General features: G+C 56.5%; 50 protein-coding genes and 1 tRNA gene (1 of these 51 running past the window's edge). 32 read left to right on the forward strand and 19 right to left on the reverse strand.

Annotated elements, in window-relative coordinates; genetic code table 11:
- The 6 genes in view from WG934_RS06075 to WG934_RS06100 are tightly spaced (at most 60 nt apart) and all read left to right on the forward strand, a layout consistent with a single transcriptional unit that may run on beyond the window.
- A protein-coding gene (locus WG934_RS06075; RefSeq protein ID WP_339989129.1) for a DEAD/DEAH box helicase crosses the window boundary here: on the forward strand, nucleotides 1–1,242 show its end. 1,476 nt of this gene lie to the left of the window's left edge; the window shows 1,242 of its 2,718 coding nt (coding positions 1,477–2,718); its start codon lies beyond the left edge, outside the window; it ends in the stop codon at nucleotides 1,240–1,242.
- 26 nt (nucleotides 1,243–1,268) lie between these two features.
- A complete protein-coding gene (locus WG934_RS06080; protein WP_339989131.1) occupies nucleotides 1,269–2,420 on the forward strand; it encodes a M24 family metallopeptidase in 1,152 nt (383 codons plus the stop codon).
- 7 nt (nucleotides 2,421–2,427) lie between these two features.
- Complete coding sequence (locus tag WG934_RS06085) at nucleotides 2,428–3,192, forward strand: SDR family NAD(P)-dependent oxidoreductase (RefSeq protein WP_339989133.1); 765 nt, start codon at nucleotides 2,428–2,430, stop codon at nucleotides 3,190–3,192.
- Nucleotides 3,193–3,211: 19 nt separating this feature from the next.
- Nucleotides 3,212–4,447: a precorrin-6y C5,15-methyltransferase (decarboxylating) subunit CbiE gene (gene cbiE / locus WG934_RS06090; protein ID WP_339978555.1), complete on the forward strand. Its 1,236-nt coding sequence runs from the start codon at nucleotides 3,212–3,214 to the stop codon at nucleotides 4,445–4,447.
- Nucleotides 4,448–4,507: 60 nt separating this feature from the next.
- Nucleotides 4,508–5,281, forward strand: coding sequence for a precorrin-4 C(11)-methyltransferase (cobM, locus tag WG934_RS06095; RefSeq protein WP_339989135.1), 774 nt, complete (start codon nucleotides 4,508–4,510; stop codon nucleotides 5,279–5,281).
- Nucleotides 5,269–6,012: a cobalt-precorrin-6A reductase gene (locus tag WG934_RS06100; protein ID WP_339978559.1), complete on the forward strand. Its 744-nt coding sequence runs from the start codon at nucleotides 5,269–5,271 to the stop codon at nucleotides 6,010–6,012. Before cobM ends, WG934_RS06100 begins: the two co-directional genes overlap by 13 nt.
- A gap of 27 nt (nucleotides 6,013–6,039) precedes the next feature.
- Here the strand turns inward: WG934_RS06100 and cobJ are convergent, their stop codons facing one another.
- From cobJ to WG934_RS06115, 3 genes are read right to left on the reverse strand one after another with little or no spacing between them, the layout of a single operon-like run.
- Nucleotides 6,040–7,692: a precorrin-3B C(17)-methyltransferase gene (gene cobJ / locus WG934_RS06105; RefSeq protein WP_445228189.1), complete on the reverse strand. Its 1,653-nt coding sequence runs from the start codon at nucleotides 7,690–7,692 to the stop codon at nucleotides 6,040–6,042.
- The gene (locus tag WG934_RS06110) at nucleotides 7,644–8,309 is read right to left on the reverse strand and encodes a precorrin-8X methylmutase (RefSeq protein WP_339989138.1); all 666 of its coding nucleotides are present in this window, start codon (nucleotides 8,307–8,309) and stop codon (nucleotides 7,644–7,646) included. The genes cobJ and WG934_RS06110 overlap by 49 nt, the downstream gene beginning before the upstream one ends.
- A 34-nt stretch (nucleotides 8,310–8,343) precedes the next feature.
- Entirely contained in the window at nucleotides 8,344–9,564 is a 1,221-nt protein-coding gene (locus WG934_RS06115) for a precorrin-3B synthase (protein WP_339989140.1), read from the reverse strand.
- 194 nt (nucleotides 9,565–9,758) lie between these two features.
- On the opposite strand from WG934_RS06115, the gene WG934_RS06120 reads away from it, so the two are divergent.
- The 5 genes from WG934_RS06120 to WG934_RS06140 all read left to right on the forward strand — a co-directional run bounded on the left by WG934_RS06120 (nucleotide 9,759) and on the right by WG934_RS06140 (nucleotide 18,221).
- Nucleotides 9,759–11,198 carry a lipase family protein gene (locus WG934_RS06120; RefSeq protein ID WP_339989141.1) on the forward strand — a complete coding sequence of 480 codons (1,440 nt, stop codon included), beginning with the start codon at nucleotides 9,759–9,761 and terminating at the stop codon, nucleotides 11,196–11,198.
- Between the two features lie 185 nt (nucleotides 11,199–11,383).
- Nucleotides 11,384–15,022, forward strand: coding sequence for a cobaltochelatase subunit CobN (gene cobN, locus WG934_RS06125; RefSeq protein ID WP_339989142.1), 3,639 nt, complete (start codon nucleotides 11,384–11,386; stop codon nucleotides 15,020–15,022).
- Nucleotides 15,023–15,097: 75 nt separating this feature from the next.
- Nucleotides 15,098–15,769: an FxsA family protein gene (locus tag WG934_RS06130; protein WP_339978566.1), complete on the forward strand. Its 672-nt coding sequence runs from the start codon at nucleotides 15,098–15,100 to the stop codon at nucleotides 15,767–15,769.
- A 9-nt stretch (nucleotides 15,770–15,778) separates the two neighbouring features.
- Nucleotides 15,779–17,365: an apolipoprotein N-acyltransferase gene (gene lnt / locus WG934_RS06135; RefSeq protein WP_445228190.1), complete on the forward strand. Its 1,587-nt coding sequence runs from the start codon at nucleotides 15,779–15,781 to the stop codon at nucleotides 17,363–17,365.
- A 22-nt stretch (nucleotides 17,366–17,387) separates the two neighbouring features.
- A complete protein-coding gene (locus WG934_RS06140; RefSeq protein WP_339989144.1) occupies nucleotides 17,388–18,221 on the forward strand; it encodes a polyprenol monophosphomannose synthase in 834 nt (277 codons plus the stop codon).
- 126 nt (nucleotides 18,222–18,347) lie between these two features.
- Here WG934_RS06140 and WG934_RS06145 read toward each other — a convergent pair whose 3' ends face one another.
- The gene (locus tag WG934_RS06145) at nucleotides 18,348–18,740 is read right to left on the reverse strand and encodes an RNA polymerase-binding protein RbpA (RefSeq protein WP_339978573.1); all 393 of its coding nucleotides are present in this window, start codon (nucleotides 18,738–18,740) and stop codon (nucleotides 18,348–18,350) included.
- Nucleotides 18,741–18,819: 79 nt separating this feature from the next.
- On the opposite strand from WG934_RS06145, the gene WG934_RS06150 reads away from it, so the two are divergent.
- From WG934_RS06150 to WG934_RS06190, 9 genes are all read left to right on the forward strand, one after another.
- Nucleotides 18,820–19,152: a hypothetical protein gene (locus WG934_RS06150; protein WP_339989145.1), complete on the forward strand. Its 333-nt coding sequence runs from the start codon at nucleotides 18,820–18,822 to the stop codon at nucleotides 19,150–19,152.
- An 85-nt stretch (nucleotides 19,153–19,237) separates the two neighbouring features.
- Nucleotides 19,238–19,939, forward strand: a complete 702-nt coding sequence (locus WG934_RS06155; protein WP_339989146.1) for a YceI family protein — start codon at nucleotides 19,238–19,240, stop codon at nucleotides 19,937–19,939.
- Nucleotides 19,940–20,007: 68 nt separating this feature from the next.
- On the forward strand, nucleotides 20,008–20,256 hold the full coding sequence (locus tag WG934_RS06160; RefSeq protein ID WP_339989148.1) for a hypothetical protein: 249 nt from the start codon (nucleotides 20,008–20,010) through the stop codon (nucleotides 20,254–20,256).
- 361 nt (nucleotides 20,257–20,617) lie between these two features.
- Nucleotides 20,618–21,382: an aquaporin Z gene (aqpZ, locus tag WG934_RS06165; RefSeq protein ID WP_339978581.1), complete on the forward strand. Its 765-nt coding sequence runs from the start codon at nucleotides 20,618–20,620 to the stop codon at nucleotides 21,380–21,382.
- A gap of 172 nt (nucleotides 21,383–21,554) precedes the next feature.
- A complete protein-coding gene (locus WG934_RS06170) occupies nucleotides 21,555–22,451 on the forward strand; it encodes a CPBP family intramembrane glutamic endopeptidase (RefSeq protein WP_339989150.1) in 897 nt (298 codons plus the stop codon).
- 41 nt (nucleotides 22,452–22,492) lie between these two features.
- Complete coding sequence (locus tag WG934_RS06175) at nucleotides 22,493–22,915, forward strand: hypothetical protein (RefSeq protein ID WP_339989151.1); 423 nt, start codon at nucleotides 22,493–22,495, stop codon at nucleotides 22,913–22,915.
- The gene (locus tag WG934_RS06180) at nucleotides 22,905–23,438 is read left to right on the forward strand and encodes an RNA polymerase sigma factor (RefSeq protein ID WP_339978587.1); all 534 of its coding nucleotides are present in this window, start codon (nucleotides 22,905–22,907) and stop codon (nucleotides 23,436–23,438) included. Before WG934_RS06175 ends, WG934_RS06180 begins: the two co-directional genes overlap by 11 nt.
- A gap of 283 nt (nucleotides 23,439–23,721) precedes the next feature.
- Complete coding sequence (locus WG934_RS06185) at nucleotides 23,722–25,209, forward strand: hypothetical protein (RefSeq protein WP_339978589.1); 1,488 nt, start codon at nucleotides 23,722–23,724, stop codon at nucleotides 25,207–25,209.
- Nucleotides 25,210–25,362: 153 nt separating this feature from the next.
- Entirely contained in the window at nucleotides 25,363–25,731 is a 369-nt protein-coding gene (locus WG934_RS06190; protein WP_339989152.1) for a hypothetical protein, read from the forward strand.
- Between the two features lie 65 nt (nucleotides 25,732–25,796).
- Here WG934_RS06190 and WG934_RS06195 read toward each other — a convergent pair whose 3' ends face one another.
- From WG934_RS06195 to WG934_RS06205, 3 genes are all read right to left on the reverse strand, one after another.
- Nucleotides 25,797–27,890, reverse strand: a complete 2,094-nt coding sequence (locus WG934_RS06195) for an Hsp70 family protein (RefSeq protein ID WP_339989154.1) — start codon at nucleotides 27,888–27,890, stop codon at nucleotides 25,797–25,799.
- A gap of 169 nt (nucleotides 27,891–28,059) precedes the next feature.
- Complete coding sequence (locus WG934_RS06200) at nucleotides 28,060–29,475, reverse strand: GTPase (protein WP_339989156.1); 1,416 nt, start codon at nucleotides 29,473–29,475, stop codon at nucleotides 28,060–28,062.
- Nucleotides 29,468–31,300 carry a dynamin family protein gene (locus WG934_RS06205; RefSeq protein ID WP_339989158.1) on the reverse strand — a complete coding sequence of 611 codons (1,833 nt, stop codon included), beginning with the start codon at nucleotides 31,298–31,300 and terminating at the stop codon, nucleotides 29,468–29,470. The genes WG934_RS06200 and WG934_RS06205 overlap by 8 nt, the downstream gene beginning before the upstream one ends.
- Before the next feature lie 180 nt (nucleotides 31,301–31,480).
- On the opposite strand from WG934_RS06205, the gene WG934_RS06210 reads away from it, so the two are divergent.
- A complete protein-coding gene (locus tag WG934_RS06210) occupies nucleotides 31,481–32,779 on the forward strand; it encodes a hypothetical protein (RefSeq protein ID WP_339989160.1) in 1,299 nt (432 codons plus the stop codon).
- Between the two features lie 135 nt (nucleotides 32,780–32,914).
- Here the strand turns inward: WG934_RS06210 and tpx are convergent, their stop codons facing one another.
- The 3 genes from tpx to WG934_RS06225 all read right to left on the reverse strand — a co-directional run bounded on the left by tpx (nucleotide 32,915) and on the right by WG934_RS06225 (nucleotide 34,518).
- Nucleotides 32,915–33,412: a thiol peroxidase gene (gene tpx, locus WG934_RS06215; protein ID WP_339978601.1), complete on the reverse strand. Its 498-nt coding sequence runs from the start codon at nucleotides 33,410–33,412 to the stop codon at nucleotides 32,915–32,917.
- 72 nt (nucleotides 33,413–33,484) lie between these two features.
- Nucleotides 33,485–33,784, reverse strand: a complete 300-nt coding sequence (locus WG934_RS06220; protein ID WP_339989161.1) for an AzlD domain-containing protein — start codon at nucleotides 33,782–33,784, stop codon at nucleotides 33,485–33,487.
- Complete coding sequence (locus tag WG934_RS06225; protein ID WP_339978605.1) at nucleotides 33,781–34,518, reverse strand: AzlC family ABC transporter permease; 738 nt, start codon at nucleotides 34,516–34,518, stop codon at nucleotides 33,781–33,783. The genes WG934_RS06220 and WG934_RS06225 overlap by 4 nt, the downstream gene beginning before the upstream one ends.
- A 124-nt stretch (nucleotides 34,519–34,642) precedes the next feature.
- On the opposite strand from WG934_RS06225, the gene WG934_RS06230 reads away from it, so the two are divergent.
- Complete coding sequence (locus WG934_RS06230; RefSeq protein WP_445228191.1) at nucleotides 34,643–34,927, forward strand: Lrp/AsnC family transcriptional regulator; 285 nt, start codon at nucleotides 34,643–34,645, stop codon at nucleotides 34,925–34,927.
- A gap of 8 nt (nucleotides 34,928–34,935) precedes the next feature.
- Here WG934_RS06230 and WG934_RS06235 read toward each other — a convergent pair whose 3' ends face one another.
- Together WG934_RS06235 and WG934_RS06240 are read right to left on the reverse strand one after the other, a co-directional pair.
- Nucleotides 34,936–36,624: an FAD-binding dehydrogenase gene (locus tag WG934_RS06235; protein WP_339978607.1), complete on the reverse strand. Its 1,689-nt coding sequence runs from the start codon at nucleotides 36,622–36,624 to the stop codon at nucleotides 34,936–34,938.
- A 21-nt stretch (nucleotides 36,625–36,645) separates the two neighbouring features.
- A complete protein-coding gene (locus WG934_RS06240; RefSeq protein WP_339989163.1) occupies nucleotides 36,646–37,989 on the reverse strand; it encodes a class I SAM-dependent methyltransferase in 1,344 nt (447 codons plus the stop codon).
- A gap of 162 nt (nucleotides 37,990–38,151) precedes the next feature.
- On the opposite strand from WG934_RS06240, the gene WG934_RS06245 reads away from it, so the two are divergent.
- On the forward strand, nucleotides 38,152–39,552 hold the full coding sequence (locus tag WG934_RS06245; RefSeq protein WP_339978611.1) for an NAD(P)/FAD-dependent oxidoreductase: 1,401 nt from the start codon (nucleotides 38,152–38,154) through the stop codon (nucleotides 39,550–39,552).
- Between the two features lie 91 nt (nucleotides 39,553–39,643).
- Here the strand turns inward: WG934_RS06245 and WG934_RS06250 are convergent, their stop codons facing one another.
- Entirely contained in the window at nucleotides 39,644–40,183 is a 540-nt protein-coding gene (locus WG934_RS06250; RefSeq protein ID WP_339989164.1) for a PaaI family thioesterase, read from the reverse strand.
- Between the two features lie 296 nt (nucleotides 40,184–40,479).
- Here WG934_RS06250 and gndA point away from each other — a divergent pair, with 296 nt between their 5' ends.
- The 6 genes from gndA to WG934_RS06280 are packed head-to-tail and all read left to right on the forward strand — an operon-like array spanning nucleotide 40,480 to nucleotide 48,615.
- A complete protein-coding gene (gene gndA / locus WG934_RS06255; protein ID WP_339978615.1) occupies nucleotides 40,480–41,958 on the forward strand; it encodes an NADP-dependent phosphogluconate dehydrogenase in 1,479 nt (492 codons plus the stop codon).
- 27 nt (nucleotides 41,959–41,985) lie between these two features.
- A complete protein-coding gene (locus tag WG934_RS06260; protein WP_339989166.1) occupies nucleotides 41,986–43,371 on the forward strand; it encodes a DEAD/DEAH box helicase in 1,386 nt (461 codons plus the stop codon).
- A 44-nt stretch (nucleotides 43,372–43,415) separates the two neighbouring features.
- Nucleotides 43,416–44,801 carry a hemolysin family protein gene (locus WG934_RS06265; RefSeq protein WP_339989167.1) on the forward strand — a complete coding sequence of 462 codons (1,386 nt, stop codon included), beginning with the start codon at nucleotides 43,416–43,418 and terminating at the stop codon, nucleotides 44,799–44,801.
- A complete protein-coding gene (locus WG934_RS06270; protein WP_339978621.1) occupies nucleotides 44,798–46,030 on the forward strand; it encodes a hemolysin family protein in 1,233 nt (410 codons plus the stop codon). Before WG934_RS06265 ends, WG934_RS06270 begins: the two co-directional genes overlap by 4 nt.
- A gap of 23 nt (nucleotides 46,031–46,053) precedes the next feature.
- Entirely contained in the window at nucleotides 46,054–46,929 is an 876-nt protein-coding gene (locus WG934_RS06275) for a 3-methyladenine DNA glycosylase (protein WP_339989168.1), read from the forward strand.
- A gap of 57 nt (nucleotides 46,930–46,986) precedes the next feature.
- A complete protein-coding gene (locus WG934_RS06280; protein WP_339989170.1) occupies nucleotides 46,987–48,615 on the forward strand; it encodes a hypothetical protein in 1,629 nt (542 codons plus the stop codon).
- Nucleotides 48,616–48,695: 80 nt separating this feature from the next.
- On the opposite strand, the gene WG934_RS06285 is transcribed toward WG934_RS06280, so the two are convergent.
- The 5 genes from WG934_RS06285 to secA2 form a co-directional block, all read right to left on the reverse strand.
- A complete protein-coding gene (locus WG934_RS06285) occupies nucleotides 48,696–49,193 on the reverse strand; it encodes a MerR family transcriptional regulator (RefSeq protein ID WP_339978873.1) in 498 nt (165 codons plus the stop codon).
- Nucleotides 49,194–49,552: 359 nt separating this feature from the next.
- Nucleotides 49,553–50,110 carry a bifunctional nuclease family protein gene (locus WG934_RS06290; RefSeq protein WP_339978627.1) on the reverse strand — a complete coding sequence of 186 codons (558 nt, stop codon included), beginning with the start codon at nucleotides 50,108–50,110 and terminating at the stop codon, nucleotides 49,553–49,555.
- A 21-nt stretch (nucleotides 50,111–50,131) separates the two neighbouring features.
- Nucleotides 50,132–50,908, reverse strand: coding sequence for a transcriptional regulator FtsR (gene ftsR / locus WG934_RS06295; protein WP_445228192.1), 777 nt, complete (start codon nucleotides 50,906–50,908; stop codon nucleotides 50,132–50,134).
- A gap of 125 nt (nucleotides 50,909–51,033) precedes the next feature.
- A complete protein-coding gene (odhI, locus tag WG934_RS06300; protein ID WP_339978631.1) occupies nucleotides 51,034–51,468 on the reverse strand; it encodes an oxoglutarate dehydrogenase inhibitor Odhl in 435 nt (144 codons plus the stop codon).
- A 215-nt stretch (nucleotides 51,469–51,683) separates the two neighbouring features.
- A complete protein-coding gene (gene secA2 / locus WG934_RS06305; protein ID WP_339978633.1) occupies nucleotides 51,684–53,960 on the reverse strand; it encodes an accessory Sec system translocase SecA2 in 2,277 nt (758 codons plus the stop codon).
- A gap of 243 nt (nucleotides 53,961–54,203) precedes the next feature.
- Here secA2 and rraA point away from each other — a divergent pair, with 243 nt between their 5' ends.
- The 3 genes from rraA (at nucleotide 54,204) to amrS (ending at nucleotide 57,432) form a co-directional block, all read left to right on the forward strand.
- The gene (rraA, locus tag WG934_RS06310; protein WP_339978635.1) at nucleotides 54,204–54,677 is read left to right on the forward strand and encodes a ribonuclease E activity regulator RraA; all 474 of its coding nucleotides are present in this window, start codon (nucleotides 54,204–54,206) and stop codon (nucleotides 54,675–54,677) included.
- A gap of 137 nt (nucleotides 54,678–54,814) precedes the next feature.
- Nucleotides 54,815–56,314: an AmmeMemoRadiSam system protein B gene (gene amrB, locus WG934_RS06315; protein ID WP_339989171.1), complete on the forward strand. Its 1,500-nt coding sequence runs from the start codon at nucleotides 54,815–54,817 to the stop codon at nucleotides 56,312–56,314.
- Nucleotides 56,314–57,432: an AmmeMemoRadiSam system radical SAM enzyme gene (amrS, locus tag WG934_RS06320; protein ID WP_339989174.1), complete on the forward strand. Its 1,119-nt coding sequence runs from the start codon at nucleotides 56,314–56,316 to the stop codon at nucleotides 57,430–57,432. The genes amrB and amrS overlap by 1 nt, the downstream gene beginning before the upstream one ends.
- A 60-nt stretch (nucleotides 57,433–57,492) precedes the next feature.
- Here amrS and WG934_RS06325 read toward each other — a convergent pair.
- A tRNA-Pro gene (locus WG934_RS06325) sits at nucleotides 57,493–57,566 on the reverse strand.
- Between the last annotated feature and the right edge of the window lie 105 nt (nucleotides 57,567–57,671).

Here is a 57,671-nt window from a genome sequence, read left to right on the forward strand (position 1 = left end):
CTCGACCGCGCCCGCGCGAAGGTCGCTGAGCTCACCGCAGGTATCGAGGCTCTGGACAAGTCCGGCGATCAGACGGACCGCATGGATGCCATTCTCGAGTATTTGGATATCCGCGCGAAGCTGTCCCAAGAAGAAAAGAACGCCAAGCGTCGCAATATTGAAGACCGTCACACTGAAACGGTTGTTGCGCTGCGACGACTCCGCCGTGGCGAGGTCATTGCCATCCCATCGGGGAGGAAGGCTCAGCTGGCCGTCGTCACGCGTGAAGATACGTCGGCTAAGAACCCACGGCCATCGGTTTTGGGTGTCAGTGGTTTCACAGGCAGGGTAGAGCCGGACTGGTTCCCGTCTGCTCCGACGGTGGTAGGCCGGATTAAGGTGCCACATGACATTGCGCGAAAGCCACGGAAGTCGCTGGCGATTGTGAAGTCGGAGATGGCTCGTCAGAATTTGCGTGCGCCGAAGCGTTTACAGCGTCGCAGTGCGGTGAAGTCGCCTGCAGTGAAGAAGTTGCGCGACGAGATGCGCCGTCATCCATTGCACAACGATCCTGCTGTCGAGGCAGTGGCAAAGGATGCCGCTGCGTTGCGTCGTGCGCGTATGAAGGTCGCTGCTTTGGAGCGTCGGGTTGAGCAGGCAAACGACTCGTTGGCACGGATGTTTGACCGCGTACTGGCTTTGCTCGGCGAGCAGAGTTACGTCGAATGGGATGACGCGGGCAAGCCAAGTGTGACGGAGGAAGGCGAGCGTCTCGCGCGTATTCACAATGGCTCGGACTTATTGGTGGCGCAGTGTTTGCGTCGCGGAATCTGGGACGGCTTAGACCCGGCAGAGCTTGCAGGTGCAGCTTCGTCGTTGACGTTTGAAAACAGGCGCGCCAATCAAGGCTCTGACGAGGTACCAACCGAGCCACTCGCCGACGCGCTCGGCCACACCTACCGGTTGTGGGAAGAGCTATCGTCCGACGAGCGTCGCCACCGCCTGCCAATTACGAATATGCCGGATATTGCGTTTGCTACGGCCATTCACCAGTGGACTGCAGGAGCGCCGCTCGGGTACTGCATTCAGGCTGCTGCAGAAGCTGGTGCAGAGCTCACCCCGGGCGATTTCGTGCGTGCCTGCCGTCGCGTTATTGACCTTTTGGAACAGATCAAGCAGACCGGATACTCCCGGGAAATCCGTGACCATGCGGCCGAAGCGATCCAGGCAATTCGCCGGGGAGTCGTGGCGCTCGGAAACTAATCCACAACAGGTTCTACTGTAGAGGCATGAGTAATCAGCTTTTCGACGTATCCGTCTACGCAGCACGTCTCTCCAAGGCAGCTCGACTAGCCGCTGACCGTGGCTTAGGAGGACTAGTCTTCGGGACCGGGGCTGACTTGCAATACCTGATCGGCTCAACAGTCAGCTCTCACGAACGTCTCACTGCTTTAGTCGTGCCAACTGTCGGCCGCCCCACGTTGGTGCTCCCTGCGGTCGAGCGCGGTGATCTTCCTGCCTGCGCAATCGGGGATCTCGACGCTGACGTCGTGCTCTGGGAAGACGGGGAAGATGCACACGAGATCGTCGCAAAGCTTCTGGCTGGCGCTGACACCATTGGTGTTGGCTCATCGCTGACGGCTAATCACCTGCTGCCAATCATGGAACTGACCGGAGCACAGCTCGTGCTTGCCACTCCTGCATTGCGGGAGCTGTTCATGCGCAAGGATGAGGCGGAGATTACGCAGCTGCGCGAAGCCGGAGCAGCCATCGACCGGGTTCTCGAGCGCGTACCGGAATGGCTTGTCGCAGGTCGCACGGAGCGAGACGTGGCAGCCGATATCGAGCGCCAGATTTTGGCTGAAGGACATTCTGCGGTGGACTTCATCATCGTGGGTTCGGGGGAGAATGGCGCGAATCCGCACCACGACTTCTCGGACCGAGTGCTGCGCAACGGGGACATCGTTGTTGTTGACATCGGAGGCACGTGGGGCGCTGGCTATCATTCCGATTGCACACGTGTTTTTGCTGTTGGTGAGCTTCGCGACGACGTCGCCGAGGCATGGAGCATCCTCCGTACTGCGCAGGAAGCTGCGAAGGCTGCGGTGCGTCCGGGTGTAACGGCGGCACACATTGATGCGGTTGCTCGGGAAGTTATTACGCAGGCTGGTTACGGCGAGCAATTCATTCACCGCACTGGTCACGGCATCGGGTTGTCCACGCATGAAGAGCCATTCATCATGGCCGGCAACGATCTGGTGTTGGAACCAGGCATGGCCTTTTCCATTGAACCGGGCATCTATGTGCATGGGGATTTCGGCTTGCGGCTGGAAGACATCGTGGTCGTAACAAGCGATGGCTGCAAGTCCATGAATAATGGTTCGCATGAGTTGTTGTGCGCGAACGGCAGCACAAGCGCAGCAGACGTAGAAGGGAAGTAGTCGGTCAATGGGACACGTACTCATTCTGGGTGGCACCAGCGAGATCGGTGGCGAGGTTGCGGCGAGGTTGGCGAATCATAACGTCGTCACGTTGGCAGCTCGGCGGATCGACGCTCTCGATGAGGTTGCTCAGCGCATGACCGACGCGGGAGCAACCGCAGTGCATCGTCTGTACTTCGATGCGGACGATATCGAAAGCCATGCTGGAGTGTTGGAAGAAGCATGGGCTATCGCACCTGTCGATACTGCGGTGATTGCTTTCGGCATTCTCGGTAACCAGGATGAGTGCGAGCGCAGTGGAGTTGCTGCGGCGAAGGTGATTCACACCGACTTCACTGCACACGCGGCGATTGCCACAGAGCTGGTAGTGCGAATGGAAGAATCCACCGCCAACGGTGATCTTCCTGTCCGCGATGGAGTGTCCGGACGTATTCTCGCATTTTCTTCTATCGCGGGAGCGCGAGTACGTCGCCCCAATTATGTGTATGGCTCTGCGAAGGCAGGTGTCGATGGATTCCTGCAGGGCATGCAGGATCGTCTACATGGTTCATCTATTCAGCTGACCATTGCGCGTCCTGGTTTCGTAATCGGAAAGATGACAGAAGGTATGGATCCTGCGCCGATGTCGTCCACTCCCGATGTCGTTGCTGAAGCCGCCGTGACAGCGCTCGACGGTGGCAAGCCACACGTCTGGATTCCAGGCCGACTATCCGCATTGGCAACAGCAACGACGTTTGTACCTCGCGGCATTTGGCGACGGATGCCTCGCTAATTCAATGTCCTCTCAATACATGACAGACCCAGGATTTACATCCACAATTCCCGTCGTCGGCATCGGCTGCGACGGATGGCAGGGGCTCAGCCCCCACGCGCAGGCTGCGCTTACCTCGGCGAAACGTATCCATGGTTCGCCTCGTCAGCTGTCTTTGCTTGACGACGTTCCCGAGATCAGTGCACAACTCCTACCGTGGCCAGAAAAGTTTTGGGCCAATTGGGATGACGTACTCGCGCCGTTCGTCCCCGGTGAGGATTGCGTCGTCGCCAGTGGTGATCCCATGTTCCATGGCATCGGCACGTCGCTGGTCCGAGAACTCGGTGCACACGCCATTACCGTTATTCCGGCACCGTCGTCAGTGTCGCTTGCTTGCGCTCGGCTTGGTTGGGCTCTCAATAGCACTCCGTTGATTTCGCTGGTGACGGCACCAGCTGGTCTTGCAGGTGCTGCCGAAGTAGTGCCAGTTGCTGACTCCGGGCAGCGTTTCCTGGTGTTGTGTCGAAATGCTGCTTCGGTCGCTGACATCGCCCGTGTGCTGGGCGACCGACCAGACACGACACTCACCGCGTTAACTAATCTCGGCGGTCTACCGGGCACAGACCTGGCTGAAGTCATCGTGACTGGTACCGTCGCCGATCCTCCGGTTCCAGCTGGAGACTTGACCGTCCTGGCCGTTGAACCACGCGGAGCACGTCGTGGTTGGCTCCGCGATACTGATTTCGACACCGATGGTCAGCTCACCAAATCGCCCATCCGAGAACTGTCTGTGACGGCATTAAACCCGCAGCCAGGCGCACTCCTGTGGGACATCGGTGGTGGCACCGGCTCCATCAGTATCGAGTGGGCTCGCCATGGCGGTCGGGCCATCACGTTCGAACGCAGCCAAGAACGCGCGACGCGTATTCAAGGCAACGTCGACAAGCTCTCCGGCAGAGTACAGGTCATCTGTGGTTCGGCTCCTGAGGTCTTGAGTGCTAGCGATCTGGGACCAGCACCTGATGCCATCTTCATTGGTGGTGGACTGACCGCTGACGGCATGATTGACGCGTGCGTCGCAGCTCTCGCGCCGGGCGGCACGCTCGTGGCAAACACGGTCACTATTGAGTCAGAAGCGGTGCTGTGGGCGTCGCAACGTCGTTTCGGTGGCACCGTGACTCGACTGAGTGTGGAACGCGCTGGTGAGGTCGGTAAATTCACAGCGTGGAGGCCAGCACTTCCTGTCGTGCAATGGGTGCTGACGAAGCCATCCTGAGCGCGGCTAGAATTGCCGATTGTCGTTCGAAAATAGAAAACATCACAAAGGGGAACACACGTGACCGTCTATTTCATTGGTGCTGGTCCAGGTGCAGAGGATCTGCTGACTCTGCGAGCTGATCGGCTCATTCGGTCATGCCCGGTGTGCTTGTATGCGGGCAGCATTGTGCCACCTGAGGTTTTAGCGAATTGTCCTGCCGACGCGGAGGTGATCAATACTGCGCGCATGCCGTTGGATGACATCATCGCGGTGATCACCAAAGCTCATGCGGAAGGCAAGGATGTCGCTCGTCTGCAGTCCGGCGATCCATCAGTGTGGTCGGCGCTAGCGGAACAGGCACGACGCTTGACCGCCGCGGGAGTTGACTATGAAATCGTTCCAGGTGTCGCCTCGTTTTCGGCAGCAGCTGCAGCCCTTGGCCATGAGCTGACGGTGCCAACAGTCGGGCAGTCCGTGATTCTGACGCGTGTGTCAGGTCGGGCATCCAAGATGCCGGAGGGGGAGACCCTAGACAACTTTGGTCGCACTGGCGCAACGTTGTGCATCCACCTGGCGGCACATGACATTGACCGTGTCGTCGCAGAATTGACCCCCAACTACGGCGATGACTGCCCAGTTGCCGTCGTTGCTTTTGCATCTCGCCCAGAACAAGTCGTCCTCCGTGGCACGCTGCGGGATATCGCGACACAGGTCAAGGATGCAGGCGTGACTCGCACCGCTGTGATTATTGTAGGGAAAGTACTCGGAGCTGACGCGTTCCCTGATAGCTACTTGTACAGCGATGATCGACCACGAGATGAACACGGAAGGACCATTCCATGCGCGCACTAATTCTCGGTGGCACGGGCGAAGCCCGAGCACTCGCCTCCAAGTTGGTGCAGGCGGGATGGCACGTCACATCGTCGCTTGCGGGTCGGGTGTCAGAACCAAAGCTGCCAGAAGGCAATGTGCGCATTGGCGGTTTCGGTGGTCCAGCTGGTTTGGCAAAGTGGCTTCTTGCCGATGCCACTGAGGTCATCATCGATGCCACTCATCCCTTCGCAGAACGTATCAGCGAATCAGCAGCCGAAGCTGCTCGGGCCACAGGCATTCCGCTGGTCGCGCTGCATCGACCTGCATGGGATGAGGTTCGTGGCGATCAGTGGCTGCACGTCGCCAACATGCAGGAGGCAGCGGAGCTGGTCCGCCGCCGATTCCGCGCGCCGTTTTTGACCATTGGACGTCAGCAACTTGCTCATTTTGCAGATGACCGCGAGGGGCGTTACCTCATTCGGAGTGTCGAGACTCCATCTGGGCCGCTTCCGCGCAACCGGCGGATCGTACTGTCCCGAGGTCCGTTCGATGTACCTAGTGAGCGGAAAATCATGCGGGATTACGCTGTGGACTGCGTCGTCACGAAGAATTCCGGTGGGCCACAGACGTACGCGAAGATTGAGGCAGCGCGCGATCTGAAGAAGCCTGTCGTAATCGTGGATCGCCCAGCTTTGCCTGGAGCAGACATCGCCACCGTGACGCACACGGTGGACGATGCCTTCGATTACATCCGCCGGAATTTCATGTAGCTGCTGCCACGACGGCCTTAATTCCGGCTACAGCAATGCACCTGTGCCGTTGGTACCGCCACCGGCATAATGTCGCGCTGTGTACACGCGCTCACTGCCATCACCAGCGGTATAACGCTGCGTGGACGAGGCACCGAAAATCAACATGGTTCGCATGTCCACGATGTCAGGATCAAAGTCACCCACGGTAGTGATGGTGACCTTCTCCTGATCCGACCCCACCGCACGCGCAACAATCACCGGAGTCTGCGGATCCTGATACTCAAGCATGATGTTCTTGACATCAACCACCTGCTGACGACGTGACTTCGACGCCGGGTTATACACCGCAAACGCCATGTCCGCACCTGCCACCGCACGGATTCGCTTCTCGACGACGTCCCACGGCTTCAACCTATTTGACAGGCTAATCATCGCGTAGTCATGACCCAGTGGAGCACCGACTCGCGATGCCACAGCTTGCGCAGCGGTCATACCTGGGACGATACGAACGGGGATGTCACGCCAGGCGTCATCGTCAGCTGTCTCCAGAACAGCTGCGGCCATAGCGAATACTCCCGGATCACCAGAACTGACGACAACCACGCGCTTGCCGGCCTTCGCCAAATCCAAAGCCAGCGCCGATCGTTCAGCTTCCACCCGGTTATCTGACAAGTGCTTCGTCTGACCGGCGAAAACGGGAACTCGATTGACATACGTGGAGTAGCCAACGATATCCGTCGCAGCAGCCAACTCGGCTGAGACCTCTGGCGTCGTCCAACGCTCGGCGCCCGGGCCCAGCCCGACAACGACGACTTCACCGCGTGGAGCCTCATACGAAGACTCACCTGACGCGTCATTATCCGCTGTATGGCTACCAGGACTGACAGTGTCGGCCTCATCCTGCGCCAAATACCCAGTACGCTGCGTGCCGACGACCGCCACCGAGAAATACGGCACTGCATCCGCGTCGACGTCGGCAAGCGCAGCTACCGACGAGCCGTCCATGGTCGCACGCACGACTACCTGTGCGCGATCAAGTTTTCCGGCTTCATCCAGAATGCTACGGATCTTTTCGACGTGACCGCCGAGCTTCATAATGACCAGACAATCAGCAGCCTGCGCCGCAGCCAGCAATCGGCCGCGATCTGCGGTTGCTGGCAGAACGGTCAAAATGTCGGTGGCTTCTGCCAGCGGGTGGCGCAGCTCCGCGGCAGCAGCTGAGACGCTGGAAATACCCGGCACGATGTGTGCAGGGAACTCCGTTTCTAACGCACGGTGAAGATGCTGGTAGGAGCTGTACAACATGGGATCACCCAGCGACAGCACAGCAACGCTGCGCCCGGCGCGCAAATGTTCTGCCAGCCGCTGGGTGGCCTCTGTATAGAACGCTGCCATGCGCTCTGCATAATCTGCTGAGCCACCGGTCGTCACAGGGTAGCGAAGGAGTTCTTCAATCGCTGGGGTGTCGCGGGAATCAAGGAGGTCGCCGGCGATCTTTCGTGCAGTAGATCGACCATGCGTACCGGCGTGATATACAACCACATCAGCGTGACGAATAATCGAGGCACCGCGCAGGGTAATCAGCTCGGGGTCGCCAGGCCCCAATCCCACTCCGTACAGGTGACCAGCAACGACGGAGGCGTGATCGGTCACTTCAGGATCTCCTGCTTCGTAGCCAATGCGTTGATAGCTGCACATGTGATAGCCGAGCCGCCACGACGGCCAGTCACCGTGAGGTAATTCAACTCAGGCAGATGGTCAGGCCATTCGGCAGCAACATCGATGGTCGCTTGCTTCGACTCTGCTGCGCCAACGAATCCGACCGGGATAGCAAGAATCGCAGCGGGCATCGGCAGCTTTCCTTCGCGCAAGAGATCGAGCAGGTGGAACAGGGCGGTAGGGGCATTACCAATGGCGACGACAGCGCCTTCTAGCTGATCGCCCCACAGATCAACAGCAGCCGCAGTTCGCGTGGTGCCAAGCTCGGCAGCGAGCGCTGGCGTGCGCTCGTCGGCAAGCGTGCAAATGACATCGTTGTTTGCCGGCAGTCGACGGCGGGTGATGCCTGCCTTGATCATGTTGACATCGGTAAAGATGGGCTTTCCAGCATCAAGTGCGTCACGAGCAGCGCTTACCAGATTCGGAGAAAAGACAATGTCCTGCGCCAAATCCGTCTGACCGGCAGCATGGATCATGCGAACCGCAACTACCTCTTCATCAGGGCTAAACGCCGAGAGGTCAGACTCAGCGCGAATAATGGAAAAGGAGTTGCGGTAAATCTCCGCACCATCCGTGATGTACTCGAAGCTACTCATGGAATTGAGAGTAGCCGAAAGCTCAACGCCGTAATCAGTCGACCGAGGTCACGTCATACTCGCCATCGCCGGTGGCCAGGTAGTCAAAGTAGCCACCTTTCGGACGCCCACACCTGCGCTCACAACCAGAGAAGTGAACCCGACCATCCGGGAGCTTTCCGGCGGCGATTGCATGCGCCGCGTCGCCGCGCGTATCAGCCAACGACTTCTCGCAACCTGGACGGCCAGTGCATGCCGTGACCTTGAGCCACGAGGACTTCCGATCGAAGATCAACCCATTGGGGGCCATCACTCGAACAACCTGCTCAGCGACCTCTTCCTGCAGGTCATGCATGATGAGCGAATACCACGGCGTGACATGCACCGTCGTCTGAGTCTGTGCAATCGCACGAGCCAGGCGCGCAGGCAAAATACCGAATCGCAGGCCTGCAGCAAGGCTAATCAAGCCATCTGGCTGTTCAATCCATCCCACGGGCTTCTCCGGACGCCCCGCCGGCGAGAAATCCGCCAATGTCGACGGTTCACGCCACTGAGCGCCGTCGCCAAGCGCATCCACAACTGCACCCGCAAGATCGACCGTCGCATCAGCCTCAGCGACCCGCCACGCAGTTCCTCGTTGCTGCGCCCATTGACGGGTCGCCTCCATCACTGCATCGACCGCATGTTCTTGCGTTACGACGACACCGGATGCAACACCGCCAATAATGAGCTCGACTTCGTCGTCTCCTAGAGCGACGAGCCCCAGGTCCGGGGCTTCTGCAAGCACATCGCCGCGGCCATCGTCGAACGCAAACAAGGTTCGTCCAGGCAGGGAGGCGAGTGACTCGTCTGCGCACAATGCCGCATCGAAGTCCTTGACCATTTGCGAGACATCCGCGCGACCGCCGACTCGGCCAGTCATGGGCGACTGAAGGATATTGCGGACTCGATCGTGGCTTGGATACGGAACGAGCCTTTCTTCTTCAGCAGCGTCCGCGAAACCACTGGCATTGCGAATACCGCGGATCTGCAGGTTTCCACGAGACGTGAAGTGAATATCGCCATCACCGAAGTTGTCCGCCAGGTCTGCTAGCACGGCAAAGCCTGGTGCGGGAAGCAGACCACCAGGGAAGCGGAGTCGGCCAATTGCACCGTCAGCAGCGATGTGGACGCGACGCGAACCCGGGCAACCGTCGACACGGTCGCGCTGTCCTGGATGGGCCTCAGAAGTGTCATCGGCGTCGGGCTGAGAAGGCTGGTCATTAAGGGTGTTCATACTTCAATCATACGTTGGAAAACAGGGGATTTTTCGGAGGTTAGCACCACCGACTTTCGAAACCCGTCGGTTCTGAAACACGCGGAAGTGAATCAAATGCACCATTTTCTGGGAATTTTCACAAAACTAACTAAAAGCCACACTTTCGGTGTTAAACAGTTACAAACATATTTTGATTTCGGTAGGTGAGTGACATGAAGAGAATTCCCCGCACAATCGTGGCCATAGGCGTTGCGGCTGCCTGCGTTGTCTCAGGCAACCCAGCGCTTGCGACTCCGCTAACAGTTCCTGGTCTGCCTGGTCCGGCGTTGCCGGCAGAACTGCCAACTGAGCTGCCGTCTGCGACTGCACCAACGGACGCGCAGCAGACTCCAACGACGCCAGACCCACGCTGGACGACGATCACGCCAGGAGGCATGGGAGACTTTCCGCTCAAGCCCACCCGTGATGCCAACGCTGGGCAAGTTGTCAGCTCGGAAGATGTCGAGCTCATGGCCACGAATGCACTATGGCAGTCCACAGCCAAACGCTTCGACTACTCATCGACAGATTCCATGGGGCGCGCTAGCGTAGATCGCGCACTCTACATCGAGCCAACAGCCCCATGGCGCGGCGACGGCCCTCGTCCGCTTGTCGCCATCGCGCCGGGCACGCAGGGCACAGGCACATACTGTGATCCATCACAGTCCACTGTTGCAGGCCCAACATTCCACACGAATCCACCAGACATTGTGGTTCCGTACGAAACCATTCCTATTGCAGTTCATTTGTCGCAAGGTGCAGCCGTCGTCATCATCGACCACCACCGAAATCCAGAAACAGGCGCCCAGGAGTATGTAGACAACATCTCATCTGGCCAGTCTCTTCTCGACGCTGCTGAGGCCACCCAAGATTTTGGCGTTGATCCAGCCGCTCCAATTGCGACATACGGCTACTCGCAGGGTGGCTCAGCCTCCGGTGCCGCAGCACAGATGGCCGGATACTATGCTCCGCATTTGAATATCGCAGTCAACGCTGTAGGTGGACCACCGTCGGATCTTATGGATGTGCTGGACACCGTTGAAGGTGGCATGTTGGCAGGCGTGCTCGGCTTTGCCATTGACGGCTTGCTTTCCAAGGATCCTGAGTTGCGCGACTACATCTACGAAAACGAGATGTCAGAAACTGGCCGGGAAGTTGTTACGAAGAACAACTCCGGCTGCATGGGCAACGCCATCCTGACCACGGGTTTCCGTACTACTTCGGAACTAACGAAGTCGGGCGAAACCCTCAAGCAGGTCATCGAGAAGTACCCGACTGTCGTCGAAGAGATCAAGCGCCAGAAGCTTGGCCACACCGCACCGACCGCGCCGACGCTGGTGTGGGGCGGCATCGGCGACGATGTCATTCCTATCGACCAGATCCGACGCCTCCGGGACGATTGGATCGCAGCTGGTGGAGATATTCACTACTTCGAGAATGAGGTGCCACCAATCCCAGGCAATCTCGGCATTGGGCACGCGTTGCCGATGCTCGCGCACATCGACTACATTGCACAGTTCATTTGGAGCGAACTCGATCCGCACGGAAGCCGATTCGCAAATGTAGTACCACCAGAGATCGATGCTTCGGCGCTGACCAACCGAGCTAGCTAAACCCACTAGCGGTAGGATGAACTCTACTTTTGTTAAGAGTTCATCCTTTTTCTTTGTTTATTTCTCGGGTCGGGGAAACCGGTGCAAGTCCGGGCGGTCGCGCCACTGTGAAAGTCAGACCTTCGATCCGGGAATGCGGCACCAATGCTTGGGGCGCGTAGTTCCCCAGAAAGGTCTGGCCACCAGTGATTCTCCTGCTGTCTACGTCTGACACCGATCTCTTGTGCGCTCGTAGCGCGACGCAGAAGTCAACAGACGTTGAGTTCCGATGGGCGAACCCAACCCGGCTTTTGGACGGCGATCTTCAAGTTCTCGCAGACGGAGCCGATATCGCCGTCGTTCGTCTGCTGGGTGGTCGCCGTGCGTGGGAAGAGGGCATCGATTGGCTCGTCAATTCGGGAATTCCGACAGTGCTCGTGTCCGGCGAGCAAGCCCCTGACGCTGAGTTGACGGAGTACTCGACTGTCCCAGCAAACGTTGCGACGACCGCGCATACGTATCTCGCCGAAGGCGGCACATCTAACTTCGTGGAGCTGCACAACTTCCTATCAGACACGCTCCTACTCACTGGTTTTGGTTTTGGTGAGCCAACGCGGATGCCGACGTGGGGCTTCTTGGATCGAACAGCAGCGCCACTGCCGGATGATGCTCCGACCATCGGTGTTGTGTACTACCGCGCCCAGCATTTGGCCGGTAACACTAGCTATGTCGAGCTGTTGTGCCAGGCCATCGAAGCCAGGGGAGCAGCGGTCAAGCCGATTTTCGCTGCTTCCTTGCGTACTGCTGGAGACGACCTGCTCGCGGAACTCAGCACCTGTGATGTGTTGATCACGACGGTCCTCGCAGCAGGTGGCACCCGTCCGGCAACTGCGCAGGCTGGTGAGCAAGACGAATCATGGGACGTGGCCGCACTCGCACAACTCGATGTGCCTATCATCCAGGGCCTCGCGCTGACGTCACCGCGCGCTGCTTGGGAAGAAAACGATGAAGGCCTTACGCCTTTGGACGTCGCCACGCAGATCGCGGTGCCGGAGTTTGATGGCCGTATCATCACGGTTCCTTTTTCGTTCAAGGAAATCGACGATGACAATCTGATCGCGTACGTTGCAGACCCGGAGCGGTGTGCTCGTCTAGCAGGCATTGCGGTTCGCCATGCTGCGCTGCGCCATAAGGCTAATGCCGATAAGCATGTCGCCGTGATGTTGTCGGCGTACCCAACCAAGCATGCGCGTATTGGTAATGCTGTCGGATTGGATACACCGGCGTCGACTCTGCGGGTGCTTCATGCGCTCGCGGATGCTGGTTATGATCTGGGAGATACCACTCAGATTCCAGGATATGCATCCGCTGCAGATGGCTCCGACGAACCTGACGCATTCATGCACGCCATCATCGATGCCGGCGGCCAGGATCCAGATTGGCTGACCGAAGAAGTCATGGAAGCCAATCCGCTGCGGCTGCCAGCAGCGACGTACCAGACATACTTCAATACGTTGCCCGCCGATTTGCGCGACGACATGGTCGAGCATTGGGGACAAGCACCAGGGCAGCTGTACGTCAACCCGAACACGAGTGACATCTATATTGCGGGACTGCGTTTCGGCAATGTCGTCGTCATGGTTCAGCCACCACGTGGCTTCGGCGACAATCCAGTGGGGATTTACCATGATCCAGATTTGCCTCCGACGCACCATTACTTGGCGTGCTACCACTGGATCGCCCTGGCTGAGGCCAATGGTGGTTTCGGCGCCGACGCGGTTATACACATGGGCAAGCACGGCAACATGGAATGGTTGCCAGGCAAGACAGCTGGACTATCGGCTTCGTGTGGCCCGGATCAGGCTATTGGCGAGTTGCCACTGATCTACCCATTCCTCGTCAATGACCCAGGTGAAGGTACGCAAGCGAAGCGACGCGCCCATGCAACGCTTGTCGATCACTTGATCCCACCTATGGCGCGCGCTGAATCGTACGGCGATATCACGCGTTTGGAACAGCTTCTCGACGAACACCAGAACATTTCCGCGATGGATCCGGCGAAACTGCCGGCAATTCGACAGGAAATCTGGACGCTATTGTCGGCAGCGAAGATGGACCAGGATCTTGGTTGGGACCAGCGCCCAGACGAAGATGTCTTTGATGACATGCTTATGCATGTTGACGGATGGCTCTGCGAGATCAAGGACGTGGCTATCCGCGGTGGCCTGCACATTCTTGGAGCTGCGCCAACTGGCGAGCAGCTCGTAGGCACGGTCGCCACAATGCTGCGCGCCCGCCAGCTGTGGGGTGGAGAGCACACATTGCCGGGCCTTCGCGAAGCTCTAGGCCTTCTCGAAGACGGCTCCGATTCCCGTGATCACGTCGATAACGTCGATGCGATTGCCACGGCACTGGTTGCAGCTCTCGTCAACAATCCAGCAGCTAATCTCGACGAGCTCGCTAGCCGTGCCATCGCCGAAACCTCTAAGCATGCATCGACGCAGGCTGACGTTGCGACCATCGTCAAGCTTCTCGAGTTCACACGCGATGAAATTCTGCCACGTCTGGCGCGGACGGATCAGGAGATTCCTATGATCTTGCATGCGCTGAATGGTGGTTTTGTTCCTGCGGGACCATCGGGGTCGCCACTGCGCGGTCTGGTTAATACGTTGCCGACCGCCCGAAACTTCTATTCGGTCGATCCGAAGGCGATTCCATCACGACTGGCATGGGAGACGGGCCAGAATCTCGCAGATGGTCTCATCGAGCGTTACCTCGCTGACCACGACGGCGAGTACCCGAAGTCTGTCGGTTTGTCGGTATGGGGCACCTCGGCGATGCGTACTTCCGGCGATGACATCGCGGAAGTACTTGCGCTGATGGGTGTGCGTCCACAGTGGGATGAAGCATCGCGCCGCATTGTCGGCCTCGAAGTCATTTCGATCGAAGAACTCGGTCGCCCCCGCATCGATGTCACTGTCCGCATTTCTGGCTTCTTCCGGGACGCATTCCCGCATGTCATCGCGCTTCTCGACGACGCCGTGCAGCTCGTTGCCGCACTCGACGAATCGGATGCCGACAACTTCGTCCGCGCTCATGCTCGCGCAGACAAGCAGGAAAAGCCACGTCGTATCTTCGGCTCCAAGCCAGGCACGTACGGAGCGGGATTGCTACAGCTAATCGACTCTGGTTCTTGGCGTGACGACGCCGACCTCGCCGAGGTCTACACCACGTGGGGCGGATATGCGTATGGTCGCAACGTGGATGGTGTTCCCGCCGCTGACGATATGCGCACTGCCTACCGACGCATCCAAGTTGCAGCGAAGAACGCCGACACTCGCGAGCACGATATCGCCGACTCGGACGATTACTTCCAGTTCCACGGCGGTATGGTGGCGACCGTTCGTGCGCTGACTGGTAACGATCCGGACGCGTACATTGGCGATTCAACGCGCCCAGATTCAGTTCGTACCCGAACGCTGCACGAAGAAACTCGTCGCGTTTTCCGCGCCCGAGTTGTGAATCCGCGCTGGATGGCTGCGATGCGTTCGCATGGTTACAAGGGTGCGTTCGAAATGGCTGCGACCGTCGATTATCTCTTCGGCTACGACGCAACCACGGGCGTCATGGATGATTGGATGTACGAAACACTGACGGATACGTACGTTGCGGACAAGGAAAATCGCGAATTCTTCGATGCTTCGAATCCATGGGCGCTGCATGATATCTCGGAACGACTGCTGGAAGCCGCTGACCGAAAGCTGTGGGAAAATCCGGACCAAGAACGACTCGATATCCTTCGCCAAGCGTTCCTGGAAACCGAAGGCGACCTGGAAGATCGCTAGGCGCTAGAACCGCACGCTGCGACCGGCGTGCGCGTCAGGATCAATGAATCCGGGCAGGGCAGTAGGGTGAGCACTATGTCATCCTTTCTAAAAGTCGCCTACGTGGTCATTGAGATCGTGGCTTTTATTGCCGTGGCTCAGTGGCTGGGGTGGGGCTGGGCTTTTGTTGCCTTGCTCGGATTGTTCATTGTCGGCACGGCTATCTCTGCTTTTGAGATGAAGCGTGTCACCGAACGTGCCTTGACTCAGCAGATGCACGAAGGTCAGGCCATTATTGAGGGTCGCGCCGAAGCTGATCCCGAACGTGCTATCTCTCGCGCTGGCACCGTGATGGCTGATTCAGCGATGCTCATCGTCGGCTCTGTTTTGATGGCCATCCCCGGATTCGTCACATCAATCTTGGGGTTGTTCCTTATTCTTCCGCCTACTCGCTGGGTATTGCGCAAGGTCGGCAGCATGGCAATGCTGAAGTGGTTCACCAAGATTGGTAACGAATCGTTGTTCAAGGTTCAACAGTACGGTGTCCGTTACCCCGAAGGCTTCAACAACGGATCGCCACAAGACGGCTCTGGTGCGCCGGGGACTTCACGCCCCGCAGACGTTATCGATGAGATGTCAGACGAAGAATTCTTCAAGAATTTCGTGGTTCCCGATGATGCCCGCGAGCTCACTGATCCGACCCCAGATTCTGACGACGAGTCTGACGAATCTGGCTCATACGACCCATCTGACAAGCCGAAAGACTAACTAACTCGAATGTGGAAGGTGAACATCCTCAGGCTTGGCGCTGCCATTGCTGCAGGCGTTGCGCAATTCTTGTCGTATCAGCCTATTGGCCTGTGGTGGGCTGGGTGGTGTGCAGCTGCACTACTGATTGCTGCATTGTTGCCAGCTGCCCAGCCAACCCACGACAGCGAGAACGACCAGCATAATTATTCCCAGCAGCTTATCCGCCCCCGTTGGTGGATAATTCTCCTCGTTGGTTTTCTGTGGTCAGCAGCCACAGCGTTGACATCTCTGCCATGGATCGCATCGTTTGTCGGTAATCTTCCGTGGCTTGCGTTGGCAGTTCTTCTCGGCCTTCTTGCCATCCCCACGTCGTTTGGTATCGCCTGGATTCTTGCTTCACGGCTTCCGATGACGCTCCGCCTCGTAGGAGCTGCAGCTTGGATTACCGCCATTGAAGCTGTTCTGTCGTATTGGCCTTTCGGAGGTTTTCCGTGGCTTCGTCTTGCGTGGGGGCAGATCGGTGGTCCGCTCCAGAACTTGGCGGTCGCCGGCGGCGCTCCAATTGTCAGCCTTGCTACCGCATTGCTTGGTGGTGCCGTGGTGGCCTTGGCTTTACGACGATTCCGTGCAGCAGCAAGCCTCACTATCGCAGTCGCCTTGGCAGCGATCGTCGTAACGCCATTTGTATCTGGGGAAGGGGATAGCGAGGCGCGCACTGTGCGCGTCGCGGCTGTGCAGGGAAATGTTCCTCGGTTGGGGTTGGATTTCAATGCGCAGCGCTTGGCTGTCTTGGAAAACCATGTGCACGCTACGAAGAGGTTGGCAGCACGGGTCAAGTCGGGTGAGGAACCGCAACCGGATGTTGTGCTGTGGCCTGAAAACTCCGCAGACGTCAGTCCTTTTGTGGACTATTCGGCGCAACGGCTTATCGATGACGCGGCGACGGCCATCAACGCCCCCATTGTCGTCGGTACTTTCACGTACGACCGCGGCACGCAGAACACCATGGTTGTGTGGGATCCGGAACTGGGTGCGGTGAGTGGGCCAGACGGTCGACACGAGAAGATCTATTTGCAGCCGTTTGGCGAGTACATGCCTCTGCGCGATCTCTTGCGGAACGTGACTGAACTGGTGGATCTCGCCGGTGACATGACTCCGGGTGCGGGAGACGGTGTCATTGTTGCCAATGGAGCCAAGATAGGTGTCGCTACGTGTTACGAAGTTGTTTTCGACCGTGCCTACCGGAATGCTGTGAACAATGGTGCAACACTGTTGGCCACACCGACAAACAATGCAACGTTCGGGTTCACTGATATGACGTACCAACAGCTTGCTATGAGCCGAATGCGTGCGATCGAGCATCAGCGTGCTGTCGTAGTATCCGCAACCAGTGGTGTCAGCGCCATCGTGACTCTAGATGGCACAGTGCAGTCGGAGACTGAAATTTTCACTCAGGAAGTGTTGACTGCCACGTTGCCATTAAATACTGAGCGCACATTGGCTACTCGTTTTGGCGGGGTCATTGAGTGGTCAATCGCCGCGTGCGGTGTAGCCCTCCTCGTACTTTCAATACTGGGAACTTTCCGGCGTTCAGATAGAATGCCAGGGAAGTAGCACAACGTAAAAGGAGCTTCAGGTGTCGCAACCAAGCGAGAGCACCCTCGTTATCATTCCAACGTTTAACGAGCGCGAAAACTTGCCAGGTGTTATTGCCCGCCTCCGGGAATCTGAACCAAACGTTCATGTCCTGGTTGTCGACGATTCGTCGCCAGACGGCACCGGTGATGTTGCAGATGACATTGCCGCGAAGGACACCGCAGTCAACGGGGTCGAGCGAATCTTCGTCATGCACCGCGAAGGCAAGGGTGGCCTCTGGGGTGCCTACCGCGCAGGCTTTGCATGGGGTTTGGAACGCGACTACCAGGTTCTCTGCGAGATGGATGCCGACGGTTCGCATGCTCCAGAACAGCTCCGATTGCTTCTCGCAGCAATCGACGAAGGCGCTGACCTGGTTATTGGTTCTCGCTACGTGCCAGGGGGCAAGACCGTGAACTGGCCAGTTTCTCGCCAGGTTCTGTCGCGTGGTGGCAACATCTACATTTCTATGGCCCTCGGCGCTGGCGTTTCCGACATCACCGCTGGTTACCGCGCGTACCGTCGTGAAGTTTTGGAAACACTGGATCTGGAGTCGATCGGCAAGGCTGCGTACCTGTTCCAGACCGAACTGGCGTGGCAGTCAGTCCAGGCTGGTTTTGATGTCCGTGAGGTGCCAATTACGTTCACCGAGCGTGAGCACGGCGAGTCGAAGATGGACGGCAGCTTCGTCAAGCAGTCGTTGGTTCAGGTCACGAAGTGGGGTGCCGTCCACCGTTACACCCAGGTCAGGGATATTGCGACGGAATTTGGCAAGCTCGGTGCGCACGAGGTCAAGACTCGTGTCCGCAATACCCGCAAGAAGTTTGGCAAGTAATAGGGCCATTCAGTACACAGGTCGCTGATTCTCAGTATCTGTACTGAAAGTTGCCTACCAACACAATGAGGACCAGTAGCAATTGCTGCTGGTCCTCATTCGTTTTGTACTTAGCTTGGCTAGCTTTTACTCTGCTGCTTTCGCCGCTTCTTCAGCTTCCTGCTGCTGCTTGAGCAAACGGGCAGCGTTACGACGACGCTTGCGCAGAAGATCAACACGCTCGTCCAAAAGAACATCGAGTTCTTCCAACGAACGGCGCTCGCGCAGCATATCCCAGTGGGTGCGAGGTGGCTTGACTGGCTTAGCTTCGGTACCTTCGCCTTCCAGAAGCTTGCCTACCTGGCCGTTCTTGCATAGCCATTCACCTGGGATTTCGGCATCGTTAGCAAACGGAACTTCGAAAACCTCGCCGCTCTCGGTCTGGTAACGAACCATGTTCCGCGGAGCCAGGTCATGGTCGCGGTCAGTTTCATAGGACACAGCGCCCATGCGGCTACCGCGCAAAACTCGATCTGCCATGTGGTGGTTGCCCCTCTTTCATTATCAGCTGACCCCCTATTATAACGTTGCACCTCACGACGTGCCATAATCGTCGCTAATGTCCCAGAAACCAGCTCCCTTGTGCACGCATTGTGGAAACGAGATCGCATATTCCGGGCGTGGCCGACGCCCAAAATTTTGCTCTCAGTCCTGCCGCCAACGCGCGTATGAAAAGCGTATCGGTGCGCGCCAACCTATCGCGCTGGACAATGCAGATCACGCCGAGCTAGGGCAGAAGCGTCTCGACCGTCTCAACGACGGACTATACGAGCTTCGATGCGCTGCCGAAGATGTCGAACTTGCAGCCCAAGAAGGAGCTGACCGCTCTGAAATCATTGAGCTGTGTCACGAGGTCGTCGCAAAGGCTCGTGCTGTGGAAAAGATGACCTAGACCAAAATAAACGGGCAGTGTGATGCAGGTTTTAACTCCGAATCCGACTTCATTAATAACAGCGTAAAGGGATACTATGGTAGGTATGAATTCCGGCATGAAGAAATCCCTCATCACGTTGGTCGCAGTCGCGGTCGTAGCAATGGCTATCGTCATTGTCGGCCCCGTTATTTACCGCATTTTCACAGCAGAAGGTCCGCGCACCGGCGAGATCGATATGTCAGTCGCGGAACCAGCAACAACTGACCGAAACGGTACGTGGCATGTGGCCGCAGGCGACTACACAAACAACACTTCTGTGGGATTCACTTTTGCCGAACTTCTCCCAGGTAGCGAACGCGTGACATCCGGCTCCACGCATGATGTCACGGGTGAGTTCATCGTGAAGAATGATGAGCTTGTCGACGGTCAAGCAATCGTTGATATGACAACTTTGAGGTCGGATATTGAAAAGCGTGACATCAATGTCCGCATGAAGATCTTCAGCACGGATGTTTACCCGGAAGCGAAGTTTGAGGTCGCCGGCAAGACTGACCTTTCCGTCGTTCCTGATTCCGGCGAAGCTGTTGATATTAAGGTCCCAGGACGCCTGACCATTCGCGGCGTGACCAATGATGTCGAAGTGCCACTTAAAGTGATGCGATCCGCAGATAAGTTCATGATGTCGGGTAACTTGAAGATCAACAGGTTGGACTACAACGTGCGCACTCCAGACTTTGTCGCAGCTTCGGTTGATGAAGAAGGCGAAGTAAATTTGCGTTTCGTACTTACTAAGGACGAGCAGTAGCCGACCCTCAACTCCATTACATTTCGTCACAGTGACGAAATGATTGCGATTAGAAGGACAGTAGAAGAGTGACAGTTGAAGACAAGAATACGAATGTCTATGACAGCATGTTGCTCGCACGGAAATTCCGACTCGTCCTTTTGGTCACTTTTTGCATTTTCATGGCCTACCAAAAGTTATGGATCTTGCTAGCGATCGGCGTAGCACTCATCGTATTGACCCTGTGGCAAAACAAGCGACTCAAAGAAGAGATCGCCGTTCGCCAGGCCGAGATGGCCGCCGAAGCGTCAGCGACAAAAACGCGCAATAAGAAGTAGTCGACTGAGTCGACCGTGCCAGCAAGGCGGCATGCAGCCAATCCACATATCACCAGGTAGTCGCGACCACTGCCGTTAATTGTCCGATAATATACATTATGACATTCTGTCGCGGGATCCCGCTCCCCATGTTTTACCGCACTGCCCGCCCAAAGCTTTTACGCTCATCGCTTGGCGCCAGTTGTCGCAATCGCCCGCGTTTTGACCGGCCGCCCCGCTGACATAATCGGTTGACACGCGTAACATGAGCAACACGCCTAACATCTCTCACATTTGTTTCAGCTTGTAAGAGGCTTAGACGTTATGTTTATAGAGTACGTTTAAACGTCAAGCGCCCAGACTTGGGCATTCAGGAGTTATCATGACACCACCGATGAGTAAGCGGCTGTGGGCCGAGTTCCTCGGTACATTCTGGCTGGTATTCGGCGGCTGTGGTTCGGCTGTATTGGCTGCAAAGGTAATGGCAGACAACACGGTCAATATGGGCATCGGCTTCGTAGGCGTTTCGCTCGCTTTCGGTCTGACCGTTGTCACTGGCGCATACGCACTAGGCCACATCTCGGGTGGCCACTTCAACCCTGCTGTGACCTTGGGCTGCGCCGTCGCAAAGCGCGTTGAATGGTCTGCAGTTGTTCCATACTGGATTACCCAGATCATTGGCGCCACTGTTGCTGGTGGCGTCTTGTACGTCATCGCATCCGGCAAGGAAGGCTTCGACGCTGTCGAATCCGGCTTCGCAACCAACGGCTACGGCGAACTGTCCCCAGACGGCTACTCGCTGATGGCTGTCGCAGTAACCGAAATTGTTCTCACTGCTGTGTTCCTGTGGGTCATCCTTGGCACCACTTCGAAGAAGGCTCCAGCTGGTTTCGCACCACTGGCAATCGGCCTTACCCTGACCCTCATTCACTTGATCTCAATTCCTGTATCGAATACCTCTGTCAACCCTGCTCGCTCACTGGGTGTTGCATGGTTCGCAGGCGGCGATCCGCTGGCTCAGGTGTGGCTGTTTATCCTGGCTCCTCTGGTAGGCGCTGCGATTGCAGGTATCTCCTACAACTTCCTTACTGGCGATGATGATCCAGAGCCGGCTGAAGCTGAGGCTCGCGTTGGCGCTGATCTGTAAGCGTCGCTAAGTTCCACGCACACGTGCTATTACGTAGCACCAACCCCGCTTTCCTCCTGGTGAGCGGGGTTTCTTCTATATCCTGGGTATTAGACACGGCAATTATCTATTCGATGTTTCTGTGTGTCGTGAGTTGCGTATTTAGTAGTCAATTCCCAGAAAGCTGCAAGCCATGCGTACCGACGGCCTCACTATCGACCACCCCACCCAAGAAGTCACTAAAGAGCGCCCCGTCATCCGGCACCCGCTCATTCGACTGCTGCTTTTCGTTCTCTTGTTCCTCGCCTGCAACGCCGTGGCATTGATCCCGGCTATGCCTTTCCTCGAGAAGCTGTCGGAAACCGGAGAAGCAAGCGTATCCGTCGGGACAGCGATCATCGCAGCACTAGTCGCCTACTTTGTACTGGTCAGGTACATAGAAAAGCGACAACCGACTGAATTAACCGAGAAGATCCTCTCCGGAACCCTAGTCGGACTTCTCGCTGGTTTAGCACTGATTTCAGCGGTCGTCGGCATAGTGTGGCTCCTGAACGGCATCGAGTTTACGGGTACCCAAACTCCGACTGGCTGGGCAATGGTGTTGATCGTGACAGGATTTCAAGCTGGCATTATCGAAGAGATCATTACCCGTGGCGTTCTCTTTCGATTGATCGAAGAACTCTTGGGTTCGTGGGGATCAACTGCGCTCAGCGCATTCATCTTCGGTGCCTTACACCTTGGCAATGACAACGCCACTTTCGCAAGCGCCATGTCGATTGCTGTCTCCGCCGGTCTCCTCTTTGCTGCTCTTTACATGCTCACCCGAAATTTGTGGGTCTGCATCGGCACACACTTTGCATGGAACGTCGCACAAGCATTGCTATTCGACATCGCAGTGTCAGGCAACGACCACTCTGGTTTCTTCGCATCTCATCCCGTCGGCAACGACCTGATTTCGGGCGGTGCGTTCGGTGTTGAAGCAAGTATTGTCACCCCGATTGTCGTCGGACTCGTAGCAGTCGCGCTATTTGTTCGCGCTGCACAGATCGGAAATGTCGTTGCGCCGAAATGGATGCGAGCGAAAGCATGATGGCTCTGTACATAAGGTGAAACTCCACTAGATTTGATTCCATGAGTAACGACCAAGACTCGCTAGGTTTACCTCAGCTCGACGAGGTGCCCGCTCCCCCTGCGCTGGATTCCATGTTGCAGTCCGTGTTCGACGCACCTGCCGATGATTCGTTGTCCGACATGGTTCCTACCGACTCCGATCTCGCGCCGGACGAGGAAACTGTCCTCGAAGACATCGATATCGCAGATGTCGACGATCTCGATGACGATACTGCTGATACTTATGCAGATGCCGATGTCGCTGACACAGCTGATCCCGACTCGGAGCCGATCAGTGACATCGAGTTCGATACTCCTGAAGCTTCTAATGTTGATTCCGCCTCGGGATACGAGTTCGATGATCCGCACCTGGATTCCCCTGAACTTTACGACGACACCACCGATGTCAACACCGACGACTGGGGTGCTGACGATGTCTTCTAACCAGCAGGAACTGCTAACGCAGGCTCAGGCCGGCGACCAGCGTGCTTTCGCTGAGTTGGTCAACCAGAGCTACAACCACCTGTGGGCTGTGTGCCTCCGCATTACTGGCAATCACCACGATGCAGAAGATGCGCTACAGAATGCATTGACCGCTGCTTGGCAGAATCTTCATAAGTTCAATGGCACTGCAAAGTTCTCGACGTGGGCACACCGTATTGCCACTAATGCGGCGTTGATGCTGGTACGGAGTCGTCGTGAAGTTGCGGATGACGATGATGCCCTTCAAGACGTCGCGGACCTTTCCCCTGCCTTGGATTCGGTCATTGCGACGCAGAGTGTAGTCGGGCAAGCATTGGAGAAACTACAGCCAGATTTCCGTGAAGCGATTGTTTTGCGTGAGTACGGCGATTTGACGTACCAGCAGATTGCCGAGTTCCAGGGAGTTCCGGTGCAAACTGTACGCAGCCGGATCAATCGAGCCCGGAAGAAATTAAGGGAAGAATTAGCGCCGCTGCTTGCCTAGTTCCGAGACCGGCGGTCGGACCTTATCTTCATGCCTGTTGCCACGGATTCATTCCTGGTAGCAGGCGTTTATGCATTAACAAGCAGAGTTTACTATTTGGTGCTAAAAGTAGGTGACCGCGTTTACATTTGGTGCCTACGACACGTGGCTGTTTTCCAGCAAGAAAAGATTTTTAGAAAGTTTTCAAACTTTCGGGAACCTTTTGGAACTCCCGCTGCATCCAATAACCGAAAAGCAAACAGCGAGTGGGAAACCACAGCGACATTACGAAAGCAGGAAGATCATGAAGTCCACGTCCAAGAACCCATTGAACACCAACTCCAACGACACCACCGCTCCACAGAAGCCAGGTGTAGAGGACGCAACGTCGCCAAAGACCACCGGCGCAGAAAGCACCGGATCTGAAACTTTGATGGACGACCCAAACGTCGAGGTTGTGCACTCCAGTGACATGGACAATAACGGTCAGACTGATGTTGTTCAGCTGGATACGGATGGCGACGGCGAAGCTGATGTCATGGTCGCAGACTTCGACAACGACGATGTCATCGACACGATGGTGTACGACACCAACGGTGACGGCCAGTACGACTACAACGAGTACGACTTCGACAATGATGGCACGATTGACTCGACGTCTGCAGATGCAGATTCGGACACGTCGGCTGACATCATCAAGGAAAGCATGATTGGCGATGATGTCGATGAGTTGTCGGGAGCATCGGCTGATTCCTCATCTTCGGATGTCACCGCTGGTGGTGCCGCGAAGTCGGACATGACCAAGTCTGACTCGACCAAGCCTGACACCACCGAAACCCCAGACAAGAACGCACCAGCAGATTCCACCACCGCACCAACGACAGGAGATTCGGACATGATCAAGGGTGACGCAGCATACGACATCAACGGCGACGGCGTTGCAGACATCGTCGACGTGGACACCGACGGCGACGGAATTGTTGACCTCTCCGTAGTCGACGCAGATGGCGATGGCCGTATCGACGGTGCCGTCTACGACACCGATGGCGACCAGATCCCAGACCTCGTAGAAGTCGATGTTGATGGCGATGGCAAGGTTGACTCCTCTGCCGAGCTGACTCCAGGCGCTACCCCGACCGCAGCCCAGCAAGACGCGACCGTAAATGGTGTTGACGCCACGGGCTTGCCAGTACAGGATGTCGACATCTCGGATATTCCAGCTCCTGGTGATACCGGTGCGCCAGCTACCCCGGATGCATCTGCCGCACAGGGTGCTGCAGCACCATCTGCCCCAGCGACTCCAGACGCTTCTAATCCTGCCACCCCAGACGCTTCTGCTCCAGCAACCGATGGTTCGTACACTGACTTGACTGAAAACCTGGTCGACGCCCAGGACCTGGACGGTGACGGAATCGAAGAGACCCTGTCCTTCGACATGGACGGCGACGGAATTGTTGACGCGCAGGGTATCGACGCAGATGCTGACGGTTTGCTTGAGTCCCTCGAAATTGACACTGATGGTGACATGACCGGCAACGTCATCCTGACGGACACCAACCTCGACGGCAAGATGGATACGTACGAAGAGGACACCGACAACGACGGAGTCACCGACGTACTCATCGAAGACACCGACTTCGATGGCGAAGCAGACAACATTGCTTACGACACCGACGGTGACCACTACTACGACTACGAAGAGCCATACGAAGGCTCTGACCTCCAGTCCGAAATCGAAGGCGACCTCGGCGCTGGCGACGGAGACGCAGACGCTGGCCTCGACATGGTCTAGTCACTAGGACTACCCCACTCGCTGCTTTACATACTGCACAGACCCACCATGAGCTTTCTGCTCTGGTGGGTTTCGTCGTAAAGAGGGAACTTTTTCCGACGCTGCCGCATCTAACCAATAGGCCAACGTGAACCCACGAACGAATGGATAATCATGACTACTACTCCGCCCCCAATCGATCTCCGCTGCACCGATGATCCGGATTTCCTCGACCTTGTGACACTCGATGATGGACTCGTGCCACCAGTTCTCGATGACCTTTTAGATTCGGTGTTTGCAGAGCCGATCATGGAGGCACTCACAGATCTTCTACCGGACGAATCGACAGTTATCGATAGCCTCGTAGATTCGCTGGGCGAGGCCGATCTAGCCGAATTTGATGCCACCGAAGAGGATGTCAGCGAGGGAGAAGCAATCGATGACTATGAGTGGACCGACCTAACCACGGAGCACCCTACCGACTACGACGACACGGAGAGTGATCCCCTAGCCGATCATTGGGGTTCTGACGACATGTTGTAACGCGAAGACCTACTACGCGAAAAGGACAAGCCCACCACATGTTGTGGTGGGCTTTTCGCGTACTACTAACCGTTCACAATCAGATCATCGACGAACTGATCGGCCGCAGCTGCAGTCGTCACTGAAGTTGCGACAACCGCAAGACCTTCGTCCGGCTTCGCGACGACAACGTCCGAGTAGCCACCGCCTTCCAAGGACTTCCGAATGATGGTGTAGCCCTTCTCGTTGCGCTCCTCGACCTCATAGAGTGAGGACTTGCTCTTCAACTCATCGATCATGCCCTGGACAGCCGCCTGGTCCTTCACGAAGTTAGGGCGAATGACCTGGTAGGTGTCTTTACGAGACTCATCCATCCAGCTGCACGACAGCGCCGAGCCTGCAGGTGCTGGATCGTACGTAATAGGGAATGAACTCGACTCAGAGCAATACTCCACCTCAAGCAAACCGGCGGGGAATGCGCTACTGAATTCTGCAGGCAAGGTCGGGGTATTAGTCGAATCACTACCTGACGACGTCGTCGTCAAAGGCGCAGTCGACGACTGAGGTGCAGAACTCTTAGGAGGTGCAGCTTCCGTCGAGGTTTCTTCTGGTGGAGTCTCTTCGCCACCCGACGTCAATGCATATGCTCCACCGCCGATTGCAAGGAGTGCAACTGCGCCAACACCAGCAAATACCAAGCCCTTGTTACTACCGGACTTTTTCGTACTCGCTGGTGCACCATATGGATTCGAGGACTGCTGATCACCCATCGCGGACCGATACGCATCGGCACTATTCGAGCCTTGATTCGTTCCTACACCGTTGGATGACGCACCATTGTTTGGCATTCCAGCGCCTGGAGCACCGAACGCGCTCATCGGTTGCGTACCTGAAGGCTGAGAGGTCGGAGGAGTCATCAGCCGTGCCGATGCTAGTCCTCCCTGCGTCTGAGGCTCAGGCTCGTCAGCATTACTATTGGCTATTCCCCAGTCATTCCCGCTATTCATAGCTGCTGCAGCAGCACCGCCGGCAGCAGCACCGCCGGCAGCTGTTCCACCGCCAATTCCCGCGAATGGATCATCTACAGCAGCTGTCGATGCTGCTCCCTCGGTCTGCTTCATGGTGCTGTAAAGAGCACCACGAGCGACGACAGTTTTCGGATCATCAAGACGAGCAACCTGAGCGACTTCACCAAGTCGGTCCTGAACATATGGAATTCGCGACGATCCGCCAGTCAGGTACATCGTGGTAATGCCCTTATCTGCCCCGGCATCACGCAACGTCGCGCGGGTGAGGGCGACAGCTCGGTCGATGTCCGTCACCAAGAGATCATTGAACTCTTCACGAGTAAGAAGGAGGTTTGTTTCACCCTCTGGCGTCGACACAGTCACCGTTGCCGACGGAGTATCCGAAAGGATTTCCTTAGCAGTACGGATCGAGTGATCCAAGCTCGTATTTACGCTGGAGGGAGCATCCTGGAGGTAAGTAGCAAGTGCTGGGTTTTCATCTTCGAGCTGGGTGATAACCCACTTACGAATCAGCGTGTCGACGTTTCGTCCACCAAGGCTGTTATCTCCGCGAGCAGCGACAACCCGGAAATCTCCTGATGCATCGGCCTCGAGAACTGCAATATCCAACGTGCCGCCACCAAAGTCAAACACTGCGACCCGATCGCCAGCAGCGACTGGCTGAGATTCCGAGTAAAAGCGGGCAGCCGCGCGCGGCTCAGAAATAAGGTGCAGGTCGTCCATCGAAATTCCTGCTGCCTGAGCACCTGCCTTAAGATTCGAAATCGCATGATGCGACCAGGCTTCAGGGTGTGTCAGCGTCACAGTTGTCGGTGGCTGATCGTTGTGCTGAGACTTACCGATCTGAACAACGCGAGCCAATACTGCAGCCACCAACATCGATGTCTGAGTTTGCTTGCCGCCCAACGTCACGGTCGAGTGCTCGATTACACGCTTCGGTGAACCCAAGAACGCGTCGGGCCGAGCCGCCGCATGATTGAAAGCAGAGTACCCAACGTAGATTCCGTTGTCGTCCACGTACACAGCTGATGGCATCAAGTTGCCCTGGTGTGTCAACGCTAGGGTCTCGATATCGCCACTAGAAGCAGAGGTATGTGCTGCGGCAGTATTCGATGTTCCGAAGTCAATTGCTAGATGCCAATCGGCGGTCATTGTGCTGTGAGCTTTCTGTTACTTCTTCCCGGAGGAAGTTTTCATGTCGCGCCCGCGTCAATCACGGACCCCAAGTCTTACTGTGTTTAATTTTTACCCTGCGAAGCATTAGCAGTAAACAGCCCACGCTCTGTCCATTGCGTAGCACTGCCTCCCATAGTGGAACGAATTACGCCTGAATGCTTTGCATTATGGATCGCAGCGTCAAAATTGACGCTGTTCGCGCGTCCTCTTCGGCAGCCGACAACGTCGACATTGCCATCGTTTGCAGACTAGCTATTAACTCTTGACACCGCAGGACAACGTCGCCCGGCGACGCATCGACCGCAGCCCCAACTCGCTCCCCAATTGACCCCGTACCCAGGAGCTTTGCGACGATCGTCACCAATCGAGAATCCGGAGACGATAACAAAAGCCCCCGGAAACTACGGAACAAATTGATCCGATACATCTCTGGTCGAGTGGTCAATATATGAAGTACTTGTCGAATATGGTCGCGCTGAGGGTGCGTGTAGGCCAGCCTGTCGAGCTCGTCGATAAGCCGAGCGGATCGCTGCAGCACCGCCTGCGGGAGCACTTCCGTGTGTAGTTTCTCTTCGAGAGCGCCGATTCCAGATTGTGTCTGCATCCAGTTGGCAAGACCGATTGCGCCCGATCCGGCCGCAACTCGAGCACCATAGATGACGCCGTATTCGCCGAGGATATCGAGCAACATGTCGCGGTCGGTGCCAGATATGGTGGTCGGTTCCTCCGACTCCAGTTCTTCGAGCATGGACTCGCGATCGAGATCAGCCAGCCGAACCAGAAGCCTTGATACAGCTTGCGTTACCGAACCACTTCGGGAGGACTCCGCCAACAAACCTGCCATGGGGATAACTGTGTAGACGGAATCCGCCAATTCGCGGGACATGTGATGGCAGTGCGAAGCTGCATCCTGAATCGGATCCGTCCGCCCCATTGCACCTTCCCCGAAGGAGTCAGCTCGGTTCAGTACACCGATGGAGTTCAAGGGCGTAAAACCGAGTTTGTTCAGGAATTCCAACTCATCCTTACGTGGCGCAGTATCAAACAGGAAGACAACTGCATCTGCATCAACTGCTGCCTCTGCAGTTTGATCAAAACCATCAATGAGGGCACGGTGAGTTGCGTCTGCGTTGGCTGTCGTCAACGTCGCTAAGCCCGGGGTGTCAATGAGGCTGATACCTTCCAGAGCACGCGAGGGAAGGAAACGGTCGACATACGCTACGCGTTCTACCGGCAAGGGAAGCTCCGTGAGCATTCCGCCCACCAGGTCTTGTCGCAGTCGCTGCCCATCGATACCAACGACTTCCGCGCGAGATGGCGAACCATTGCGATAAATGGACACCGCATTCGTGCATTCCAACGCCGCCGTCGCAGCGACTTTACTGCCAGTTAAAGCGTTGACCAGCGTTGATTTACCGGCTTTCAAACGCCCCACGATGACAACTTGCGGTGGCGACAGCAATACCGAACGCATTGACTCCGCACGCTCTGGCAGATCCCCACCGCCTCGGGCTAACGCATCGAGCGCCTGGTTAAACAGCCGAGTTACAGAATCACTCATTGCTTCCCACCTCCCCAGTTGCTGCCGAGGCGAGTGGCACGGCAGAGCGCATGGACTTAATGTCCTGACCCAATTTATCGGCTACTTGGTCCACGATTTGTTTGTTCTTTTCTAGCTTCGCAATCTTTCGCTGACGCTGGTCGGCACTTGCCTTTGCGTTACGACGAGTCTCTTCAATCAGCTGCGCAATTTCTTCCGACTCATTCCTGATCTTCGACCTGTACTTGATGATGAGCTCTGGCCGCACAGCTGCCATTGCCGCATCCATCATGCGAGCAGTGGACACCCGAGTGGTGCTGATGGTCTCCCGAAGCCACGTCAACAGCGCAGTTCGACCATTGCGCATTGCTCGCCAACCGATATTCACGGCAATCCAGGCAGCGCCAGCGACAGGAGCGACAACAGTAATCGACGCGAACAGACCGGCACCGACGACGCCCATCGTCAACAAGCCCGGATCAAAGAGATTCTCTGTCTTCTTCCCCACCGCCTTTGATACGACTTCGGGTGGCGCAATGGCGTTGAGACCGAATTCTGCGATTTCAGACCACACGGCTGCGTCGTCGTCGAAAAGCCGAAGTGTTTCCTGTTCCAGAGCGCGCATTGTCGCAGTCAGCGTTTCTGACATTACTTCGTGGAGCTCACCCTCAATATGGGCAGTAAAGGCCTGTGGCTTCTGGGTAAGGGCTTTGATTCCGCTGCTACGGATTTCCTCGGACCATCGCTGTTGAATACCGTCCATTCGAGAGTCAAGCTCATTCAGGATCTCAGTCCGGCGGAGAGCAAGGTTTCGCTGCAGGTACTGTTCCCACTCTTGTCCATGTTCCTTGAGCTCCCTGAGCTCCTCGCGCTTCTGCTCTAGCTCAGACAAAGTCTGGGTATCGGCAGCAGCAACCTTCAGATCCTTTTCGATGCGCTCTTGCACCGCCCCTAATCCGTCGCGTGCAGCTTCCAACCCTGCAATCTTCGGAATCGCATCGCCCAGCGCAAGAGCTGCGTTGATCTCTGCCTTCAGATTGTCAATACCGCTATTTTTCTTTACGACGGCCGCCCGCTTCGGATCCGACACTTCCATGTCAACGGCATCCACGGCCCGGAGGCTAGAGACACCTACCACCGGTACTGTTTTGCCCAAATACTGTGCGATCAAACGTTTATCGTCTTCGACGATCGCTCGCCAGCGACGGAGATTCTTGTCTATCTTCGTCACAGCAACGATGACTTCGCCGCCCTCTTCGTCGACCCGCTTCAGGATGTCCATCTCAGGACGAGTGATTGGGGTCGAGGCATCGCAGACCATGATCAAAACGCCAGCATTCTTACATTCCCGTAGCGCCAGGCGTACAGCATTTTCGTCAAGGCCTCCGACACCGGGCGTGTCAATGATGGTGACATCCGCAAGAGTGCAGTTCCCTACATCGACTGTCACCGCATTAGGCAGATCGTCCACGGCATTGGCCACGTGAGTTCCAGAGAATGAAGCCCAGTCGTGAAGCTCATTGCGGGGAACAGTCTTGCTGTTTTCTCCGGCATGCAGGTGTATCACTGATTCATCGACTGATCCTGCGGAGGTGAGGATACGGATGGGTGCCGAGGTACAAAGATTGACGCCAACAGGAAGTAGCCCTCGGCGCCCGATGAGAGCATTGACGAGCGCTGACTTCCCTCTTTTTACTTCACCAACGATGACAACTTGTCGCACGCGAACCGCATCATTGAATCTTTTGTCAGCGATATCAGCAATGGAGGTGTACCCGTAGCGACGCAAAATTGTCAGCGCATTGTTAAAGGAACTCGCAGGTGGGAGGGGTGAATTGCTGGTCATTCGCGTGCTCGCTCGGCAGTGCTTTCTGTGATGGTTCGTAATTGTTAGCGTCGCTAAAGTAGCGTGCTCAGCCTATTATCACCGCATAGTGGGAACTTTTCAGCAGTACCCGTGCATCTCATTAGTGAATCACCAGGGACGGCCCCTGAAGGTGACACGAGACAAGGAATGGAAAGCACAATGAACACCCCATCCCAGCCAGAGAAGCCAATCATCAACGTACAGGCTGACGAGCCAACCCTGATCGGTGCGGCAGATACCGATGGAGACGGTCGCGTCGACATCGCTCAGTACGACAGCACCGGTGACGGTCGCGTCGACACCACCTTTGTCGACACAGACGGAGACGGTTCCATCGATCGCGTCGAACTCGATACCGATGGCGATTCTATTCTCAACGAGGTTCACACCGATACGGACGGCGACGGCCTCGTAGACCGCATCGTGGAAGATCTCGATCTCGACGGTTCACTAGAGTCCGTAACTTTGGATTCAGCACCTGCTACCCCTGCAGCACCCGTTCCCACCCCTGATGTGGCACCAACTCCTGATGTGGCACCAACGCCTGAAGCAGCACCGTCTGACCAGCCAGCAACCGCAGCTTCTGCGGATGCAGGCACCGACGCTCGCATTACCGATGCATACGACCACGACAACGATGGTCAGCCAGACTCCTTGTACATTGACTCCGATGGCGATGGAGAAGCTGACATCCGTATCGCGGATTCGGATAAAGACGGTGAAGTCGACTCGGTATCGTACGACACCAATGGTGACGGCATGATGGATCACCGCGAGTACTCATACGGTGACGACCCAAGCAACTCAAGCGTGCACCGCGATGGCGATGCCCTGCAGCCCACCGAGGCACAGCGCGACATTGTCGACGCTAACCAGGACCTCAGCGATCTGTCGATGGACGAAATGAATGTCAAGCTGTCCGATGCAGCTAGCAACGGTGATGATTCGGCTGAATCTTCTGACGATTCTTCCTCGGACGACAACGCCACGGACAAGAACGCGCCGGGCAACGCGGACTCATCGACTGTTTCCCTGCCAGGTTCAGAATCTCAGGACATCTTTGCAGACGGAACTGTGCTGTCGAGCGAGGACACGGACAGCGATGGTGTCCTGGACTCCTACGTGATCGACACCGATGGAGATGGTGTTGGCGATACCGTTGCCCTCGACGAAGATAACGACGGCAACATCGATGTCGCTGAAATCGATACCGATGGTGACGGTGTCACCGACGTCGCAGCGATTGACACCAATGACGACAACGTCGCTGACCGCTACGAGTACGACACTGATGGCGACCGTGTCGGCGACTATGCGCTGTCCGATACTGACCTGGACGGATCTCTTGACACCGCCGAGTACGACAGCAATGGCGATGGCTACTACGACCGGACTGAAGCCTACAACGATTCCGCTGCGGGCGACCCAGTAGACGGTGGCGACTACTCGGGTATGTAGTTCGCATACTCATCGGCGACGCACAAAGCCTCGGCTCTTCCTCATTCCACGGAGGAAGCGCCGAGGCTTTCACAGTTGATCGACAGTTGAGACACAGCCGCTATGAATCCGTGAGCAACTGCTTTTCTACAAGTTTTACTTCAGCGCTGCCAACGCTGCGTCGTAATCAGGTTCTTCGGTAATCTCTGGAACGAGCTGGGTGTATACGACATTGCCGTCGGCATCTGCGACGACAACGCTACGAGCAAGAAGACCCGCCAGCGGGCCGTCTTGCTGCACGACACCAAGCTGCTCGCCAAAGCCGTGGCGGAAGTCAGAAGCTGCCTGGACGTTTTCGATGCCCTCGGCACCGCAGAAACGAGCCAATGCAAATGGCAGGTCACGAGATACGTTCAGGACAACCGTGTTGTCCATTTCGGCTGCGAGTTCGTTGAAGCGACGCACGGATGCAGCGCAAACACCGGTATCAACCGATGGAAAAATATTGAGAACAGTGCGCTTACCAGCGAAATCGCTATTGGTCAGGGATGCCAAATCGGTGCCCGTAACCTCGAATGCAGGCAGCGATGCGCCCTGTGCTGGGAGGTCGCCGGAGATCTGTACTGGGTTTCCTTGAAATGCAGTGTGAGCCATGTCTCCATTTGTACCCGTGGTTGGCTGATGGCACCAGGGGTCGTCGTAAAGTGGCACCTACCAAGCGAAGTATTAAGCCCATAGCTCTACCACCCACACTGTCAGTGCAGCGCCAATGGCCACCGTAAACAGCCCAAAATTGCGCCACGCGAGAAGGACAGCGACAAGAAGTGCGGCAAGGCCCGAATACCACAGGCTTGTCGAATGAATAACCGCTGGCACTGTCATCGCAGTGAGTACTGCATATGGCGAGAAAGCAAGAAAAGCCCTCAATCGGGCATTAGTCAATTCCCCGCGAACGAGGACAAGCGGAGCGGCACGAAGCGCAAACGTAATGGCAAACATAATGCCAACCGAAACCCAGATACTCATTCTGCTACCTCGATTGCTGTCGCTTTGGCTGACATGTTCTCGGGACCTTGAGGGAACAGGGCTGCGCCAATAGCCGAGGCAATCGCTGTCGCGATAATGATTCTCCAACCCGCCTGAATTCCCGATGCTGCTGGCGTGTAATACAGGACAGCACTAACGATGCCAGCAATCATCGCGACTACAGCGATTGACGACGATCGTCGTAACGCTGGCACCACCACAGCGGTGAACATGGCATACAGCAGGACCCCCATCGGCCCTAGCAGCGATTGGAGGAAGGTCTCGCCTGCAACCGCGCCAACCACGGTGCCAGAGGTCCAGCCCACAATCGGCAGCAGCATCAGGCCAAGGGCATACTTCGCGTTAACGGTGCGCTGGTTCAATTCGAGCGCGAAAATTTCATCGGTCACTCCATACGCAATGATCAGGCGCCCCATGATCGGCGTGCCCGGCGCGATGCGCTGCGATAGGGACATGCTCATGAGCAGGTACCGCAGGTTGACGAGGAGCGTTGTCATGGCAAGCTCGAAAAGTGTTCCACCAGCGATCACAGAGACGCCCGCGAACTGGCCCGAAGAGCTCAGGTTGGTGGCGGACATGATGGCGAGGCCGAGGGTCGGCAAGCCAAGTGACGCAGCTGCGAGGCCGAAAGCGACGGATACCGTGAAGTAGCCCAAAGCGATGGGAATACCGTGGCGGAGGCCTGTTAAGAACCCTGAAGGAACATTAGTCACAATGCGGAATTCTAGCGCTCGGTGTTTTCCGTAAGCTCATGGGTAGTGATAAACGCTGGTGCCTGCTCAGGTGCCTGCGCGTGGCCGTGGTGTCGCGGCCCCAGAACGAAGAGAGGAAATACTCATGTCTATGACGACGGCGATTGTCCATATCGATGTTGAATCTGACCGTATCCCTGAGGCAGCGGAAGCAATTGTCAACATCAAGGGTGTCACTGAGGTCTATTCGATCACCGGCGAATGGGATTTGATGGCAATGGTTCGCGTCCGTGATCATGAGCAATTGGCCGATGTCATTCCGAATAAGGTCAACAAGGTTTCCGGCGTTATTCGTACGGAAACGCAGCTAGCGTTCCGCACGTACTCGCAGCATGACTTGGAAAGCGCGTTTTCGCTCGGTTTGGACTAAGTCTGCGACTAGTTCCGCGCCGTGTTCTTCGCCATGGCGCGGCCTGCTTGGCGGCCGCTGAAGATGCATCCTCCGAGGAAGGTACCTTCCAGCGCATTGTTACCGTGGACACCACCTCCACCGAAACCAGATGCTTCGCCCGCAGCGTAGAGGCCATCGAATACTGAGCCATCCGGGTGCAAGGCCTGACCATCTAGGTTTGTCTCGATGCCGCCTAGCGTCTTGCGGGTCAACATGCGCAACCGAACCGCGATGAGTGGCCCCTGTTGCGGATCGAGAATCGGATTTGGCGCGACTGTGCGAATCAACTTATCGCCCATGAACTTGCGGGCAACGTTGATGTAATTGACCTGGTAATCCTTGGAAAAAGGATTTCCCGTCTGGCTATCACGCGTCTCGATCTGCTCTCGCAGTTCGGCTGCCGAGATCTGTGGCGCAGCATCTCCCTTTTCGTCAGCAACCAGGTTGTTCATGCCCTCAACCAGGTTGTCCAGGGTGTCAGCCACCACCCAATCTTCGCCATTGTCCATGAACGCTTGTACGGGCGCGGGGATTCCCGAGGTCACCTTGCCCACCAACTTGCGGACTTCTTTATCCGTAATATCCGGATTCTGTTCCGATCCAGAGAACAAGAACTCCTTGCCTGCGATGGCCGCATTCAGCACAAACCACGAGTAGCTATGCCCCGTCGACAAGATGTGCTTCATCGTGCCTACCGTGTCCGCACCAGGGATAAACGGCGCCGGAAGCCTCTTTCCTTCCGCATCAAACCACAACGAGGATGGCCCTGGAATGATGCGAATACCGTGGTTCGGCCAAATCGGATCCCAGTTCTTCATGCCTTCGGTGTAATGCCACATGCGATCACGGTTGATGAGATTCGCTCCGGCTGCCCCTGCAATATCAATGCCACGACCGTCAACGTGAGCTGGTACTCCGCACACCATGTCGTCCGGCATCGCGCCGAGTCGCTCCTCCGGCCAACTACGACGCACTGCCTCCAAGTTGCCTCCCACACCACCGGTCGCGATCAGAACGGCACCGGCGCGAAATTCAAAGTCCTCGCCCGTTTCTTCGCGTGACGACGCCACTCCTCGTTCACAATCGTCGGAAGGGGTAAGAATGCGACCACGGACACCCACTGCCTTTCCGTTGTCGACAATGATCTCATCGACACGGTGGCGATGCCGGAACTCTACTCTCCCCTCGGAGGCAGCTGCTTTCACTGGCTCTGCAAAAACGCGGACGATCTCGGGACCGGTGCCCCACGTCAAGTGGAAACGTGGCACGGAGTTGCCGTGGCCGTCAGCGCGCCCATCTCCACGTTCTGCCCACCCGACGACAGGAAGGAAACGAACTCCGAGAGAGCGCAAGTAGTCTCGTTTCTCCCCGGCCGCAAAATTGAGATACGCAGTAGCCCACTTGCGTGGCCACTCATCTTCGGAACGCTCAAACTGGGCAGAGTTGAACCAATCGCGCGTCGCCAAGTCAAGGTTGTCTTTAACACCGAGCCTGCGTTGTTCTGGCGAATCGATAAGGAAAATGCCACCGAGGGACCAAAATGCCTGGCCACCAAGATTGGCTTCATTTTCTTGGTCAACCAGAATGACCCGTCGACCAGCACGCTGCGCTTCATACGCAGCAACAAGGCCCGCTAGTCCTGCACCGACGATGATGATATCCGCATTATTGTTCACATGAACAAAGCTAATGCTTAACTATCGACGTCGCTTAGAAACCTTCACAATTTCCAGCTGAACCATATTCAGTCGGCCGGTATCTACCAATGCTTGTTGCAACGCGAGGTGATAATCCCACAGCCGACGATAAACACGGTCATATCCTAGACCCGCAGCTTTGCGTGAGCACGCAGCGAAGAAGTCGCGATTTAGTTTGAGCGTCTCGCTGTAATGACCTGGGTAGTGGGTTTCCGCAGCGATCCGCATACCAGTGTCACGGTCAACGATACGTCGCAAGTTCTCCATCGTTGGGTAATACAGGTTTGGCCAGATATAGGAACGCACGATATCGGTGGCCGAATCCGCTGCCTCATCGAATGTGTCCGTCGCCACAGCCATCTGGACGACAATGGTGCCTTCCGGCGTCAGAATCCGCTCGGCATTGCGTAACCAGCTACGCAACCGCGCTTTACCGAAAGTTTCCAGACGCTCGACATTGATAATCGCTTCGTAGTCACTATCGAATTCACGTGGTGAAGGCACCTCATTATCAGCACGCAACACCTGAACGACACCACCGAGGCCAGCTTCCTCCGCGCGATCAAGAATCGTCTCCGCGTGATCTTCGCGCACTGCAAGCACATCAACTCCTGCACCACGATCAGCGGCACGCAACGCTACCTCACCGCCAGTAGACGGCCACACCAACACGTGGTCACCAGCTCGCACCCGACCAGCGTCAAGCATGGCATCGATGCGTCGCAGCTGAGCCGTCGCAAAGTCAACGCGCGCAACGTGCTTTGGAGGATCAATATAGGTGACGTGAACTGGCCACTTACTAGGAAAACCAGAACGCCCGGCGCCCGGCGCATGGTTGGTTTTCATCTCCTGGACAGTCGTGCGGACACCAGACGCAAATAGAGCTGAACCTGTGGCCAGATTGGGGCCAGCGATCAAGCCCAGCAGAGTCGTTGGTAGTTCCGCGCCACCACTAATGGCTTCGGGCTGCGGACGACTCCTAGCTAGAGTGCGCATACTCCGCAGCATTGATCCTTTAGGGCCGCCATCGAGGCCCTCATCGAGAAGTTTGGAGAGCGCTTCAGGAAGACGCTCGCAGTCCCATTCCCCCGCAAGGTAAGACTCACCGAGGCCTAACCAATCTGCCTCGGCGATGCGGTCGAACAACATTTCATCGCGAACTTCAATACGGAGCTCATCGGTGCCCTCCCTCGACGTTTCGCGAGCGATACCAGCGCGAGCACACGTAGCAGCGAAAGCGTCAGCAGCCCATTTCGAGCGGTTATCCAGCATGAATCCGTCGGGAGTACGCGCGACACGGGGCCACCGAGATGCATCGATTGATGAGCGCTCTCCGCTATTCACGTAGCTCCTTCAGTGAAGAATGACGGGGCGTTCCACCCAGTCATGACAGACCTTGAACCAGGAAAAGACTACCGGGAAAACTCGCAAAATATGCGATGGCTCACCGGGGTACTATCATGTCTGCGTAACCCATACATTTGCAGCCTTGTGAGGAGAATTTACATGACCGAGACGCCGTATCGTCCGAATACCGGCCGACCACACGTCGTGATCGTCGGTTCGGGCTTCGGTGGCTTGTTCGCCGCTCGAAAGCTCAAGGACGCTGAGGTCGACGTAACCCTCATCGACCGGACCAATCACCACCTGTTCCAGCCACTGCTCTACCAGGTAGCAACCGGCCTTCTGTCGTCTGGCGAAATTGCTCCCCCAACCCGTCAGATCTTCGACGGCATTCCTAACATCCGTGTTGTTAAGGGTGTCGTCACTGATATCGACGAGGATGCGCAGACCATCACTTCGCACCTCGGCGAATCCACCAACGTGTGGTCGTACGATCACCTCATTCTCGCTACTGGCGCTGGCCAGGGCTACTTCGGCAACGACCACTTCGCTGAGTTCGCGCCGGGCATGAAGACCATCGACGATGCTCTCGAAATTCGCGCTCGCATTATTGCCGCATTCGAGCGCGCTGAGGTCACCGAAGATCCAGCAGAACGCGAGCGCCTGCTCACCTTCGTGATCGTTGGCGCTGGCCCAACGGGCGTCGAGCTTGCCGGTCAGGTCGCAGAGCTGGCAAACCGTACTCTCGCTTCCTCGTACCGCTCATACAATCCTCACTCCGCTCGAGTTGTACTTCTCGACGGCGCGAATCAGGTGCTCCCACCATTCGGTAAGCGTCTGGGTCGTAATGCTCAGAAGCAGCTGGAGAAGCTGGGTGTCGTCGTCAAGCTCGGTGCAATGGTTACCGATGTCAACGACGAGGGCGTTACCTACAAGAGCATGGCGGATAACACCGAGACGTTCATCCCGTCGTACTGCAAGATTTGGTCTGCAGGTGTTGCAGCATCCCCACTTGCAAAGCTAGTTGCCGACAAGTGTGGAGCAGAGGTAGACCGCCCAGGTCGTGTCATTGTGAACGATGACTTGACCGTTGGCACCTACAAGAACGTCTACGCCGTTGGCGATATGGCTAATGCAAACAACTTGCCGGGCGTCGCTCAGGTCGCAATCCAGGGTGGCGAATACGTCGCCGAAAACATTGCTGCCGAGGCGGAAGGTCGCGACGTTTCCGAACGCACGCCGTTCGAGTACTTCGACAAGGGCTCCATGGCAACTGTCTCCCGCTTCTCCGCTGTGGTGAAGATGGGCAAGGTCGAGGTTGCAGGCTTCATTGGTTGGCTGTTGTGGCTCGCTGTTCACCTGATGTTCCTGGTTGGCTTCCGCAACCGCCTGGTCTCCGTGGTCAGCTGGGGCCTCAATGTCATGAGCCGTGACCGTTGGCAGATGGTGGCAACCCGCCAGCAGATGTTCGCTCGAAATGCGATGAACCGTTTGGCTGAGTTGTCCGAGGACTCGGATGACGCACCTGCCGAGATCCGCGAGGCACATCGCAATAACAGCTAGTCCTGCCCTAGTGGCGCACTAGGCGCACAAGTAAAGACTGCCCGTAGCAATCAGCTGCTGGGCAGTCTTTTTCTGTTAGCGTCCGGCTTGGCTACTTGGCTTCTGCAGGCAAGATTGCGAGACGAAGATTCGTGCGACTGAGGAGTTTTCCGTCAGAGTCTCGCGTATGCCGAATTTCCCACACCTGGGAAGTACGTCCAAGGTGCACCGGGGTCGCCGTTGACACGACGACATCACCGGCTTGCGCTGAGCGATAGAAGTCAGTGCTGTTATTGACACCCACTACCGGCTGTTTTCCACCCACCGCGATGAAGCCGGCAACAGATCCAGCAGACTCTCCCAGCGTTGCAAACATGCCACCATTGGCTAATCCCCACGGCTGCAAATGACGCTCGTCCACGGTCATTTCCATGACGAGATGGTTTGGACCCATTTCGCGGTATGACGTTCCGATCGTTGCATCCAGACCAGCGATTTCTCGAATTGCCATCGAGTCGTTCAACGATGCGATTTGCTCACTGGTCAGTGGCGACTGAGCAGCCATGCGCAACATGCTGACATACTCGCCAAGTGCTGCTGACCGGTCAGTCGACGACTCGTTGGCTTGAGGTGTGGTGTCGTTGTTCTTCATGTGCGCGTTTCTCCAACCATTGCGTGTATCTAGCTCAAAAGCCTGATCGACAGGCCCGTACGACAATCGCACGTGCACTGATTGCAACAAGTGTAGATATCAACAGAAACTATTGTGGGCACTCTCTAGGAATATCCACGCACGTTTGCAAAATAGTTCTAAACTCATAGCTCGGATACGTAGATTTACGGGCCCAGGCTCCACGTCAATGGCCGAGCAGAGACTAGTCTGGTAACCGTTTAACCGCGCACATCGCTGCGCATACATTCTCGATGGAAAATGGTGAACACTTCAGAATGACGAACGCAGAAAACACGAATGCAGTCGCGGAAACCGGTAAGGCACAGATTGGTGTCGTTGGGCTTGCAGTCATGGGTTCCAACATTGCCCGCAATTTTGCTCGTAATGGCAATACGGTCGCAGTGTTCAACCGTAGCCCGCAGAAGACGCGCGACATGATGGCGAATTACGGCGACGAGGGTGCTTTCATCCCGTCCGAAACCATCGAAGACTTTGTTGCTTCACTGGAGCGTCCTCGACGCGCACTCATCATGGTGCAGGCAGGTGCGGCAACTGATGCGGTCATCAACCAGCTTGCAGATGCGATGGATGAAGGCGACATCATTATCGACGGCGGAAATGCGCTGTACACCGACACGATTCGTCGTGAAGCTGAAATCCGCGAACGCGGCTTGCACTTCGTCGGCGCAGGTATCTCAGGTGGCGAAGAGGGCGCTCTCAATGGCCCGGCAATCATGCCTGGCGGACCAGCCGAATCCTACGAATCCCTCGGCCCGCTGCTCGAGTCCGTGGCTGCTGTTGTCGATGGCACTCCCTGCGTAACCCATATCGGCCCAGATGGTGCGGGACACTTCGTCAAGATGGTCCACAACGGCATCGAGTACGCCGACATGCAGGTCATCGGCGAGGCCTACCAGCTGCTCCGTTACGCAGCAGGTCTGGAGCCAGCGGAGATCGCTGACATCTTCCGCACCTGGAATGCTGGCGACTTGGACTCCTACCTCATCGAAATCACGGCAGAGGTTCTCTCCCAGGTTGATGCTGAAACCGGCAAGCCACTTGTCGACGTCATCGTCGATGCTGCAGGCCAAAAGGGCACTGGTCGCTGGACCGTCAAGGCTGCCCTCGACCTGGGTATCCCAGTAACGGGCATCGGTGAGGCTGTGTTCGCTCGTGCCCTGTCGGGTGCTCGTGACCAGCGCGCTGCAACTATCGACAACCTCCCCTCGGGCGACGTCACCACGCTGGAGGCGCTGGGCGTCGACAAGCAGGAGTTCGTTGAGGATGTCCGTCGCGCACTGTACGCCTCCAAGCTCGTTGCGTATGCGCAGGGCTTCGATGAGATCAAGGCTGGCTCGGCTGAGTACGACTGGAACGTTGATCCACGCGACCTCGCTACGATTTGGCGTGGTGGCTGCATCATTCGTGCGAAATTCTTGAACCGCATTCGCGAGGCATACGACACCAATCCTGAACTGGAATCGTTGCTACTTGATCCTTACTTCAAGGGCGAGTTGGGCGACTTGATGGATTCTTGGCGTCGAATTGTTATCTTGGCAACGCAGTTGGGTCTGCCAGTACCGGTGTTCTCGTCGTCGCTGTCGTACTACGACTCCTTGCGCGCACACCGCCTGCCAGCGGCGCTCATTCAGGGTCAGCGTGACTTCTTTGGCGCTCACACGTACGAGCGTGTTGATAAGCCAGGCAAGTTCCACACCCGGTGGTCCGGCGACCGTTCTGAGATTGAAGCGTAGTGCATCTCTCCCGGTAATCTGGTCTTCATGCCAGACTTTGCAACGCTAGGTGTTGCCGACCCGCTCATCCGTGCCCTACGGGGAATGCGGGTCACTTCGCCGACTCCGATTCAGTCCCTCGTCATTCCGGATGCTCTTGCTCGCCGGGATGTCATGGCGCAGGCACCCACGGGTTCCGGTAAGACAATCGGTTTCGGCGTCCCTTTGGTTCAGCTGCTATCCGGTGGTGCTTCCAAACCTGGTCGGCCACGAGCAATCGTGCTCTCCCCGACTCGTGAATTGGCAGACCAGATCGCCGACGTTTTGGCTGATCTGGGCACCAGTTTCGGGCTTCGTGTGTTGTCACTGGTCGGTGGTGACAATGTCCGCAAACAACAAACGCTGCTCGCTGCTCCCGTTGACATCGCCGTTGCCACTCCAGGTCGCGCCCATGACCTGAAGCGACGTGGTTTGCTGCATTTCGACGATGTGCGCATCGCCGTCGTCGACGAAGCTGACCAACTCGCGCATTTAGGCTTCTTCGCAGATGTCTTGGGCTTGTTGCGAGCATGTCCGCATGATGCGCAACGGCTCTTATTTTCCGCGACGCTTGACGATGCAGATGAGCCGGAAGCATCGGAGGCGCTCGTCGCAAAGCGTAAGCACCGTGACCAAGGTGAGCATACAGTTGCGGATCTGATGGAGGGGCGAGATCCGTCGGTTCATCGGACGGAGACATCTGTGGTGTCGGTGGATGCGATGCATCATGTGATGTTGCGTGTGCGGGATAACGAGCAAGCGGATGCCGTGATTCCGTGGATTGCGTCTCGTAAGGGACAGTGCGTGATTTTTGCCAACTCGAAGGCGCGAGCGGTGTCGATGTTTGAGGCTCTCGCTTATTACGACATTGATGTCGACGTGTTGCATGGTGATCGCGGGCAGACTGCACGCCGGAAGGTGCTCGCAGATTTTACGGCAGGTACGACAAAGGTCTTGATTGCGACGGATGTTGCAGCTCGAGGTATCGATATTGATTCGCTCGAGCTTGTTGTTCATGCCGATCCGCCATTGGATTCCGCAACCTATGTGCATCGATCCGGTCGTACTGCGCGTGCAGGAAAGACCGGCACGGTTGCGATGATCGTTCGTGATAGGCAGTACGAGCAAGCGAAGAACATGCTGTCTGGGGCCGGCGTCACTGCTATCGAGGTGCTGGGAACACCTCACAATGACGAGTTCATGCATTGCACAGGTGCTCGGAAACCTCGGGTTGCGGCACGCTTCCAGGAACGAGACCGCGACGAGGCAGGATCGCGCACACCTGGTAACCGAGGCGCGTTTGGTCGTGGCCGAGGCTCCGGCGGGCGCAGCGGTGTCGGTTCCAGGCAACATCGCCCAAAGCGAACAAAGCGATCTGGCAAAAAGGGCCGTTAGTGCGAGCTATTTTCTGCTAGAAGAAGTAAGATAACGGCCTAATCATGGAAATATTGCTTAACGTCATTGCAGTTCTGGGTTTCATAGCCTTGACTGCGGGTACGGGTCTCTTTGTTGCGTTCGAATTCGCACTCACGGGTCTCGAACGCTCCACCATCGAAGCCGATGTAACCAAGCGGGGTGACGGCCAGGCAAAATCCGTGCAAGATGCGCATAATCGCCTGTCGTATCACCTGTCCGGCGCGCAGCTCGGCATCACATTAACCACTCTGGCCACTGGTTTTCTGGCCGAGCCCATTCTGTCCAAGTACTTCACCCCCATGCTGGAGTGGGCTGGACTTTCTGAGTCCGCAGCGACTTCGACTGCACTTATTCTGGCGCTGATTGTGGCCACCGCGTTGTCAATGATTTACGGCGAGCTGGTGCCAAAGAATCTGGCCATCACCAAGCCGCTGCCTGTCGCCCGGACAACCGCACGCCCAGTGATGTGGTTTAACTGGGGCTTCTACCTTTTCATTCAGGCGATGAATGCCACGGCCAATTGGTTGGTCAGCAAGTTGGGTATAAAGCCTGCCGACGAGCTGGCGTCGGCACGCTCCCCTCAAGAATTGGAAGCACTCGTCCGCAATTCGGCGCAGGCCGGTGCGATGGAAAAACCGAAGGCGCAGATGCTGGAAAGCTCGTTGCGTTTCGGTGAAACGTCCGCAGAGGATTTGATGACGCCTCGTTCGACGATTCTGTCGCTCGATGCCTCGTCCACTGTCACGGATCTATTGAAGCTGTCGCTCGAGTCTGGTCGCTCGCGGTTCCCGGTTACCGACGGGGATTTGGACGCAACAATTGGTGTTGTGCACGTCAAGGACGTGTTCACTGTGCCAACTGACAAGCGCGATACGACGACCATGCGTGAATTGGCTCGCAAGGTACCAGTCCTGCCGCAGTCTCTCGACGGTGATGCTGTTCTTGAGGCAGTTCGTTCGGCGGGTTCACAGGTGGCTCTCGTTGCCGATGAGTACGGCGGTACTGCGGGCATCGTGTCCATCGAGGATGTCGTTGAAGAAATCCTTGGTGAGGTGTGGGACGAGTACGACGATGTCGAGGCAGAACAGGAAGTTCGCCGAGATATCGAAGGCTGGGACTGCTCGGGTCTTACTCGCGTCGATGACCTACCGGCAAAGGTTGGCTACTTCGCTCCAGACGGCTCGTGGGAAACCTTGGGTGGCGTGATCATGTACGCACTCGGACGAATTCCTACAGAAGGCGACATCGTCTTATTACCGGAAACTGACCGCGATGCGATGGACGAGTTTGAATCCGGTTTGCATGGTAGGTGGTATGCACGAATTTTGTCCATGGACGGCCGTCGCGTAGATCGCGCACTACTCATCCCAATTACCAACGAACGTGCAAAGGAGATGTTTGACCGATGAGTAGTGACTTATTTGGCATCCTCCTCACGTTTGTATTGCTGGCTTTCAACGCTTTCTTCGTCGGCGCAGAATTCGCCTTGATTGCTGCCCGACGGGACCGCTTGGATGCTTTGCTCTCTCAGGGCAAGAAGCGTGCCAAGACTGTCATCGAGGCTTCTGAGCATTTGTCGATGATGCTTGCCGCTGCGCAATTAGGCATCACCATCGCCTCTCTCCTGCTCGGTAAGGTGTCGGAGCCCGCGATCGCGCACCTCTTAGAGGGGCCGTTCGATTCGATGGGGGTTCCTGATTCCCTCCAGCACCCCATTTCTTTCGCTATCGCGCTGCTATTGGTCTCGATTCTCCATATCGTTCTAGGCGAAATGGTGCCGAAGAACATCGCTCTCGCCGGCCCTGAAACCATGGCCATGTGGCTTGTTCCTGCGCACATGATGTTCTACCGCATGACCAAGCCGCTGCTGCTGTTTTTCAACTGGATTGCTCGCCACACGCTTGCCCTATTCGGTGTCGAGCAGAAAGACGAACTCGATTCAACCGTTGACTCTGTCGCACTTGCGTCGATGATCGCTGAATCACGCCAAGAAGGACTTCTTGACGACGAAGAGCACCGTCGCCTTAACCGCGCCTTGCGCTCTAGTAGCCGAAGTATTCGTGAAGTCTTGATCGTGTCGAAGGACGTCCGCACGGTCCCTGCGCATCCAACCGTCGGCGACTTGGAGCGGAGGGTGTCCGAAACCGGCTTTTCTCGTTTCCCAGTCCAGTATGAGGGCGTCCCTGACCAGCGTGGGTGGCGTGGTTATATTCACGTCAAGGATGTATTGGATCGCGTGCTTGATGCCGATTCAGGCCCAGCTACGAAGATCCCTGATCACGAGATCCGCCCACTGATTACCGTTGATGCTGACGGCGCGATCGATACCACGTTGCGTGAGATGCGACGAAAGCGCGCTCACATGGCGCAGGCCGTCGCTGATGGCCAGGTGCTCGGCGTCGTGATGTTGGAAGATCTCATTGAGGAATACATTGGCGTGGTACACGACTGGACTCATGAAGTTCGTGACCCCGCTGATTCTGCTACTTCGCCAAGTACTAAACGGGTGGCTGGGCACCCAGTCACAGCGTCAGCTACCGCAGCGAAAGCTGCCCAGGCAAAAACCGCTGCTGTACGCGCGGCCACTGCACGAGCAGCGAAGTCGTCAACGCGCCAAATGCCGAAGCCAAAGCCGTGATCTCCGCGACTCCCCCACGCCCCATGACAACACTTCTCTCCCGCCCCGAATGGCTTGAGGCTCACGACAACCACGTTCGTCGCGTTGAAGCGCTCACCGCTGATCACTTGGCGCGACGTTCCCGCAACGAACGACACCCAGTGTGGGATTTCCTCTTCGACTACTACCCCGTTACACCTGGTCAGCTGAAGCACTGGTCACCAGGAGTTGGGGTAATGCTTGACGACGTCCGCGACAGCGACGTAGCTCCCAATGGCTCTCTCGGCCACGTGAAGTTCCTAAGTATCAGCAACAGGCGGGCGGAGTTGGATAAAGACGCGTTCGTCGCAAAGCGAGGCGAGTCTGCGAAGTACATCCAGAACTTATTGCAGCGGACGGCGAGCAATCCAGCGCAGTTCGATTGCTTTGGCCTGCATGAATGGGCGATGGTGTATCGCACTGAACGACCTCGGCATCCAGAACCTTTGAGGTTGGGATCGGCGGGGACGAATGACGTTGTCGATACGCATTCTGTGAAGTGCACACATTACGATGCTTTTCGCTTCTTCACCGAGAAAGCTCGTCCATTGAATCGTTTTCAGCCAGTGCGAGCTAGTCAGCCCGAGTGCGAACAATCGGGTTGTTTGCATGCAAATATGGACTTGTACAAGTGGGCTACAAAACTTGCCCCTATTATTCCGGGCGAATTATGGCTAGATTCATTTGAGTTGGCTAAAGCTGTACGCCAACTAGACATGGAAGCCTCACCGTATGACCTGCGGGACTGGGGCTTCGTGCCGGTACCAATTGAAACTCCTGAAGGTAAGGCAGAATACGTCACTCGACAACGACAATTGTCGGAGCGTGCTGGGGTAATCCGTTCTCAGATTGTTCAGCATATTTCTTCGGTGTTCGACTAATCTTTAAACGTTCATTCTTTGTCGATACCCTAAGGGGGATAAGGAGTTCGCTCGTCAATGGGCAAGCACTCGAATGGCAAGCAGAATTACCGCATTGCCAAAGGCCCACTTTTTGGTGGCCTCGCGGTCATTCTTGTTATCGCTATTGGTGTTAGCTGGGCAACTATCGGTAAGGACAAGCTCGAGCAAGAACGCGCGCTTCGAGCACAATGCTCTCAGGGCGATATGTCTCTCATCGTCACTACCGACCCAGCGTTTGTGGGACAGGCGCAGAGCTTAGTACAGGCATATGGCGAGTCGCGCCCGGTGGTGCGTGATCACTGCATTCGCCCACAAATTATGGTCACCGGATCTGCCGAGGTTGTCGATGCCATTGCGGCTAATGCCCCCGTTCCCGGCGTATGGATTCCCGCTGACGACTCCTTCGTCAATGACGCTAAGCAGGCAGGAACGCTTGCTATCGAGATGCATCAGGCAAGACTGATGCCTGAAGCAGTCGGAATTGCAATGTCCAAGAGTAAGGCACGCAAATCCCGGTCCACGGTCACGTGGGGCGATTTATCGACCAAAAACCTCGCTACCCCTGGCGGTGGCGATGCAGTCACATCCGCAGTGGCAAACTCACACCTGACCTCGGATACCGATATGCAGGAATTCCTCTCCAAGGTGCACGAACGAGCCTACAAGGGTGGCGAATACACGTCAGATTCCCTGATGCAACAAATCTCCAGTGGTAGCACTGATATCGAGGGCGTTCCCGCAACTTCGTCCATGATGCAGATGGCAGGCAACGGACTAGAGCTAATCACGCCGGAAGGGTCAAAGCAGCTCTCCGCTCCGATTGTGACCTTCGGATCTGGCGGCATGATGGACGAGCTCACATCCCGAGCTGGTGCTGATTTCGCCTCTTTCGCCGAAAGGCATGGGGCGGACGGAGAAAAGTCACACGGCGCAACTGTTGCAGGTTCGGTCAAGCAAGCGGTGACAGCACTGAACCTCATTAAAACCAACCCGATGGCAATTGCGCCTGGACAAACTGGTGGTACGTCATTCGGCGCAGCTGAAACGCCAGGCTCAACGCTGGTTCTCCTCGATGCATCCGAAAGCGTTGACCTCGGCGCGGTCACCGCTGCATTGCGACCAGCCTTGGACAAGGCCGTCGAAAAGCCAACACAGGCCGACGCACCATCATCGCTGCGGCGAGTTGCGGTATGGAACTATTCGTCCCCACAGACTGATGGCATCTACACTGGCGTCCGCCAGAACGTCCTCTTTGAGGAATCGGCATCCGACGGCCTCGCGGAGTCGCACGAAACCATCAACCACCTTGTACCTATTGGTGACGCATGGTTGTGGCGTTCGTTGAAAACCGCTTACGACTACGCAGTGCAAAACCATGTCCCAGAGGTAACCAACCGGGTCGTCCTTATTACCTCGGGCAAGGACAGCACTGGAGATAACGCAACCGATGCTTTGTCCGCGATCTCGCAGATGCAAAATGCTGCTCACCCGGTGCGAATCGACGTGGTCTTGCTTAACGACGACCCGACTGGTGGCAAGCTCTCCACGGTTGCTCAACAAACCGGAGGGACAGTTACCCAGGTGACAAGCGCTGCCGAAGCTGGCGCTGAAGGCAAAAATACGTTGGAAAACGCCATTGCCAAGGCTATGGGTGTGAAGAACTAAGAATTCCCCCGGAGGGAGCAATCCGGGGGAATTTTTCTATTTGCGGTTCGAAGCGTAGGGAGCCAACCACGTGTGGCTTACTAGCCGATACGGCGACGACGGCGTGCTGCCAACTCGTCTTCCGGCGCCTCGTTCGCTTCGGCATCGATGCGCTCGGATGGGAACGCCGCGATAGAACCGGTGAGTTCCTTCATGATGCCCGGGACTGCAATACCGAACACACCCTGACCACCGTTGAGGAGGTCAATAACTTCTTCATTGGAACGGCACTGGTACACAGTGCGACCGTCGGACACCAGGGTGATGTTTGCGAGGTCATCGACACCAAGATCACGAAGCTTCTCAACTGCGAGACGAATATTCTGCAGCGAAATGCCGGTATCCAGGAGGCCACGGACGATCTTCAGAACCAAGATGTCGCGGAACGAGTAGAGGCGCTGAGTACCAGAACCCTTTGCACCACGAATAGAGGGGACGACCAACTTCGTGCGAGCCCAGTAGTCGAGCTGACGGTAGGTGATTCCCGCCACCTGACATGCGATTGGCACACGGTACCCGACTTCTTCATCAGGACCCATGTCGAACAGAGAATCCTGCACTACACGTTCGCCTGACTCTTGATTATCAAGTCCGAGTTCCAATGGCTCGTGGCCGAAATGGTCACTCATATAAATACTCCCCTGGTAGTTCCACTGCCGTCATTCATCTTTCGCTAAGGGTAGAACTCTGTCAACAGGATTTCGCCCGACACACCGCATCCCTAAACCTAAAGTTGAGGTTTAGAGTGCGGAAATACCAAAAGCCCAGCTCAGATAACTGTAGCCAGGCTTTTTGCTTTGCGACGACACCGACACTCCCCACCACCGTTTGGGGGTGAAATTAAGAATTCCGGGTGAAACTTGCACCACAAGCGTCTTGTTAAATCACATCAGTAACATTAACTCTCGTCAGATTTAGGGTCCGCATCCGGCGCCGTGAAGTCAGTGGCATCAATACCCTCGAGGAACGCAGCGAAGTCCTTTAACGACTCCTCTACTTCCTCATCGACAGATTCGCCCTCACCCAGTACGTCGTCAAGCAGACGCGAGGCAGGGACCGATACGGAATCGACGACTTCGCGAGCAATGAACAAAGGTGCATCGGCGAGATCACACACGATGATCATGTCTGAAGGGCGGATATCCAGCGTCATGCCATTGGCGAGCTGAAGTTCACCCATGAACACGCCTTCAAAACAGGAAGTAATAGTGCCCTGCTGGATGGAGGTTCCGAGAATATCGACGGTGTCCGCCAGAACCTCGTGAATTCCAGGTCGGTTTTGCGTCATGCTGGCATCGCGGGCAGCGAAATTGGCAGCATCGGCAGCACCAATCCAGATGGGAATGACTCGATTGCCCTCTTCAGAATGCACCAAGAGCACAGGATGTTCTTCTGGCCCATGAACCATCAAGCCACGAACGGTTACTTCGACAAATTCGTTAGTGAATTCAGACATAGTCACTTTTATATGCGCGAGCTAGCGGCCCAGATCTTTATTGACCTGGTGCTTAACCAAAGTGCCGTGCAGAGTGACCAGCAGTGCAGTCATCTCACGGGCCATTTCTTCCGCCTTCTGACGCCCCTTGCCACCCTTCGACTTCGCCAATGGCTGAGCTGCCTGTGCAACAAGGTCCGCCTCGCGGGTTGCAGCTGTGCGCACCGTCTTCAAATGGCGAGCATCAAGACCGAAGTCACGCAGCTTCGCGGCCGTCTCTGCAATCAGCAGTGCATCGCCATCGAAGCAGTTCATCGTGTCAGGCTTGACCAACCCAGCGGTGATCAGAGAATCAAGGAAAGACTCGTCAATCCCCGACCTATCGCACAATTCAGATCGAGACAACGTAACTACTGCGGACTCACGGAACTGATCTGCAGTAACCAGTGGAGTTACAGATGCCAGCCCTTCACCAGCGGCGTTGCCCTGGTCGATTTCGTCGAGCTGCTCTTTAATGACTTTCAACGGCAGGTAATTGTCACGCTGGACAGTCAGGATGTACCGCAAGCGGTCGACGTCAGCACGTGCAAAGCGACGGTAGCCTGATGCACTTCGCGACGGTGAAATCAGGCCCTCAGATTCCAGGAAGCGGATCTTAGACACTGTGACATCCGGGAACTCCTGCTTGAGTTCATTGAGAACAGCGCCGATTGACATCTTGCCCGTCGTGCGTGTGCGCGACGAAGCGCCCTGTGCACCATTCGCGCTTTCCGCGGAATTCGTGCCCGGGTTTGGTGCTGATGCTGGAACCGCTGCCACAGTATTCGAATCTTCCTGCTTAAACCTGATCAAACTGCCATATGAAAGGCAGTCGAACAGGTTCTTCCCGACGACTGCCTAAAAGGTAGGACCTAGAAAAATCTAGTCTCCCACCGAGAGGAAATCTAGTTGCCCTTGGACGCGGTAAGGAACACCAGGCGGAACTTGCCAATCTGAACCTCATCGCCATTAGACAAAGCAGCGGAGTTCTTAGGCTCACGATTAACGTACGTGCCGTTCAGCGATCCCACGTCAACGACCTCGAAGCCAGCATCGCCCTTACGGAACTCAGCGTGGCGACGAGAAACCGTCACGTCATCCAAGAAAATATCGCTATCTGGGTGGCGACCAGCGGTGGTCACTGGCTGATCGAGAAGGAAGCGGGAACCAGCGTTCGGGCCACGCTTAACAACGAGCAGTGCCGAGCCTTCAGGCAAACCTTCAATGCCAGCTACTGCAGGATCCTGACCAGCGCTGGTTTCCATTTCCTTAAGCAGATCTGCGCGGAAGACCGAAGTGGTCTCCACAGATGCTTCCGGCTTGCCGGTGCTGTTAGTCATATTTGTTCCTCCGGACAATCGTGAACGAAATCTGGATCGATTTCCTAACCTCTGTCTAAATCATAGCGTTGACCGTCACACCGCGGGAGTGTGAACGCGACGGACTACAACGAAACAGCAGGTACTTACCTAAGAATAGTCGATTTTAGATGTAGCTGTAACCTAAACCACTGCCACACGACGACTTCATTGCCGTCGTTTAGCGATCCTTCACACTACCGAAACATCGCCGCTACGGATCCCATCACGCCACCGCTATTGGACAACGGGTTGTCATTGACCATGTATGTCCATGTTGCGCTCGGCCGTCCCATGCCTTCCGCTTCTAGGTCCACCCCATCGGCGGTGATGGGCACTTCACAGAAGGTCTGGGCAGCCTTGTCGACGGCTCCCGCAGCCAACCCCTTGAATGCGGCGATTGCAGCCCTGTGGAACTCGTCGATAGGGCTTTCCTTGGCCAGTGCGCGAAGGTGTACAGACTCACGCAGATCGTTCAAATCAGCCAAGTGATCAGACCACCCACGGTCGAGGTGAGCCAAAGCGATCTCCCGGGCAGCTTCAATCGCGGTTTCTTCCGGGACCGTTCGGAGAATCTCCTCAGCACGATCCGGTTCACGCTCGGACAATTCAGTCCACGCTAGGTCCGTCGTCAACAGACGTTCCCGACGCTCGTCCAAAATGTCTCGTTGATCGCCGATCAACTTGTTGTATTTCCACGTCGTAGCGTGAATAGACAGCATGGTTGACTCCGTGACCCGTTGCGCATGCTCCACAAAGTACGCAGCCTTCGCATCCACAATCCGACCGTCCTTGTCCGGGACCACCATCAACTCTTCTCCGGCTCCACCTTCGAGGACGAGGTCGTCGTCTAGAGCAACAAAGAAGACGGAGGAACCAGGATCGCCCTGGCGCCCGGCGCGGCCACGTAGCTGGCCGTCGAGACGAGCGGTTCGGTGCCTGCCAAGACCAATGACTCGCAGACCTCCGAGTTCGACAACGCGATCGCGTTTCGACTCATCGGAACCACCTAGACGAATATCCGTGCCTCGACCTGCCATCTGTGTGGATACGGTCACATTTCCCGGCGCACCCGCGTCGGCGATGATGGAAGCTTCGACTTCGTCATTCTTGGCGTTCAGAACTTCGACATCGAGACCTTGGAGGACCAGCGCATCGGCAAGTCGCTCGGACTCCGCGACATCGCGCGTACCCACCAGGACTGGTTGTCCAGTCGCTTGGACTCGGAGAATTTCGTCGATGATGGCCTCGAAAGCGTCCTCGCTGGTGGCATAAATGCGGTCCGGCTCATCATCGCGAATGCACGGTTCATTGGGTTCGACGACGGAAACTCGTAAACCATAGAATTCGCGGAACTGATCGCCAGCCGCGACAGCAGTACCTGTCATGCCACACTTAATTTCGTAGCGACCAACCAGCTGCTGAATAGTCAGAGAATCGAGGACACGACCCCCCTCGGAAACCACGAGTCCTTCCTTCGCTTCGACGGCTGCCTGCAGGCCGTCAGGCCACCGCTGCAAATCCGCGACTCGCCCACGAGACGCATCGACCAACTGGACCTTGCCGTCGCGAACAATGTAGTCGACATCGCGTTGCAGCAATTCGCGAGCATGCAAGGCGACGTTGACCTGCACGAGGGTGGTGCCGATGTGCTCTTCGTCGTAAAGCGATTCGATGCCCAGGAGACGTTCGACTCGCTTTGCTCCAGAATCGGTGAGAAAGGCGTTCCGGTGCCCTTCGTCCACCGTGTAGTCCTTATTCTTTTCCAGCCTGCGGACGATATCGGTGATGCGCCCCGCAGGAGCTTCACCCGGCGCTGAACCAGCAAGCACGAGTGGGACGAGTGCTTCGTCAACGAGCACGGAGTCCGCTTCGTCGATGATTGCGACGTCGGCTGGTTGCTGCACACGCTGGGCAACATCGGTGGCACAGCGGTCGCGCAACACATCGAAGCCCAGCTCGTTGACTGCCACATACACAACGTCGGCTGCATACGCTTGACGACGCTGCTCCGGGCCATCTTGCTCCCCAATCGCTGCCGATGACAGATCGAGGAACTCGAAGATTGGCCCCATCCAGCCGGCATCGCGACCGGCAAGATAGGAGTTCACAGTAATCGAGTGAACGCGGTGACCACGTAGCGCAAATCCGGCGGCAGCAAGCGCACCTGACAAGGTCTTGCCCTCACCTGTTGCCATCTGAACAACATCGCCTTCGATGAGACGAAGCGCGCCTTGCAATTGCACATCAAATGGCCGCATACCAATGGCGCGTTCCGACACTTCACGAAGTGCCGCCAGCAGCTCCGGGGCATTGTCCTTGTTATCACGGGCAAACTGGGCAAGCGCGACGTCGTCAAGTCCGGAGAGCTCAGGGACTAAATCGTTGGCCTTCTGAACAAGGGAGACGCTGCGTTTCTGGTCACGGCTCTGCTTACCGCCGAGGGCCTTCCAGAACCAATTCATCCTTGCCACGGTTAACCTCTTTCTCGTGCTGACGTGCGCCGATGCTATTACACACTGCGAGAGCCCGGCGAGTCAGCGTTGGCAGCGACTGTATAACTATCCACACTAACGGAATCACAAGGGCGGACGTTTTCCTAGGAACCTAACCCGGCGATCTTTGTCACTTTCGAAGCATCAATCTGGCACTATGTTCAGAAGTACAAGCTGGGCGCGCTGCCCCAACTGTCGCCTTGAAAAGAAAGTGAGTTCACCATGACCATCGAATTCGTACCTACGGCGGATCTTGTCGACGAGATTGGCGCAAACGTGCGTAGCTGCGATCTGCAGTTCCGCGATATTGGTGGTCGTCGTGAGTTTTGCGGACGCATTACGACGGTCAAGTGCTTCCAGGATAATGCCCTGTTGAAGTCAATTCTGTCGGAAGATTCCGACGGTGGTGTCCTTGTGATCGATGGCGATGCTTCCTTGCATACCGCACTGGTCGGTGACGTGATTGCAGGACTTGGCCAGGAGCACGGCTGGGCAGGAGTAATTGTTAACGGTGCAGTCCGTGACTCGAAGCTGATCGGAGAAATGGACTTCGGGTGCAAGGCATTGGGCACGAATCCGCGGAAGTCCACGAAGTCTGGTTCTGGTGAACGCGATGTTCCGGTGTCGTTCGGTGGCATCACCTTCGTTCCTGGTGAAACTGTGTATGCAGATTCTGACGGGATCGTCGTTCGGTAGTTCCGCACCTCACCTATGACCCCGTTGGCAACATTTTGGCTCGGTTTTTGGCTGGAATTGTTGCTAGCTCGGTCATAAGTCTCTGATTGGGCGCCTATTCCCTGGCCAGACCACTTTTCTCTCGCTAACCTGGGGTTATGAACTCCGCCAGCGCCCTTTCCAGCACTCCATCCGGCAATCAACAGCCGCCTACGGTTCGCCCGGCTGCGGTCGCTGGCATGTTTTATCCGGCTGATCGCCACGAACTCTCGGAGTTAGTTGATTCGCTGCTTGCTGATCTGAGGCTTGCCGATCCGAGGCTCGCTGCTCCGCAGCTGGTCGCTTCTGCCCCTTCTACGGCAGACAGCGAAAGCAACAGTGAGCCAATTCCATCCCGCGTTGTGGTGTGTCCACACGCGGGTCTCGTGTATTCGGGCCGTCTCGCAGCGAGGAGTATTCGCAGCCTCCAGGAGTGGGATCGCACTCGTCATTCCATAACGACGATCGCCATCTTTGGCCCCAACCACCGTGTTCCATGGCGAGGTGCCTGCTTGTCCGGCCACGACAAGTGGGCGACGCCGCTTTGCGAGGTGGCCGTCGACAAGCAATTGCAACAGTGGGCACTCACCCAGCCCAACGTGAAGGTGGCGCCGGCCGTGCACGCCCAGGAGCACAGCGCAGAGGTCGAGTTACCGTTCCTGCAGCGAGCGTTTCCGCAAGCGCGCGTACTGCCGATGGTTATTGGGCAGATGGAAGCGCATGAGGTAGCCGCGCTCATGGAGCAGGTGCTCGCAGATCCAGGGGCTGCTGTGCTAGTCAGTTCGGATTTGTCGCACTTTTTGCGTGACGACGATGCTCGCCAGGTCGATGAAATCACTTTGAAGAAGGTGGGCGCGCTGGAGAGCATTGGGCCTCGGGAAGCATGCGGGGCATTTTCGTGGAATGGGCTGAGCGAAGTGGCGGCAAAATTGGGGTTTGAACCTGTGGTGCTTGAATCAGCGACATCAGCGGATGCGGTTATCGATGGTGTGCGCATGGGAGATCGCCCAGGCGGAGCGGACTCCGTCGTTGGGTATGCATCGGTGGCATACGTGGAGGTCGGTGAGAAGCTGCCGGGGATGGCGCGCCAGGCAATCGAGTCAGAACTTGGAGTTCGTACTGGCGAGCCCCTGATTCCTGATCATCCGTGGCTACGGACTAACGGTGCCAGCTTTGTCACTATTAATACTGTCTCCGGCGTTGTGCGTGGAGCACCGCCGAGGCTTCGGGGATGCATCGGTACGTTGGAGGCCTACCAGCCGCTGGGCGTGGATGTCGTGAGGCATGCACAGGCTGCAGCCTTCGAGGATCCCCGGTTCAGGCCGGTCACCGCCGATGAGCTCGATTCCCTTCGTATCGAGGTTTCTGTGCTCTCGGCTCCGCAATCGCTCGGCAGGATCAGCCGGGATGAAGCGTTAGCCACAATCCGGCCAGGCATTGACGGCGTGACCATTTTTTCGCGGCGCGGTCGCGCCACCTTCCTGCCCCAAGTATGGGAGCAGTTGCCCGATGCCGATGAATTCTTGATGCATCTGCAAGCAAAAGCCGGCTGGGCGCGTGGATCGTGGCCAGATGACACTGAGGTTTCCATCTATACCGTTCGTAGCTGGGAGGAATAATGTCCACCGATACCGCAGGTCACATTGCCCAATGGTGGGACAAGGTTCCCGAGCCCGCGGATGGTACCGATAAGCCCGCCCGTATTCAGTGCGACCTGTGCCCGCGTCATTGCCGCCTCCGAGACGGTCAACGTGGTTTCTGCTACGTCCGTAAGAATGTCGGAGGGAACCTGATCCTCGACACGTATGGCCGATCTTCGGGTTTCTGCCTTGATCCCGTCGAGAAGAAGCCGTTGAATCATTTTTTGCCGGGAACGTCGATCCTCAGTTTCGGCACTGCTGGATGCAATCTGGGGTGCAAGTTCTGCCAGAACTACGACATTTCAACATCACGTCAATGGGATACGCTCTCCCAAACCGGTGCCCCCGATGCCATTGCGGAAGCAGCCCACCGAAATGGTGCCAAGTCCGTCGCGATGACCTACAACGACCCTGTGATCTTCGCCGAATATGCCATCGACACCGCCCGCGCTTGCCACGAGCGGGGCATCAAAACCGTCGCAGTCACCGCTGGCTACATCACTCCAGTCGCTCGCGAAGAGTTCTTCGATGCCTTCGACGCGGTCAACATTGACTTGAAGGCTTTCACGCCTGAGTTTTACAAGAAGCTCACAGGCGCAGATCTGAAGGTTGTGCTGGACAATTTGGAGTGGCTTGCTTCGCGACGAGATCGTCGTGAAGCTCCCTGGATCGAACTAACGACGCTGGTCATTCCGGGGCACAACGATGCGCCGGAAGAATTGGCTGAAATGTGTCGCTGGGTTGTGGAGACGCTGGGGCCGGATGTGCCGCATCACTTTTCAGCTTTTCACCCCGATCATCGGATGCGGGACGTACCTGCGACACCGCCGGAGACTTTACGGTTGGCACGGGAAATCGCACTGGAATATGGCGAGCAATTTCCGTACACCGGCAATGTGCATGATGCCGATGGAGACGCGACAATTTGCACTTCGTGTGGTGAGGTCGTGATTCGGCGCGATTGGTACGAATTGTTGGAGTACCGACTGGATGAGCGTGGGTGCTGTGCTTCGTGTGGCACGCGAATTCCGGGTGTTTTTGAGGAAAAGCCGGGGACGTTTGGACGTCGTCGTGTGCCGGTTCAGGTGGCGAGGTAGGCCCAACAAAAACCGCAGGAAGCCGGGACATTCCCCAGCTTACCTGCGGTTTTAGCTTTGTCGGGCTGACCGGATTTGAACCGACGACCCCTTCACCCCCAGTGAAGTGCGCTACCAAACTGCGCTACAGCCCGTCCGCTGTCGCTGCACTCAATATCCTGAGTCGATAGCGACAACTGCTCCAGATTACATCAATGAGACTTGCTTCCTCAAAAATGCACTCAGAGTACTGATAGCCG

It is taken from the genome of Corynebacterium sp. H78, assembly GCF_037572275.1.
Lineage (GTDB): Bacteria > Actinomycetota > Actinomycetes > Mycobacteriales > Mycobacteriaceae > Corynebacterium.

Bases quoted from the DNA above. Each gene is read 5' to 3' on its own strand.
- WG934_RS06155 (WP_339989146.1), top strand. From the start codon at position 19,238: ATGAATTCCGGCATGAAGAAATCCCTCATCACGTTGGTCGCAGTCGCG.
- WG934_RS06210 (WP_339989160.1), top strand. From the start codon at position 31,481: ATGAACACCCCATCCCAGCCAGAGAAGCCAATCATCAACGTACAGGCT.
- rraA (WP_339978635.1), top strand. From the start codon at position 54,204: ATGACCATCGAATTCGTACCTACGGCGGATCTTGTCGACGAGATTGGC.
- WG934_RS06100 (WP_339978559.1), top strand. From the start codon at position 5,269: ATGCGCGCACTAATTCTCGGTGGCACGGGCGAAGCCCGAGCACTCGCC.
- WG934_RS06265 (WP_339989167.1), top strand. From the start codon at position 43,416: ATGGAAATATTGCTTAACGTCATTGCAGTTCTGGGTTTCATAGCCTTG.
- gndA (WP_339978615.1), top strand. From the start codon at position 40,480: ATGACGAACGCAGAAAACACGAATGCAGTCGCGGAAACCGGTAAGGCA.
- WG934_RS06205 (WP_339989158.1), bottom strand. From the start codon at position 31,300: ATGACCAGCAATTCACCCCTCCCACCTGCGAGTTCCTTTAACAATGCG.
- WG934_RS06180 (WP_339978587.1), top strand. From the start codon at position 22,905: ATGTCTTCTAACCAGCAGGAACTGCTAACGCAGGCTCAGGCCGGCGAC.
- lnt (WP_445228190.1), top strand. From the start codon at position 15,779: ATGTGGAAGGTGAACATCCTCAGGCTTGGCGCTGCCATTGCTGCAGGC.
- WG934_RS06150 (WP_339989145.1), top strand. From the start codon at position 18,820: ATGTCCCAGAAACCAGCTCCCTTGTGCACGCATTGTGGAAACGAGATC.
- WG934_RS06245 (WP_339978611.1), top strand. From the start codon at position 38,152: ATGACCGAGACGCCGTATCGTCCGAATACCGGCCGACCACACGTCGTG.
- WG934_RS06175 (WP_339989151.1), top strand. From the start codon at position 22,493: ATGAGTAACGACCAAGACTCGCTAGGTTTACCTCAGCTCGACGAGGTG.
- WG934_RS06260 (WP_339989166.1), top strand. From the start codon at position 41,986: ATGCCAGACTTTGCAACGCTAGGTGTTGCCGACCCGCTCATCCGTGCC.
- WG934_RS06130 (WP_339978566.1), top strand. From the start codon at position 15,098: ATGTCATCCTTTCTAAAAGTCGCCTACGTGGTCATTGAGATCGTGGCT.
- WG934_RS06285 (WP_339978873.1), bottom strand. From the start codon at position 49,193: ATGGGTCCTGATGAAGAAGTCGGGTACCGTGTGCCAATCGCATGTCAG.
- WG934_RS06220 (WP_339989161.1), bottom strand. From the start codon at position 33,784: ATGAGTATCTGGGTTTCGGTTGGCATTATGTTTGCCATTACGTTTGCG.
- WG934_RS06085 (WP_339989133.1), top strand. From the start codon at position 2,428: ATGGGACACGTACTCATTCTGGGTGGCACCAGCGAGATCGGTGGCGAG.
- odhI (WP_339978631.1), bottom strand. From the start codon at position 51,468: ATGACTAACAGCACCGGCAAGCCGGAAGCATCTGTGGAGACCACTTCG.
- WG934_RS06200 (WP_339989156.1), bottom strand. From the start codon at position 29,475: ATGAGTGATTCTGTAACTCGGCTGTTTAACCAGGCGCTCGATGCGTTA.
- WG934_RS06145 (WP_339978573.1), bottom strand. From the start codon at position 18,740: ATGGCAGATCGAGTTTTGCGCGGTAGCCGCATGGGCGCTGTGTCCTAT.
- cobJ (WP_445228189.1), bottom strand. From the start codon at position 7,692: ATGTGCAGCTATCAACGCATTGGCTACGAAGCAGGAGATCCTGAAGTG.
- amrB (WP_339989171.1), top strand. From the start codon at position 54,815: ATGAACTCCGCCAGCGCCCTTTCCAGCACTCCATCCGGCAATCAACAG.
- aqpZ (WP_339978581.1), top strand. From the start codon at position 20,618: ATGACACCACCGATGAGTAAGCGGCTGTGGGCCGAGTTCCTCGGTACA.
- amrS (WP_339989174.1), top strand. From the start codon at position 56,314: ATGTCCACCGATACCGCAGGTCACATTGCCCAATGGTGGGACAAGGTT.
- WG934_RS06270 (WP_339978621.1), top strand. From the start codon at position 44,798: ATGAGTAGTGACTTATTTGGCATCCTCCTCACGTTTGTATTGCTGGCT.
- WG934_RS06170 (WP_339989150.1), top strand. From the start codon at position 21,555: ATGCGTACCGACGGCCTCACTATCGACCACCCCACCCAAGAAGTCACT.
- WG934_RS06275 (WP_339989168.1), top strand. From the start codon at position 46,054: ATGACAACACTTCTCTCCCGCCCCGAATGGCTTGAGGCTCACGACAAC.
- WG934_RS06195 (WP_339989154.1), bottom strand. From the start codon at position 27,890: ATGACCGCCGATTGGCATCTAGCAATTGACTTCGGAACATCGAATACT.
- WG934_RS06110 (WP_339989138.1), bottom strand. From the start codon at position 8,309: ATGAGTAGCTTCGAGTACATCACGGATGGTGCGGAGATTTACCGCAAC.
- WG934_RS06290 (WP_339978627.1), bottom strand. From the start codon at position 50,110: ATGTCTGAATTCACTAACGAATTTGTCGAAGTAACCGTTCGTGGCTTG.
- WG934_RS06185 (WP_339978589.1), top strand. From the start codon at position 23,722: ATGAAGTCCACGTCCAAGAACCCATTGAACACCAACTCCAACGACACC.
- WG934_RS06230 (WP_445228191.1), top strand. From the start codon at position 34,643: ATGTCTATGACGACGGCGATTGTCCATATCGATGTTGAATCTGACCGT.
- WG934_RS06115 (WP_339989140.1), bottom strand. From the start codon at position 9,564: ATGAACACCCTTAATGACCAGCCTTCTCAGCCCGACGCCGATGACACT.
- WG934_RS06120 (WP_339989141.1), top strand. From the start codon at position 9,759: ATGAAGAGAATTCCCCGCACAATCGTGGCCATAGGCGTTGCGGCTGCC.
- WG934_RS06080 (WP_339989131.1), top strand. From the start codon at position 1,269: ATGAGTAATCAGCTTTTCGACGTATCCGTCTACGCAGCACGTCTCTCC.
- tpx (WP_339978601.1), bottom strand. From the start codon at position 33,412: ATGGCTCACACTGCATTTCAAGGAAACCCAGTACAGATCTCCGGCGAC.
- WG934_RS06280 (WP_339989170.1), top strand. From the start codon at position 46,987: ATGGGCAAGCACTCGAATGGCAAGCAGAATTACCGCATTGCCAAAGGC.
- cbiE (WP_339978555.1), top strand. From the start codon at position 3,212: ATGACAGACCCAGGATTTACATCCACAATTCCCGTCGTCGGCATCGGC.
- WG934_RS06190 (WP_339989152.1), top strand. From the start codon at position 25,363: ATGACTACTACTCCGCCCCCAATCGATCTCCGCTGCACCGATGATCCG.
- WG934_RS06250 (WP_339989164.1), bottom strand. From the start codon at position 40,183: ATGAAGAACAACGACACCACACCTCAAGCCAACGAGTCGTCGACTGAC.